Source organism: Myxococcus dinghuensis, from assembly GCF_024198235.1.
Lineage (GTDB): Bacteria > Myxococcota > Myxococcia > Myxococcales > Myxococcaceae > Myxococcus > Myxococcus dinghuensis.
Genome location: NZ_JAKCFB010000022.1, coordinates 56302 through 113028, shown reverse-complemented (window position 1 = coordinate 113028; position 56727 = coordinate 56302). Strand labels below are relative to the sequence as shown.

The 56727-nt window shown below is 71.4% G+C and carries 50 protein-coding genes (2 of these 50 cut by a window edge); 18 read left to right on the top strand and 32 right to left on the bottom strand.

Translation table 11 applies throughout. From position 1 onward, the window contains the following. Window positions 1–284, top strand: partial view of a hypothetical protein gene (locus LZ198_RS26425; protein WP_253974832.1) — the 3' portion only. The gene continues 199 nt to the left of window position 1, outside the view; 284 of the gene's 483 nt are visible here — the last part of the coding sequence; its start codon lies off the left edge, out of view; its stop codon occupies window positions 282–284. A 112-nt stretch (window positions 285–396) separates the two neighbouring features. On the opposite strand, the gene LZ198_RS26420 is transcribed toward LZ198_RS26425, so the two are convergent. The 21 genes from LZ198_RS26420 to LZ198_RS26320 all read right to left on the bottom strand — a co-directional run bounded on the left by LZ198_RS26420 (window position 397) and on the right by LZ198_RS26320 (window position 17865). After that, entirely contained in the window at window positions 397–654 is a 258-nt protein-coding gene (locus LZ198_RS26420) for a hypothetical protein (RefSeq protein ID WP_253974831.1), read from the bottom strand. A gap of 227 nt (window positions 655–881) precedes the next feature. Beyond that, the gene (locus LZ198_RS26415; protein WP_253974830.1) at window positions 882–1172 is read right to left on the bottom strand and encodes a hypothetical protein; all 291 of its coding nucleotides are present in this window, start codon (window positions 1170–1172) and stop codon (window positions 882–884) included. A gap of 44 nt (window positions 1173–1216) precedes the next feature. Continuing rightward, window positions 1217–1675 (bottom strand): excinuclease ATPase subunit, encoded by a 459-nt coding sequence (locus LZ198_RS26410; protein ID WP_253974829.1) that lies wholly within the window; start codon window positions 1673–1675, stop codon window positions 1217–1219. Between the two features lie 11 nt (window positions 1676–1686). After that, window positions 1687–2925 (bottom strand): beta-ketoacyl-ACP synthase, encoded by a 1239-nt coding sequence (locus tag LZ198_RS26405; RefSeq protein ID WP_253974828.1) that lies wholly within the window; start codon window positions 2923–2925, stop codon window positions 1687–1689. Beyond that, complete coding sequence (gene fabG, locus LZ198_RS26400) at window positions 2922–3653, bottom strand: 3-oxoacyl-ACP reductase FabG (RefSeq protein ID WP_253974827.1); 732 nt, start codon at window positions 3651–3653, stop codon at window positions 2922–2924. Before fabG ends, LZ198_RS26405 begins: the two co-directional genes overlap by 4 nt. Next, window positions 3646–4110 (bottom strand): hotdog family protein, encoded by a 465-nt coding sequence (locus LZ198_RS26395; RefSeq protein ID WP_253974826.1) that lies wholly within the window; start codon window positions 4108–4110, stop codon window positions 3646–3648. Before LZ198_RS26395 ends, fabG begins: the two co-directional genes overlap by 8 nt. Beyond that, window positions 4110–5291: a beta-ketoacyl-ACP synthase gene (locus LZ198_RS26390; RefSeq protein WP_253974825.1), complete on the bottom strand. Its 1182-nt coding sequence runs from the start codon at window positions 5289–5291 to the stop codon at window positions 4110–4112. The genes LZ198_RS26395 and LZ198_RS26390 overlap by 1 nt, the downstream gene beginning before the upstream one ends. 3 nt (window positions 5292–5294) lie before the next feature. Then, a complete protein-coding gene (locus tag LZ198_RS26385) occupies window positions 5295–5861 on the bottom strand; it encodes a DUF3261 domain-containing protein (RefSeq protein ID WP_253974824.1) in 567 nt (188 codons plus the stop codon). Continuing rightward, complete coding sequence (locus LZ198_RS26380) at window positions 5849–7078, bottom strand: NAD(P)/FAD-dependent oxidoreductase (protein WP_253974823.1); 1230 nt, start codon at window positions 7076–7078, stop codon at window positions 5849–5851. Before LZ198_RS26380 ends, LZ198_RS26385 begins: the two co-directional genes overlap by 13 nt. Continuing rightward, complete coding sequence (locus tag LZ198_RS26375) at window positions 7075–9372, bottom strand: MMPL family transporter (RefSeq protein WP_253974822.1); 2298 nt, start codon at window positions 9370–9372, stop codon at window positions 7075–7077. The genes LZ198_RS26380 and LZ198_RS26375 overlap by 4 nt, the downstream gene beginning before the upstream one ends. Next, the gene (locus LZ198_RS26370; protein WP_253974821.1) at window positions 9362–9967 is read right to left on the bottom strand and encodes a LolA family protein; all 606 of its coding nucleotides are present in this window, start codon (window positions 9965–9967) and stop codon (window positions 9362–9364) included. Before LZ198_RS26370 ends, LZ198_RS26375 begins: the two co-directional genes overlap by 11 nt. Next, a complete protein-coding gene (locus LZ198_RS26365) occupies window positions 9964–10383 on the bottom strand; it encodes an acyl-CoA thioesterase (RefSeq protein WP_253974820.1) in 420 nt (139 codons plus the stop codon). Before LZ198_RS26365 ends, LZ198_RS26370 begins: the two co-directional genes overlap by 4 nt. Next, entirely contained in the window at window positions 10373–11929 is a 1557-nt protein-coding gene (locus LZ198_RS26360; RefSeq protein WP_253974819.1) for an HAL/PAL/TAL family ammonia-lyase, read from the bottom strand. Before LZ198_RS26360 ends, LZ198_RS26365 begins: the two co-directional genes overlap by 11 nt. Continuing rightward, entirely contained in the window at window positions 11904–12848 is a 945-nt protein-coding gene (locus LZ198_RS26355; RefSeq protein WP_253974818.1) for an LpxL/LpxP family acyltransferase, read from the bottom strand. The genes LZ198_RS26360 and LZ198_RS26355 overlap by 26 nt, the downstream gene beginning before the upstream one ends. Further along, a complete protein-coding gene (locus LZ198_RS26350; protein WP_253974817.1) occupies window positions 12845–13582 on the bottom strand; it encodes a glycosyltransferase family 2 protein in 738 nt (245 codons plus the stop codon). Before LZ198_RS26350 ends, LZ198_RS26355 begins: the two co-directional genes overlap by 4 nt. Next, window positions 13579–15285, bottom strand: coding sequence for an AMP-binding protein (locus tag LZ198_RS26345; RefSeq protein ID WP_253974816.1), 1707 nt, complete (start codon window positions 15283–15285; stop codon window positions 13579–13581). Before LZ198_RS26345 ends, LZ198_RS26350 begins: the two co-directional genes overlap by 4 nt. After that, window positions 15278–15829: a COG4648 family protein gene (locus LZ198_RS26340; protein ID WP_253974815.1), complete on the bottom strand. Its 552-nt coding sequence runs from the start codon at window positions 15827–15829 to the stop codon at window positions 15278–15280. Before LZ198_RS26340 ends, LZ198_RS26345 begins: the two co-directional genes overlap by 8 nt. Then, window positions 15826–16083: an acyl carrier protein gene (locus LZ198_RS26335; RefSeq protein WP_253974814.1), complete on the bottom strand. Its 258-nt coding sequence runs from the start codon at window positions 16081–16083 to the stop codon at window positions 15826–15828. The genes LZ198_RS26340 and LZ198_RS26335 overlap by 4 nt, the downstream gene beginning before the upstream one ends. Window positions 16084–16114: 31 nt before the next feature. Next, complete coding sequence (locus tag LZ198_RS26330; protein WP_234063884.1) at window positions 16115–16375, bottom strand: phosphopantetheine-binding protein; 261 nt, start codon at window positions 16373–16375, stop codon at window positions 16115–16117. Beyond that, window positions 16362–17141 (bottom strand): lysophospholipid acyltransferase family protein, encoded by a 780-nt coding sequence (locus LZ198_RS26325; RefSeq protein ID WP_253974813.1) that lies wholly within the window; start codon window positions 17139–17141, stop codon window positions 16362–16364. The genes LZ198_RS26330 and LZ198_RS26325 overlap by 14 nt, the downstream gene beginning before the upstream one ends. Further along, complete coding sequence (locus tag LZ198_RS26320; RefSeq protein WP_253974812.1) at window positions 17134–17865, bottom strand: beta-ketoacyl synthase chain length factor; 732 nt, start codon at window positions 17863–17865, stop codon at window positions 17134–17136. The genes LZ198_RS26325 and LZ198_RS26320 overlap by 8 nt, the downstream gene beginning before the upstream one ends. 373 nt (window positions 17866–18238) lie before the next feature. Here LZ198_RS26320 and LZ198_RS26315 point away from each other — a divergent pair, with 373 nt between their 5' ends. Continuing rightward, a complete protein-coding gene (locus LZ198_RS26315; RefSeq protein WP_253974811.1) occupies window positions 18239–18637 on the top strand; it encodes a four-helix bundle copper-binding protein in 399 nt (132 codons plus the stop codon). A gap of 17 nt (window positions 18638–18654) precedes the next feature. On the opposite strand, the gene LZ198_RS26310 is transcribed toward LZ198_RS26315, so the two are convergent. Further along, a complete protein-coding gene (locus tag LZ198_RS26310) occupies window positions 18655–19230 on the bottom strand; it encodes a GNAT family N-acetyltransferase (RefSeq protein WP_253974810.1) in 576 nt (191 codons plus the stop codon). A 60-nt stretch (window positions 19231–19290) separates the two neighbouring features. Further along, window positions 19291–22146 (bottom strand): serine/threonine-protein kinase, encoded by a 2856-nt coding sequence (locus LZ198_RS26305; protein ID WP_253974809.1) that lies wholly within the window; start codon window positions 22144–22146, stop codon window positions 19291–19293. Window positions 22147–22355: 209 nt separating this feature from the next. On the opposite strand from LZ198_RS26305, the gene LZ198_RS26300 reads away from it, so the two are divergent. Continuing rightward, window positions 22356–23588 carry a hypothetical protein gene (locus LZ198_RS26300; RefSeq protein ID WP_253974808.1) on the top strand — a complete coding sequence of 411 codons (1233 nt, stop codon included), beginning with the start codon at window positions 22356–22358 and terminating at the stop codon, window positions 23586–23588. Between the two features lie 19 nt (window positions 23589–23607). Here the strand turns inward: LZ198_RS26300 and LZ198_RS26295 are convergent, their stop codons facing one another. The 3 genes from LZ198_RS26295 to LZ198_RS26285 all read right to left on the bottom strand — a co-directional run bounded on the left by LZ198_RS26295 (window position 23608) and on the right by LZ198_RS26285 (window position 25790). Beyond that, the gene (locus LZ198_RS26295; protein ID WP_253974807.1) at window positions 23608–24390 is read right to left on the bottom strand and encodes a phytanoyl-CoA dioxygenase family protein; all 783 of its coding nucleotides are present in this window, start codon (window positions 24388–24390) and stop codon (window positions 23608–23610) included. Between the two features lie 24 nt (window positions 24391–24414). Further along, window positions 24415–24798 (bottom strand): VOC family protein, encoded by a 384-nt coding sequence (locus LZ198_RS26290; RefSeq protein ID WP_253974806.1) that lies wholly within the window; start codon window positions 24796–24798, stop codon window positions 24415–24417. 107 nt (window positions 24799–24905) lie between these two features. Next, window positions 24906–25790: a LysR substrate-binding domain-containing protein gene (locus LZ198_RS26285; protein WP_253974805.1), complete on the bottom strand. Its 885-nt coding sequence runs from the start codon at window positions 25788–25790 to the stop codon at window positions 24906–24908. Between the two features lie 101 nt (window positions 25791–25891). On the opposite strand from LZ198_RS26285, the gene LZ198_RS26280 reads away from it, so the two are divergent. The 12 genes from LZ198_RS26280 to LZ198_RS26225 all read left to right on the top strand — a co-directional run bounded on the left by LZ198_RS26280 (window position 25892) and on the right by LZ198_RS26225 (window position 40532). Next, complete coding sequence (locus tag LZ198_RS26280; RefSeq protein ID WP_253974804.1) at window positions 25892–27538, top strand: acetolactate synthase large subunit; 1647 nt, start codon at window positions 25892–25894, stop codon at window positions 27536–27538. Beyond that, entirely contained in the window at window positions 27528–28976 is a 1449-nt protein-coding gene (locus tag LZ198_RS26275; RefSeq protein ID WP_253974803.1) for an aldehyde dehydrogenase family protein, read from the top strand. Before LZ198_RS26280 ends, LZ198_RS26275 begins: the two co-directional genes overlap by 11 nt. Window positions 28977–29280: 304 nt before the next feature. Continuing rightward, window positions 29281–30498 carry a mechanosensitive ion channel family protein gene (locus LZ198_RS26270; protein WP_253974802.1) on the top strand — a complete coding sequence of 406 codons (1218 nt, stop codon included), beginning with the start codon at window positions 29281–29283 and terminating at the stop codon, window positions 30496–30498. A 252-nt stretch (window positions 30499–30750) separates the two neighbouring features. Further along, entirely contained in the window at window positions 30751–31956 is a 1206-nt protein-coding gene (locus tag LZ198_RS26265; protein ID WP_253974801.1) for a M20/M25/M40 family metallo-hydrolase, read from the top strand. A 293-nt stretch (window positions 31957–32249) separates the two neighbouring features. After that, window positions 32250–33092 (top strand): hypothetical protein, encoded by an 843-nt coding sequence (locus LZ198_RS26260; RefSeq protein ID WP_253974800.1) that lies wholly within the window; start codon window positions 32250–32252, stop codon window positions 33090–33092. A 54-nt stretch (window positions 33093–33146) separates the two neighbouring features. Continuing rightward, window positions 33147–33986 (top strand): vWA domain-containing protein, encoded by an 840-nt coding sequence (locus LZ198_RS26255; RefSeq protein ID WP_253974799.1) that lies wholly within the window; start codon window positions 33147–33149, stop codon window positions 33984–33986. A gap of 9 nt (window positions 33987–33995) precedes the next feature. Then, window positions 33996–34730 carry a protein phosphatase 2C domain-containing protein gene (locus tag LZ198_RS26250; protein WP_253974798.1) on the top strand — a complete coding sequence of 245 codons (735 nt, stop codon included), beginning with the start codon at window positions 33996–33998 and terminating at the stop codon, window positions 34728–34730. Between the two features lie 4 nt (window positions 34731–34734). Further along, the gene (locus tag LZ198_RS26245; protein ID WP_253974797.1) at window positions 34735–36600 is read left to right on the top strand and encodes a hypothetical protein; all 1866 of its coding nucleotides are present in this window, start codon (window positions 34735–34737) and stop codon (window positions 36598–36600) included. A 62-nt stretch (window positions 36601–36662) separates the two neighbouring features. After that, complete coding sequence (locus LZ198_RS26240) at window positions 36663–37643, top strand: serine hydrolase (RefSeq protein ID WP_253974796.1); 981 nt, start codon at window positions 36663–36665, stop codon at window positions 37641–37643. A gap of 60 nt (window positions 37644–37703) precedes the next feature. Beyond that, a complete protein-coding gene (locus LZ198_RS26235) occupies window positions 37704–39011 on the top strand; it encodes a hydroxyacid-oxoacid transhydrogenase (protein ID WP_253974795.1) in 1308 nt (435 codons plus the stop codon). An 18-nt stretch (window positions 39012–39029) separates the two neighbouring features. Continuing rightward, complete coding sequence (locus tag LZ198_RS26230) at window positions 39030–39458, top strand: acyl-CoA thioesterase (protein ID WP_253974794.1); 429 nt, start codon at window positions 39030–39032, stop codon at window positions 39456–39458. Window positions 39459–39527: 69 nt separating this feature from the next. Continuing rightward, window positions 39528–40532 (top strand): hypothetical protein, encoded by a 1005-nt coding sequence (locus LZ198_RS26225; protein ID WP_253974793.1) that lies wholly within the window; start codon window positions 39528–39530, stop codon window positions 40530–40532. A gap of 12 nt (window positions 40533–40544) precedes the next feature. On the opposite strand, the gene LZ198_RS26220 is transcribed toward LZ198_RS26225, so the two are convergent. From LZ198_RS26220 to LZ198_RS26210, 3 genes are all read right to left on the bottom strand, one after another. Beyond that, window positions 40545–41792, bottom strand: a complete 1248-nt coding sequence (locus tag LZ198_RS26220; RefSeq protein WP_253974792.1) for a hypothetical protein — start codon at window positions 41790–41792, stop codon at window positions 40545–40547. Window positions 41793–41927: 135 nt separating this feature from the next. Further along, complete coding sequence (locus LZ198_RS26215) at window positions 41928–43373, bottom strand: amidase (RefSeq protein ID WP_253974791.1); 1446 nt, start codon at window positions 43371–43373, stop codon at window positions 41928–41930. Window positions 43374–43478: 105 nt separating this feature from the next. After that, on the bottom strand, window positions 43479–43865 hold the full coding sequence (locus LZ198_RS26210; RefSeq protein WP_253974790.1) for a hypothetical protein: 387 nt from the start codon (window positions 43863–43865) through the stop codon (window positions 43479–43481). A 291-nt stretch (window positions 43866–44156) separates the two neighbouring features. Between LZ198_RS26210 and LZ198_RS26205 the strand changes: the two genes are divergently transcribed. Together LZ198_RS26205 and LZ198_RS26200 are read left to right on the top strand one after the other, a co-directional pair. After that, a complete protein-coding gene (locus LZ198_RS26205; RefSeq protein WP_253974789.1) occupies window positions 44157–47108 on the top strand; it encodes a DEAD/DEAH box helicase in 2952 nt (983 codons plus the stop codon). Between the two features lie 62 nt (window positions 47109–47170). Continuing rightward, window positions 47171–48916: a DUF885 domain-containing protein gene (locus LZ198_RS26200; protein WP_253974867.1), complete on the top strand. Its 1746-nt coding sequence runs from the start codon at window positions 47171–47173 to the stop codon at window positions 48914–48916. Between the two features lie 9 nt (window positions 48917–48925). Here LZ198_RS26200 and LZ198_RS43265 read toward each other — a convergent pair whose 3' ends face one another. From LZ198_RS43265 to LZ198_RS26185, 3 genes are all read right to left on the bottom strand, one after another. After that, window positions 48926–50656, bottom strand: coding sequence for a coiled-coil domain-containing protein (locus LZ198_RS43265; protein ID WP_267145487.1), 1731 nt, complete (start codon window positions 50654–50656; stop codon window positions 48926–48928). Between the two features lie 162 nt (window positions 50657–50818). Further along, window positions 50819–52087: a DmpA family aminopeptidase gene (locus tag LZ198_RS26190; protein ID WP_407667464.1), complete on the bottom strand. Its 1269-nt coding sequence runs from the start codon at window positions 52085–52087 to the stop codon at window positions 50819–50821. 90 nt (window positions 52088–52177) lie between these two features. Next, window positions 52178–54901 carry a putative Ig domain-containing protein gene (locus tag LZ198_RS26185; RefSeq protein WP_253974788.1) on the bottom strand — a complete coding sequence of 908 codons (2724 nt, stop codon included), beginning with the start codon at window positions 54899–54901 and terminating at the stop codon, window positions 52178–52180. 1078 nt (window positions 54902–55979) lie between these two features. On the opposite strand from LZ198_RS26185, the gene LZ198_RS26180 reads away from it, so the two are divergent. Beyond that, window positions 55980–56727, top strand: the start of a protein-coding gene (locus tag LZ198_RS26180) for a hypothetical protein (protein WP_253974787.1). It continues 1301 nt past the right edge of the window; only the first 748 of its 2049 coding nucleotides appear in the window; the start codon lies at window positions 55980–55982; its stop codon lies beyond the right edge, outside the window.

The window sequence follows — 56727 nt, the reverse complement described above, 5'->3', positions numbered from 1 at the left end:
TGCTCTACAACTGCATCCGGGGCCTGACGCGCCTGGACAAGCCGGTGCTCGTCATCAGCCGTGAGGGCATCCAGTTCGACGACGGGGTCCTCATCCACTGGGAGGACATGACGGCGAACACCTACCTCGACCAGTCCTACGTGGGCATCCCGGTCTACCGGGCCATCGAGATCAAGACGACCCTGGCGAAGCCCAAGCGCAAGCACGTGCGCGTGTCCGCGCTGGAGGTCGGCAGCGACGAGTATCTGGAGATCTGCGACCACTACAGCCGGTACGCGCGCTGAACCTGTAGGAGGCAGAAGGGGGAGTCGGGCCCTGGTGCCCGGCTTCTGCCTCGGGTGGAGCGAGGGTCGCCGGTCCGGGCGCGTGAGCCCGGACCGGTGCCCTCGCCACGCTCTACCGCAGGGTGGGACCCGCGCAGTACGCCTTGGTGCAGGCCAGCCACTTCTGGATGCACGCATCCTCCTCGGCCTGCGTGGTCGCGGCGTTCATGCAGTTGTCGAGACGGGTGCTGCACGGCTCACAGTCCTTCATCTCCCGGACCTCGCCCTGGGGGGCGTCCGTCTCGGGCGGAGTGACGCCGGAGTCCAGCTCCGCTCCTCCACAGCCCACCAGCATCACCGCCGCCAACAGCCCCTGGATGACGTTCCGCATGTGACCTCCTCGGTCGAGTGGTTGCTGCGTTGCAAAAGTATCAAGCGTCACGCAGGGCTGGAAGCGCGGAAGGCGTGTTGAAGCTGGATTCCCTTGTCTCCCTGGAGCGCGGTCTCGACGCACCCGGTGGACGCCGTGCTCGGAGTCCCGAGGGTGGGACTCCGGGGCGCCCGTCGTGTCGGCGCGGCCCCCAGGACGGGCGAGGAGGTCCTGGCGGCCGCTCGGGACTACTTGCAGATCTCCCGGGTCAGCTTGTCGCGCTGGGCCTGCTCCGCGGTCGCGCGCTTGATGCCATCCTCCAGCGCGTCGTCCGCCTTCTCGAGGGCGTCGAGGACACGGCTGGTGGCGCGTCCCTTCTTGGCGGTGGCCAGCACCTCGCGCATCTCCTTGCGGGCCTGCTTCAGCGCCTCCAGGCTGTCCTCCCGCTCCTTGTATTCCTTCCTCGCGGCCTTGCACTCCGGGGACTGCGCGGACGCAGTCGACGCACCCAACAGCACGACGGCAACCAGCCAACGCACGCGACACCTCCAGGTGACAGGGGGCCGAGTATAGGCGCCGCGCGCTACTTCGAGGCGCTCTTGGCGCCGGCCTTCACCTTGGCGTATGTGCCCTTGAGCGCCACGCCGATGACGAAGGTGCCCGCGTGGCACTCGACGTCCGTGGGGCTGCGCGCCTCGCTCTTCTTGTAATAGCTGACGATGTCGACCACGGCGTTCGCGCCCGCCTTCTTGGCGCCTTCCTGGAGGGCAATCAGGGCGGACAGCGTCACCCACCGGCAGCCGTCCTCGTCCGACTTGCCCACGCCGTTGGTCTTCTTGTTCGTGACGGTCTCGTCGAACCGCTCCTCCACCTTGGGCGTCTTCTGCCCGGCCAGGTAGAACTTCACCGTCCCATCCAGCTTCTTCTGCGCCTCCGGCATCGCCAGCACGTCCGCCAGGGACACGAGGATGGGCGTGTCGCGCGCGAGCGCGGGCGAGGACAGCGTCAGGGCCAGCAGGGACAGCGTCAACGTCTTCTTCATCGGTCTCCCCCTCATGCCCAGCGGCGGAAGATCAACGACGTGTTGATTCCGCCGAAGGCGAAGTTGTTGCTCATGACCACGTCGGTCTGGAGCTGTCGCCCCTCGCCCACGACATAGTCCAACGGCGCGCAGCGAGGGTCCACCTCGCCTGGCGCCAGGTGCAGCGTGGGCGCGAACCAGCCCGTGCGCATCATCTCCAGGCTCATCCACGCCTCCAGCGCGCCACACGCCCCCAGCGTATGGCCCATGTAGCTCTTGAGCGAGGAGATGGGCATCCGCTCCCCGAAGACCTCGTGGGTCGCGGCGCTCTCCGCCACGTCACCCTGGTCCGTCGCGGTGCCGTGCGCGTTGACGTAGCCCACCTCCGACGGAGGGATGCCCGCGTCTTCCAGGGCCAGCCGCATGGCCACCGCCATCGTCTCCGCGTGGGGCTGGGTGATGTGGCGCCCGTCCGTGTTCGTCCCGTAGCCGATGACCTCCGCGTGGATGCGGGCCCCGCGCGCGCGGGCGTGCTCCAACTCCTCCAGCACCAACGTGCACGCGCCCTCGCCCAGCACCAGCCCGTCGCGCTTCGCGTGGAAGGGACGGGGCGTCAGCTCCGGGGTGGCGTTGTTCTGCGTGCTCGTCGCGAACAGGGTGTCGAACACCGCCGCGCCCGTGGCGTCGAGCTCCTCCGCGCCCCCCGCCAGCATCGCCACCTGCTTCCCCAACCGGAGGGTCTCGTACGCGTAGCCGATGCCCTGGCTCCCGGAGGTACACGCGCTGGAGGTGGTGATGATGCGCCCCGTCAGCCCGAAGAACACGCCGATGTTCACGGCCGCGGTGTGCGCCATCATCCGCACGTACGTGGTGGCGGTGATGCCCTCGGTCGTCTTGTCCGTCACCATCCGCCCGAAGTCCGCCATGTTCGCCGCGGAGCCCGCGGACGAGCCGTAGGACACGCCCATCTTCCCGCTGCGCACGAGCGCGTCCCCCAGGAGCCCCGCGTCCTGGAGCGCCAGCTCGCTGGCCCGCGTGGCCAGCAGCGCCACCCGGCCCATGCCCCGCATCGTCTTGCGCGAATACGTCTGCGGCGGCAGCTCGAAGGGGGCCGCGGGCGCGCCCACCTGGGTGTGCAGGCCCTCGTACTGCTTCCACTCCTCCATGACCTGCACGGCGTTGCGCCGCGAGCGCAGCCGGGCCTCCACCGTCCCCCAGTCATGGCCCAGGGGACTGAGCGCCCCGATACCGGTGACCACCACGCGTCTCATCCGAGCATTCCCCCGTTCACCGAGATGACCTGCCGCGTGACGTAGGCCGCGTCCGGGCTCATCAGGAAGCTGACCACCGCGGCCACCTCCTCGGGACGCCCCATCCGCTTCGCGGGGATCAGCTTCAGCGCCTCCTCCACGACGTGTGGCTCCACCATCTCCGTGTCGATGAGCCCGGGGGCCACGCAGTTGACGGTGATGCCCCGGCTGGCGAGCTCCACCGCCAGCGCCTTCGTCGCGCCGATGATGCCCGCCTTCGCGGCGCTGTAGTTGACCTGTCCGCGGTTGCCCATCAGTCCGGAGACGGAGGACAGGGTGACGATGCGCCCGGGCTTGCGCCGCCGCACCAGCGGCATCGAGAGCGGATTGAGCACGTTGTAGAAGGCATCCAGGTTGGTGTGGATGACCGCGTCCCAGTCCTCGGGCGGCATGGCGGGGAACGCGTTGTCCCGCGCGATGCCCGCGTTGCACACCACGCCGTAGTAACAGCCGTGCGCCTCGATGTCCGCGAGCAGCGCCTGCTCTGTCTCCGCCCGCTGCGACACGTCGAACCGCAGCACCCGCGCGGACCGGCCCAGCTCCCGCGCCCGCGCGGCCACCGCCTCCGCCTGGTCCACCTGTCCCCGGCAGTGCACCACGACATCGAAGCCGTCCTGGGCCAGTCGCAGCGCGATGGCCTTGCCGATGCCCCGGCTGGAGCCCGTCACCAGCACCGTCTCGTCACTCATCCGCGTCCACCTTCCTCAGCACCGCGGCGCCCGGGGGCTGGAACACCGTCAGCGCCGCCGTGGCCACCGTCTCGCCGTCGATGCCGATGGCGCAGTCGAACTGGCTCATGCCTTCCTCCGTCCAGTACTGGCGCTGGACCTCGATGCGCAGCCGCTCGCCCGCGCGGAACCGCGGCCGGCCGCATTCGAAGCGGCGCGTCCCCAGCAGGAAGCCCACCCGCAGCGGCTCGCCGCGCAACCGGAACCGCCATCCCGCCCAGGCGCCAATCGCCTGGGCCATGAACTCGATGCCCACCCAACCCCCGACGCCGCCGTTCTCGAAGAAGAGGCAGTCTTCGCGGATGGTGACCTCGGCCACCAGCCCCTCCTCGTCTCCCTCCAGCGCGCGGTCGATGAGCCGCATGCGTTCCGTGTGGGGGAGCAGCTCGGTGATGTCGAATGCGATGGCGGTGCGCATCAATCCCTTCCCAGCACCAGGGTGGCATTGCTGCCGCCGAAGGCAAACGAGTTGCTCAGCACGTACCGGGGGGCGTGGCCCAGCGCGTGGCCGGGCTCCACCAGCGAGAGCGCGGGGAGGGCCGGGTCGGGTTCTCCGTCCCACCAGTGCGGTGGCAGCCGGCCCGTGGGGTTGTCGACGAGGGTGAGCCAGCAGAAGGCCGCCTCCAGGGCCCCGGCCGCGCCGAGCGTGTGCCCCGTCAGGGGCTTCGTCGAGCTGCACGGCACGTCGCCGCCCAGCAGTTGGTGTACCGCGAGGCTCTCCATCGCGTCGTTGTGCGGCGTCGCGGTGCCGTGCAGGTTCACGTATCCGATGTCGGCGGGCACAAGCCCCGCGCGCGTCAGCGCCTCGCGCATGGAGGCGAGGGCGCCCCGGCCCTGGGGCTCGGGCGCGGACAGGTGGTGCGCGTCCGAGGACTCCCCCCAACCCGCGAGCCGCACCGGCCCCGGCTCGCGCGTCATGAGGAAGAGGGCGGCCCCCTCGCCGATGTTGATGCCCCGGCGGTTCACGCTCATCGGGTTGCAGCGCGCCTCGCTCACCGAGTCGAGCGCGGTGAAGCCCGCCACCGTGAAGCGACACAGCGCGTCCGCGCCGCCGGTGACGACCGCGTCCACGATGCCGGCCCTCAGGAGCCGCGCCGCGCTGGCCAGGGCCTTCGCGCTGGAGGAGCAGGCCGTGGAGATGACGTGCGCGGGGCCTCGGAGGCCCAGCACGTGGACGAGCGCCTCGGCCGGCGAGCCCAGCTCCTGCTGCCGGAGGTGGAAGGTCGCGGGCAGGCTCCCCGTGGACAGGCGCTCAGAGAGGGCCGTCTCGCTCTCTCCGACGCCGGAGGTGCTGGTCCCCAGGACGACCCCCACGCGCTCCGGACCGAAGCGCTGGAGCGCCGACTCCACGGCCGGGCGGAGCTCCTCCAGCGCCGTGAGCAGCAGCGCGTTGTTCCGGCTGCGCTGGGACGCGGGCAGCCCCTCCGTGCTGGCCAGGGGCGCGGTGACCCGGCCGACCTGGAGCGTCCGCGCCGCGAAGTCCGGGCTGGGCTCCACCCCCACGAGGCGCTCGCCGAGGAGCGCCTCGCGCACCCCGCGCTGGCCGGCCCCCAGGGCGCAGACGACGCCGAGCTGATGGAGGTAGACGGGGGAGGGCATCGCTCAGTCCTCGGTGGGGCGTGACTCGATGGTCAGCCGGTAGTGCTCCGCGACGTTGACCAGCTCCGCGCGCCCCCGCCAGCGAGGCTCGCCAGCATACCGCACCGTCACCCATTCCTGGCCGGCGTGGAGGAGCGCCCGGCGCCCCGGTCCATCCTCCAACGTCCAGTCGGGAGGCAGCGCGGCGCGGAGCACGTCCGCGGGCCAGTAGACGAGCTGGACGTCCCGGAGGACCTGCCGGGCCTGGAACTGCTCGGGCAGGCGTGGGTCGCGCTCCTCCTCCAGCGCGGAGCCGTTCCACACCAGCGAGAACATCCGCTGCCCGAGCGCGAAGCCGGCGAGCCGCAGCGCCGCCGGGTCGAGCTCGAGCAGCGCCTCCACCGTGCGAGGGCCGTCCGGGTCCGCCTCGTGCGCGAAGGACAGTTGCTGGGCCAGGCTCACCGTGTCCCCGAAGCTCGCGGGGGGCAGCATCAGCGAGGGCAGGGTGGCGGCCGGGGACAGCGGGCGCGGCCGGGGCGTGAGGCAGGCGGAGAGGCCGAGCAGGGCCAACACGGGAATCAGGCGGAGCATAGCTCCTCGAGCACGCCGAGCCGGCGCTTGCTGTCCGCCACGTAGGGGTTGTTCGTGTCCCACGCGTAGCCGGCGAGGATGGAGGAGATCATCCGGCGGACCTCGGGCGAGGGCGACGGATGGAAGATGACCTTCTGGAAGCCGCCCGCGTACCAGGACTCGACGAAGGTGCGGAACGTGTCCACGCCCGACTTGAGCGGCACCGCGTACTCCTTCTCCCAGTCCACGGGCTGTCCGGACAGCTCGCGCGCGAGGCACCGGGCCGCGAGGTGCGCCGAGCGGAACGCGATGGTGACGCCCGAGGAGAACACCGGGTCGAGGAACTCGCCGGCGTTGCCCAAGAGCGCGAAGCCGCGCCCCCACAGCGACTTCACGTTGGCCGCGTAGCCGGTGATGGCGCGCGCGGGCGTGTCCCAGACGGCGTCCTTCAGCAGCGCGGAGAGGCCCGGGTCCTCGGCGATGATGGCGCGCAGCCGCTCCGTCTCCGTGCCGGGGTACTGCTCGAGGAACTCGCGCTTCGCCACCACGCCCTGCGAGCAGCGGCCGTTGGAGAAGGGGATGGTCCAGTACCAGACGTGGACGTGCTCGGGGTGCACGGTGACGCGGATCTTGTGCCGGTCGAAGGTGCCGAGCGGGATCCGGTCCTCCACGTGCGTGAAGAGTGCGCCCCGCACCGGGAAGTTGGACGGCGTCTCCAGGTCCAACAGCCGGGGCAGCACGCGGCCGAAGCCGCTGGCGTCCAGCAGGAAGCGCGCCTGCACGCGGTACGTGTCCCCCTCCGGCGAGCGCACCGTCACCTCCGGGTGCTCGCCGCCCACGTGGACGGACTCCACCACGTGGCGGAAGCGCAGGCGCGCGCCCATGCGCTCGGCCGCGCGGGCCAGCACGTGGTCGAAGTGCGCGCGCTGCACCTGGTACGTGGTGCCCCAGCCGGGCGAGAACTTCTCCCGGAAGTCGAAGTCGGTGAACTTCGCCCCGCGCGCGAAGGCGGCGCCGTTCTTGAACTGGAAGCCCGCCTCCACGACGTCCCGGAGCATGCCCGCCTCCTCCAGGTACTCCATGCTCTGGGGCAGCAGGCTCTCGCCGATGGAGAAGCGCGGGAACTGCTCGCGCTCGAGGATGAGCACCTCGCGTCCCTGCTTGCGCAAGAGGCCCGCGGCCACGGACCCCGCGGGGCCCGCTCCGATGATGAGCACTTCCGTCTTCTCTATGTTCACGACGCGTCCTTGCCGGGAGGCAGTCTGAAGAACGGGGTGATGAACCAGATGCTCACCTCCCCCAACAGCATGGTGAGACCGAAGGACCGCAGCGCGGGCGTCGCGGACAGCCCCAGCAGTCCGAAGGACAGGAGCGTGCTGACGCCGGCGAGGGCCACCGCGAGCCACGCGGAGCCGTCGCCGGGGTGCTCCAACAGGAAGATGCCGTAGTCCACGCCCATCCCCAGCAGCAGGACCAGCCCCAGCACGCTGAAGAGCTGCACGGGCTCTCCCGTCCAGCCGAAGAAGGCCAGGGTGACGAGGGTGCCGAGCACGGACGGAATCCACGCCCGCCAGGCCTCGCGCCGGAAGCGGGCCACCAGCGTCAGCAGCACGGCGACGTAGCCCACGACGATGAGGCCCCCCATGATGCGGCGGTAGCGCTCCAGCAGCCGGGAGATCTCCCCCGTCTTGTCCACCCAGCGCACGCCCTCCAGCCCCTGGCCCACCTCCGCGAGGCGCGGGAGCACCGACGGGTCGTTCAGCCCCCGCAGCATGACGACGCTGTAGTGCCGGGGGCCCATCCGCCCCAACCACTGCTGGCGGATGGCGAGCGCGGCGGGGCTGTCGAGGAACCGGCCCGGCGTCAGGACGTCCCGCGCGAACCGGGCGCGCTCGGGCGCCTCCCCCGTGGCGGCGGCGACGGCGAGCACGGCCTGCCCTTCCGCGCGGGCGCTCAGCCTCGCGTCCGCGTCCTGCTGGGCGGCGGTGGGCAGCCAGTCGGAGACCGCGCGGTAGCCCGCGATGACGCGGTCCTTCACGAGCGGGTCCAGCCGCTGCTTGAGGGACACCTCGCGCGCGAGGACCTCCTCCTCGTCCGCGCCGCCGACGAGGAAGAACTGGGCCGGGCTGGGCAGACCCAGCAGCCGCCCCAGCTCGCGCTGGTCCGCGATGAGGCTGGCGGGCGCGCCCTGCAACTGACGGAGGTCGTCGCGCGTCTCCAGCCGCCACAGCCCCCAGCCGAGCGCTCCGGTGAAGAGCACCCCCGCCAGTCCCCAGCGCCACGTGCGCGCGATGCGCGGCCAGCGCGGCAGCGAACGGGCGAAGCGCTCGGCGAACGCCGTCACCGGCAACACCCCCGTGTCCACGGACGGGAACCAGCACACGACGGTGAGGAACGCGCCGAGCAGCCCGGCGGCGGAGAACAGCGCCATCTGCCGCAGCCCGGGGAACGGCGCCACGCCCAGGGCGAGGTAGGCCACCACGCTGGTGAGCAGCGCGAGCGCCATGCCGGGCAGCAGCGCGCGCATCACCGTCCACCGCTCCTCCGGCGGTCGTCCTTGACGCGCGGCGAAGTAGTGGAAGCCGTAGTCCTCCGCCACGCCCACGAGGCTGGAGCCGAACACCAGCGTCAACAGGTGCACCCGGTCGAAGAAGAGGGCGGTGACCGTCAGGGCCACCGCGCAGCCGATGCCCAGCGAGACGCCCACCAGGAGGATGGGGCGCAGGGAGCGGAAGGTGAGCCACACCAGCACCAGCACCGCGATGAGCGAGCCCAGGCCGATGGTGGACATCTCGTCGCTGGCCTGGCTCGCGGCGGCCTCCGCGTAGAGGGGGACCCCCGCGGCCACCAGCCGCCCCTGGGGGACCTCCGCCTGGACCGCCGCGCGCGCCCGGTCCACCTGCGCGGTGATGCGCGCGTCCGCCCCCAGCGCGAACGCGGAGACCTGGCTGCGCCACGTCAGCAGCACCCACTCACGGCCCTCGCCCGACAGCCACAGCCGCCCGTCCCGGGGCCGCGCGGTGCTCTCCGCCGCGCGCGCCGCCCACCAGTCCGGCCACAGCCCCAGCGGGTCCGCGCTCCAGTCGGTGAGCCGGGGGCCGGCGGGCTGGTACAGCTTCATCAAGGCGGTGCCCCCCAGCTCGTCGGGCGTGGCGCGCGCCAGCCACTCCCGCTGGGCGGGCGTCAGGAGCCGGTCCCGGTAGGGGCGGTAGAACTCCACCGCCGCGTCCAGCGCGGAGGCATCCGTGGCGGTGGGGGCGAGGAGCGTCGTGTCCGCGCCCAGCTCGCGCGTGGCCACGTCCGCGGCGCGCCGGGCGGAGGCCCAGTCCGGCGCGCCCACGAGCACGACCAGCTCCCGGCCCGCGCCGTCCGCCAGCCGGCGGGTGGCGGCGTCGACCTCCGGGGCTTGTTCGTCCTCGGGCAGCAGCGCCAGCACGTCCGTGTCCAGCCGCGCCGAGCGCCAGAACAGGACCTGGTGCACGCCCACGGCGAGGACGACGAGCGTCCAGAGGAGGGCCCACCTATTTCGCAAGGCGGCTGGCTTCCGTGTCGCTGAGGGGCGGGGCCTGCCTCAGGTGGTCGAACTGGATGAGGCTCGAATCGCCTCGGGTCTCCTCGAGCAGCACCTGCCGCACGAAGCGATCCCCCTCCAGCCGGATGCTCCGGAACACGCGCGCGAGCCCCGCGTCCGTCGGGGTGAGCGTCAGCTTCCAACCCTCCGCGCCGACGAGCGCCCCCTCGACCTCGAAGCGCGAGGACAACGTGGCCACGTCGCCCGCGAGCAGCGCGAAGAGCAGCTCGTTGACCGCGGCCAGCGCGGGCTCCTTGCCCGTGTCCAGGTGGTAGGCGGCGCTCGTGCCCTGGGCCGCGCTGAGCGACGTGCGGGTCAGCGTGAGCGTGGACGCGAAGGGCGTGCGCGTGTCCCACAGCACGCCCTTCTCCCGAGACAGGACGAAGTCCCCGCGCGAGACGAGCGGCTTCTTGAAGCCCGCCACCGTCTTCTTCTGTTCGAACTCGCCCCTGAGCAGCGGCGCGTCCTGCAACCGGGCGCGCACGCCCGTCACCAGCTCGCTGGCCTGGGCCGACAGCCCCGCCAGCATCCCCACGAGGAGCAACCAGCGCTTCATTCGGGCCTCACTCCCAGGCGCTCCCAGAGCACCGGCGGACAGACGAACTGCATCTCCCGGGTGGCCAGCGACACGGCCACCTGGAGGGTGTGGGCCTGGTTCACCTTGCGGCCCGTGGCGGCGTCGCGGATGAGGTAGTCGATGCGCAGGCGGTTCTCCCACTCCGTGATTTCCGCGCGGATGCGCAGCCGCTGCGCGTAGACGGCCGGCTGGACGTACTTCAGGCGCAGGTCCACCACGGGCCACGCGTAGCCGGACTCCCGCATCTGGGGGTAGTCGTAGTCGAACCTCGCCAGCAGGGCGCAGCGGGCCAGCTCCAGGTACTTCACGTAGTGGCCATGCCAGACGACCTCCATCGGGTCGAGGTCGTGGAAGGCGGGCGCCAGTTCGATTTCGTGGCTGAGGTCAGGCTTCATAGAGCGTCCACTCGCGTCCCCGGAGGGCTCCCAGCAGGGCTTGCAGCTCCCGGTCCAGCGCGCGGTCCTCGTCCACCAGCGCGACCCGCCGCTCCAGGTCGTGGCGCATCGACGCGAGCGCGGGCGTCAGATTCAATCCCCCCGCCACGCGCTCGCGCAGGGCGAGCCCCTGTCGCGCCGCGATGAGCAGGGCCGCCACCACCTGCTCGGACAGCTCCAGCACGCGCAGGCAGTCCCGCGCGGCGATGGTGCCCATGCTCACCTTGTCCTGGTTGTGGCACTCGGTGGAGCGGGAGAAGACGGACGCGGGCATGGTCTGCTTGAGGGCCTCCGCCGTCCAGGCGGAGACGCTGATCTGCAGCGCCTTGAGGCCGTGGTTGATGGCCGCGCGCGGGCCGGTGGCCGCGGACAGGTTCGCGGGCAGGCCGTGGTTGTAGCGGGCGTCGACGAGCAGGGCGAGCTGCCGGTCCAGCAGGTCCGCCACGTTGGCCACCGCGTTCTTCAGGCCGTCCATGGCGAAGGCGATGTGGCCGCCGTAGAAGTGGCCGCCGTGGAGCACGCGCTCGCCCTCCGGGTCGATGAGCGGGTTGTCGTTGGCGCTGTTCAGCTCGTTCTCGATGAGCGTGCGGAAGAAGGGCAGGGCGTCCTCGAGGACCCCGAGCACGTGCGGGGCGCAGCGCAGCGAGTAGCGGTCCTGGAGCCGCTGCTCGTTGCGCTGGGGCCTGTCGGAGGCGAGGTCGCTCCTCAGCCGCGCGGCCACCCGCTGCTGGCCCACGTGGGGCTTGAGCGCGAACAGCGCCTCGTCGAAGTGGTGCGCGTTGCCGGCGCTGGCCACGACGTTGAGCGCGGTGAGGCGCGTGCCCAGCCGACACAGGTAGTCCGCGCGCGCCCAGGCCAGGCACGCCAGCGCGGTCATCACCGCCGTGCCGTTCATGATGGCCAGCCCCTCCTTGGGGCGCAGCCGCAGCGGCGTGATGCCGTGTCCGGCCAGCACCTCCGCCGCGCCCCGTCGCTCGCCGCGATACCAGACCTCGCGCTCGCCGCAGAGCACCGCCGCGACATAGGAGAGCGGCGTGAGGTCCCCGCTGGCGCCCACCGAGCCCTCGGCCGGGATGAGCGGGAGGATGTCGTGCTGGAGCAGCCGCTCGAGCTGGGTGAGCAGCTCCAGCCCCACGCCGGACACGCCCTGGACCAGCGAGGCCAGCCGCGTCGCCAGCACCGCGCGCGTCTCCTCGGGCGTGAGGAACCGCCCCGCGCCGATGCCGTGGTACGCGTAGAGGTGGTGCGGCAGCTCGGGGATGAGCTCGGGCGGGACGGCCACGGTGACCGAGTCCCCATAGCCCGTCGTCACGCCGTAGATGTGCCCGTCCTCGGCCAGGAGCCGGTCCAGGAACTCCGCGCCCCGGGTGATGCGCTGGCGGAAGGCGGGCGCGGTGCCCAGCTCCACGCCGCGCTCCCGGCTCGACAGCGCGACGACGTCCTCGATGACCAGCCGGCTTCCATCGAAGCGGACCGGACACTCACTGTTGTTGTCGGGCGGAGACATTCGCCTGATCCCAGAAGGGGAAGAAGTTGAACCAGTCGAGTGGCGAGCGCTCCAGGAGCGCGGTGAGCCGCTCGGCGTAGTGCCGGGCGTACCCGGTCAGGGCCTCCACGCGCTTGCTCCGGGGGAGGTCCACGCGGTCCGCCAGGCACTCGAAGTGGATGGTGTAGCCGGGGCCCTCGTGGATGCACCCCAGCAGGAACAGCGGACATTTGAACAGGGAGGCCAGGACGTACGGCCCCACCGGGAAGGGCGCCGCGTGGCCCAGGAAGTCCACGCTCACCGTCTGGCTGGCGTGGACCGGCACCCGGTCCCCGGCGATCACCACGAACTCGCCCGCGGCGACGCGCTCCTGGAGCATCACCGCCGTCCCGGGTCCCAGGTCGGTGACCTCCATCAACTGGAAGTCGCTGTCCGGGTTGAGGCGCTTGAGCATGCGGTTGAACTGCTCGGCGTGTCGGGTGTGGACGAGGATGTTCAACTTCACCTCGCCACGCTTCTCCGCCATGGCGCGGCACAGCTCCAGGCAGCCCATGTGCGCGGTGACGATGATGCCGCCCCGCCCCCCCTTCGCCGCCTCGTAGAACTGCTCGCGTCCCTCCGTGCGCACCTGCTCGAAGCGGTAGCGCCCGCTGACCGCCAGGAGCTTGTCGAGCATCGTCTCCGCGAAGGAGGCCATGTGCCGGAGGCTGTCGCGCAGCCGCGGTGGGTGGCCCAGCGCGCCGGTGGCTGTCTCCAGGCGCGACAGGTACTGGAGCGACGCGTCCCGCACCACGGGGCGCGCCAGCCAGTGCACCAGGACGACGGGGAACAGGCACACGCGGAACGGCCAGCGGCCCAGCAGCCGGTGAATCCAGTACAGCAGCCAGATGCCGAGGACGAAGGTGCTCTCGCCCACCTCCGCCCAGTGCCGCGCCTTCATGCCTTCACCTTGTTCCACAGCAGCAGCGGCAGGCGCGCCAGCATCCCGAAGAACAGCCGCGCGTGCATGCCGGAGATGCGCACGTTGTCCCAGAGCACGTCGAAGTGGGAGATGCCGTCGGTGGGATAGCGCACCCGCGTGGGCTGGTTGTGGATGACCATGCCGCGCCAGAACAGGCGCACCAGCACCTCCACGTCGAAGTCCATCCGCTTGCCGATACGCACCGCGTCGATGAGCGCGACGGTGGGCGTCAGCGGGTAGACGCGGAAGCCGCACATCGAGTCGCGGATGGCGAAGGACAGCGTGTTGATCCACACCCAGACGTGCGTGGCGTACCGGCCGTAGAGCCGGCCCTTGGGCACGGACGCGTCGTAGACGGGCGTGCCGCAGATGAGCGTGTCCGGGGCGCCGGCCGCCAGCGCGAGGAAGCGGGGGATGTCGCTCGTGTCGTGCTGCCCGTCGGCGTCGATCTGCAGCGCGTGGCTGAAGCCCGCCGCCTTCGCCGCGCGCAGCCCCGCCATCATCGCGCCGCCCTTGCCCTCGTTCCGGGGCAGCCGCACCAGGGTGAGGCCGTCCGTGTCCGCCGCGGCCAGCGCGTCCAGCACGCGCGCGCACCCCGGCTCGCTGCCGTCGTCCACCAGCACGCAGGGCAGGCCGTGGGCGCGCACGGCCTGGACCACCGCGCCCACCGCCTCGCCATGGTTGTAGACCGGGATGACCGCGCAAGCCTTCATCGGGGGGCTCCACCGAACACGATGCGGCCGCCGGCGTGGGTGCCCGCGGCGGAGGTGAGCTTGAAGTGGAGGCTGCCCTTGGCCTCCGTCCAGGTGAGCTCCAGCGTCAGGTGCGTGCCCGGGGGGATGAGCTGCTGGAACTTCACCGCCTCCATGCGCAGGAAGTCGGGCGGCAGCGGGAAGTACTCGCGCCCCAGTTGGATGGCCCACTCCAACTGCGCCACGCCCGGGAGGATGGGCATGCCGGGGAAGTGCCCGCGGAAATAGGGCGACTCCGCCTGGGCCTCCAGGGCCAGCAGGACACGCTCCGGGGAGCGCTCCAGCTCACGCGCGGGCGGGCGGCGGGCGTCGAAGAGGGCGGTCAGCGCCGCCTCGGGGGTCTTTCCCTGGCTGTTGACGGGCATCGCCTCCAGATACCGGAACCGGCGCGGCAGGGCACCAGGCTCGAACCTCCGGGCCAACCGTTCGCGCAGGGCCTGGTTCAGGGCGCGCTTGCCTCCTCCGGCATGCACCCGCCAGCCGTCCTCGGACGGGAGGGCCACGACCGCGAGTATCAGCCGGTGCCCCTCCTGGAGCGGCACCACCCGCGCCTCCCGCACCAGCCCGCCCTCGGCCAGCGCCCGCTCCATGGCCGTGAGCGACACCCGCTTCTCCTCCAGCTTGAGGAGCCGGTCGCTCCGGCCCAACAGCTCGAAGCCCCCCTCCACCAGCCGGACGTGGTCCGCCGTCTGGAAGCGCGCCTCCCCGGGCGGGTGGAGGTGGGGGGAGCGGACCGTCAGCGCGCCGTCGTCCCCGGCCTCCGCGACCACGCCCGGCATCACCGTCCAGGGACGGGCGTCGTCCTCCGAGCGCTGGCGCCAGGCGATGCCCCCCGTCTCGGAGCTGCCGTAGACCTCCACCGGCGCCTGGCCGAGCCGTGCGCGGCAGGCGTGCAGCGCGTCGGTGGGGAGCGGACCGCCGGACGAGAAGACGGCGCGCAGGTGCCGCCGCGCCGGGGTCCAGTCCAGGGACTCCGGCAGCCGCTTGAGGTGCGCGGGGCTGGCGACGAGCGCGGCCGGGCCCTCCTCCAGCGCGGCGACGATGTCCTCGGGGTAGGGCAGGCTCCGGGCCAGGAAGGGGCGCCCCGTCGTCAGCGGCCAGAGCACCCGGAACAGGAGCCCGTAGATGTGCTGGTGCGACACGGTGGCCAGCACGCGGGCGTCGGGGCCCACCCGCGCGTCGAACAGCCGCGCCAGGGTGGACACCTCGCGCGTCAGTTGCCCCAGCCGCTTGGGGATGGCGGTGGGCTCCCCGCTGGAGCCGGACGTGTAGACGACGAGCGCCTCCGCGTCCGAGCGCAGCGGACTCCAACGCGCCGGGGCGCCCGCGACGGGGACGAGGGGCGACAGGGCGGCGGGGAGCGTGCCCGCGAACCCGTCCACCTCGCCGCGCAGGCGCTCCAGCGTCGCCGGCCGGGCATCCGAGGGCAGGTAGACGCACCGCCCCGCGTGCCACGCACCCAACAGCGCGGCGGCGAAGTCGAACGTGTCGTCGAAGTAGAGCGCCCAGCGGCTCCCCGCCTCGCGGGCGAACGCCGCGTGCCAGTGCGTGGCCCGGGCGGCGAATGCCGTGAAGTCCAGGGCCGCGCCGTCGCGCGACGCCACCCCTGTCTCCCCCGGACGACCGTGGCTGAGCAGGTGCTCGATGTCGACCGGGTCAGCCATGTGCGTGGCGGGCGCGCACGCGGCGGCGCACCAGCCACTCCCCGGCGAAGAGCAGGCCCATCAGCCCGTAGGCGATGAGCCCGTTGTAGAGCGCCCACGTGGCGTCGCTCGCCCACAGCGCGGTGCCCAGGGCCAGGCCCCCGTTGAGCACGAAGAAGCCGCACCACACCTGCGTCACCCGGCGCGTGTAGGCCACGCCCGAGGGCGGCAGGTCCGGCTCGCGCAGCCGGGCCAGCCGCTCGATGAGGCTGGGGGGGAAGGCGAGGCTGGTGGCGAAGACGGTGAGCAGCACCGCGTTGACCAGCACCGGATAGAGCTTCAGCGGCAGGGCATGGTTGCCCAGCATGCTGGAGGCCGCGAGCAGCAGGGCGCCCGCCGCGGTGGCGAGCCACACCTTCTCCTTCGTGGCCACCGCGCGCACCACGGCCATCATGGCCAGGGGCAGGGCCATCCACCGAGGCTCGAACCGGCCCAGGCCGAAGTAGACCAGCAGCGGGTAGGCCACGCTCACGAGGCCCAGCAGCGCCGGACGTAGGTGCTTCACGCCGCCACGGACTCGTCGAGCAGGCCGTGCAGCGCGTCCACCACGTCCTGGATGGTGCGCACCGACTTGAAGACCTCCGGCGGCAGGCGCTTGCCCGTGACGGGCTTGAGCTTCACCAGCAGGTCGACGGCGTCGATGCTGTCGATGTCCAGGTCGTCGCGCAGCCGGGCCTCGGGGGTGATGCGTCCGGGCTCGATGTCGAAGGTCTCCTGCAGGAGCTGGCTCAGGTTCTCGAAGAGTTGAGTCTTGGTCATGGGGTTCCCCCTCTTGAATGGGATGTCGGGCTCAGGCCTTGCGGTGGGCGCTCACGAAGTCCGCGAGCGCGCGCACGCTGGCGAAGTGGCGGCGGTTCTCCTGGGAGTCGCTCTTCATGGCGACCCCGTACGTCTTCTGGAGCGCCAGGCCCAGCTCCAGCGCGTCGATGGAGTCCAACCCCAGCCCCTCCACGAACAGCGGAGCGGCGGGGTCGATGTCGTCCGGGGTGATGTCCTCGAGGTTCAAGGTCTCGATGACCAGCTTCTTGATTTCCTGCTCAAGCGCCTGCATGGCGTCGTGTCTCCCGAGAGAAGAAGTCGTGCAATCGCGCCGTGAGGTGTCGGGCCGCCAGGGCCTCTCCGCCGGCCTCGTCGACCAGCGGCGCCACGTCGATGTCGTCGCGAACCACGATGGTGAAGTTCATGCGGGAAGGGGGCACCTTCCACCAGGGGGTCCCCTTGGTGAGCCCCAGGGGCTCGCACCGGATGGTGACCGGGGTGATGTTGCACGGCCCGCGCACCGCGATGTTGGCGGCCCCGCGCTGCAACGTCATGGGGCCTCGAATCGGAGTGCGGGTGCCCTCCGGGAAGATGATGAGGTTGTTGCCCGCCTTCACGGATTCGATGCAGTCCTGGACGAGCCCCGGGCCGGAGTCGTTGCACAGGTAGCCCGTCGCCTCGATGGGGCCGCGCGTGAAGGGGTTGGTGGCCAGGCTGGCCTTCACCACGCAGTCCGCGTTGGGCACCAGCGACACGAGGAACACCACGTCGATGAGCGTGGGGTGGTTGGCGAGGATGAGCAGCCCCGGGCGCGCCAGCTTCTCCACGCCCTCGATGCGGTAGCGCAGGATTCCCAGCACCCGCATCCACTCGATGAAGAGGCGGAAGGAGTGGTGCACCGCCAGCCGCGCCAGCCGCGTGCGCCGGCCCCGCTCCCTCACGCACAACGACAGCAGGGGGAAGTAGAGGAGCCGCAGCGCGAGCCCCCCCAGGCCGAAGGTGGTGAATGCGATGCCGGTGGCTGCCACCCGCCACCCGCGCTCCAGGGACTCAAACATCGCGCCGCCACCGCCAGAGCCGGGAGCCGACCGCGTGGTCGTACGCCGCCGCGCCGCCGACCAGGAAGCGCAGCACGGCGAGGTCGTCCTCCAGGTCCCCGGGCTCCGCGCGCGGGGCGTCCCCGTCGACGCCGTGGCAGGTGAGGGTGACGCCGGAGCCCGCTTGCGCCGCCCGCACGCGGCAGGCCCAGGCGTGCGGCACCATGCGTCGCTCGGTGAAGGAGTCGAAGGGGCGGGGCAGGGGCTCGTCGTAGACGACCAGTTGCACCTCCGGCGCGCCGTCCGCGAGCAGGCCACACGCCTCCACGAACGCCGCCTCCACCGTCTCCGCGCCGGCCGCCACGGCGCTGTAGGCCGTGGTGTCGCCCCTCGCGATGGAGAACAGCGCGCCCATCGCGTTGTGGACCGACAGGCTGAACGACGTGGGCGACAGCGGCTCTGCGCGCGCGAGTGTCTCCAGGAGCTCCACGGAACGACCCATCTCTCCATACCGGGAGGCGAACACCCCGGGGCAGGGCGGCGCATCCCGCTGACAGGTATACGCGGCCTGCAGCGCGATCCGGCCCAGCCGGTCCACCCGTCGGCGCATCATCGCCGGCATCTCCGTCAGGGGCGGGGTGCCCTCGGACGGCAGGGGATGGGGTCGGGCCAGCCAGGACGTCCAGGCGTCATGCCCGACGAGCCCAGGTGCCCACGCGGCCCAGTGGTGGACGGAGAAGACCATTGGTGGGGGGGATGAGGGACACTGCCAGTCGCATCCTCTACCAAAGCATCAGAAACGAGACAATTGGCTACCCGGGGAGCCTCCGAGCGGGGCTCCGCCTGACTCGGATGCCCCTTATTCCTTGACGTCCTGGGCTTGATTCCTTCGTGCCGATTCGGCCCGGCTTCCCGCCCGCATGGGGGTGGGGCGGGCGGGCGGCCCCGGGGGGTGGGGCGCGGAGGGAGGGCGCCCGATTCCCGTCAGTGGCCCTGGACCGGTGTCGCTGGCCCTCTGCCCGTCGACCGCCGCCCCCGGGGACGCGCCGCGCTTGTCCCGCGGGTGGGGACCGCCCACCTCAAGCGCGTGGTGCTTCCCAGAAACCCAGGAGGACGTGATGGCGCAGATGGAATCGCAGCGGTTCTCGCTCCAGCCCTTCATCCCCGCGATGGGGGACCAGCTCACCGACGAGATGCGGGCCTGCATCTCGCAGTGCATGTCCTGTTCGGCCATCTGCACCCAGGCGATGACGTACTGTCTGCGCAAGGGGGGCCGCTTCGCGAGTGTGGAGGTCATCCGCATGCTGGAGGACTGCTCGCGCATCTGTGCGATGAGTGCGGGCTTCCTGCTGCGGGGCTCGCCCATGCACACGCGCACGTGCGCGGTGTGCGCGGAGGTCTGCGAGCGCTGCGCCGTGGAGTGCGAGCGCATGGGCGATGACCCGGCGATGAAGGCGTGCGCGGAGGCCTGCCGCCGCTGCGCCGAGTCCTGCCGGAAGATGAGCGCCAGCGCCTGAGCGGGCCCGCGCGCCCGTCATGTGTGGACGGGCGCGCTCCAGTCCCACGTCACCACCGCCCACTCGTCCGTGGCGTCCCGGTACGTGTGCAGCACCTGGAACCCCACGCGCGCGTGGGCGCGCATGGAGCGCAGGTTGCGGGTGGAGATCTCCGTGATGAGCAGCTCGTAGCGTCCGCGGTACAGCTCGCGGTGCATCGCGTAGAGCTGGTCGAACAGCCCCTGGCCGCGGTGCTCCTTGCCCACGCACACCTGGCCCATGACGTAGAAGGGCACGTCCCGCAGCGGGCGGCCCTGGTAGTCGAGCCCGTCCAGCAGGTCGAACATGGGGACCAGCACGGGCATCAGTGCCCTGCACTCGCGCGGCATCGTCAGGGCGTAGGCCACCACCGCGCCGCCGTGGCGGGCGACGACGCTGGGCGCCAGCGCGTGCATGTGCTCCAGCGCCCCCAGGTCGTGCTGCACCGTCACGAAGCCCTGGGTGCGCATCTCGTCCGTGGACAGCACCTGCTTCAGGTTCTCCCGCTGCAGGGAGAGGATCTGCTGGAGGTCCGTGGTGTCGCGCGCGGCCCCCACGTCGTACGAAGGACTCATGTCCCCGAGGATAGTGCCGTCGGATGTGCCCCGCCCCTGGATTCGGACGCGGCCCGGCGCCTACCGGGCGGTGGCGACGGTGCGTGTCGCCAGCCAGTGCTCCACCTTCACGAGCCGGGAGGCGTTGGCCTTGGGGTACTTGAGGTAGTGCTCCTTCGCGGCCGCCATCAACCGCTGCGCGCGGCCCTGGGTGGCGGGGGCGTCCTCCAGCGACACGGCGAGGAGGTAGCGCGTGTCCGCGAGGTCCGCGTCCTCGGAGCCCGCGGGCTGGCGCTCGTAGATGACCAGGGCGCGCTCGAGCGCGGGCCGCGCCTTCTTCGGCTCCTTCATGGCCAGCAGCGTCTCCCCCAGGCCCATCAGGTCGAAGCCGACCTGGGCGTGGTCCGGGCCCATGGCCTTCTCGCGGACGGCGAGGGCGCGCTCGTGCAGCGGGAGCGCCTCCGAGGTCCGTCCCAGCCGGCTGAGCGAGCGCGCCATCCCCGTCATGGACGAGGCGACCTTGGGGGAGTCCGGCCCCAGGGCCTTCTCGCGGATGCGGGCCGCGAACGCGTACTGCTCGTAGGCCTCCTTCGGGCGGTCGGACTCCAGCAGGAACCCCGCCATGTTGTGCCGGGTGCTGGCGGTGGAGATGTTCTCCGCGCCCATGTTGCGCACCTGGATGGCGAGCGACTCCTCGGCGTGCTTCAGGGCCGCCTCGTGGTTGCCCAGGCGCACCTCGTGGACGGCGATGTTGTCCAGCACCGCGGCGAGGTTCGGGTGGTCCGGTCCCAGGCCGCGGCGGAAGACGGTCTGGGCCTCCAGCAGGTAGGGGACGCCCTCCTCCGGGCGGCCGGAGCTGCCGTAGGCCTGGCCCACGCTGAGCAGGGAGGTGCCCAGCTCCGGGTCGTCCAGGGCGTAGACCTTCCGGGCCATCTCCAGGGCGACGAGACTCTGGGCCAGCGCCTCGTGGGGACGCCCGCGCGTGCGGTACAGGGTGACGAGGTTTCGCGCCAGCATCGCCTCCAGGCGGGGGTCGCCGCCCAGCCGCTTCAGGGCCGCCGCCGCGTACCGGCGCGTCTCCTCTCCCGGGTCCACCTCCTTGCCCACGAACCCGAGCGCGCGGACCATCATCGCCCAGCTCCGGGCCACCTGCCGGTCGTGCCGGCTGGCCTCCGCCGCCTGGATGGAGGCGTGCAGCGTCTTGATGGCGTCCAGGTGCTTGTAGTTGTGCATCTGCGCCTGCGCGAGCAGGTACAGCGCCTCGGACTCGTCGGGGCCGTAGCCCACGTCATGGGCGTCGCGCGCCACCTGGGTGGCCAACTCGAGGGCGGCCGCCATCTTCCCGCTCGTCAACAGCGCCTTCGCCCGCGCGCGCTCCAGGGTCAACGCATCCAGCTTCCGCCGCGTCTGCTCGTCGCCCGAGGGGGGCTCCGGCGAGGCGAGGGCGGAGAGGTTCGCGCACTGCGCCAGGCTCTCCAGGCTCCTCGCGGAGCGCACCGCGTTCTCGATGACCTGGCCGTCCCCGCTCGCCAGCGTGTCCACCACGGCGCGCAGGTCGTCGAGCCGCTGGTCCAGGCAGATGACGCGTCGCTCGTAGAGCCGCTCCGTCTGCTGCCCCTGCACGCGGGCGGCGACACAGGCCTGGTGGCTCTCGCCGACCCAGGCCGAAGCGTAGGCATCCAGGGTGCGCTCCACCTCGCTCCAGGCGCCACGGGCATAGGGCAGGGGGCTGGCGGCGAACACGGTGCGCACCGCGTCCTTGCGGGCCGGGTCCCAGACGCCGGTGAGGGACTGCTCGGTGCCGGCGCAAGGGTCTCCAGACGTGGAGCGGTGCAGCGCCGCGCCCCCGACGACGAGGACCAGCGCCGCGCTCGCGACGAGGCTCGCGCGGCGCAGGCGCGCGCCGGGCACCTCGCTGAGCTGCCGCAGCAGCGCGTCCATGGAGGCGTGGCGCTCGTCGGGGTTCTCCGCCAGGCCCTGGAGGAGCGCCTTGTGGATCCACGCGGGGACGTCGGAGTCCCGGGGTGGGCGCGCCATGGCGCCGCCGTCCGCGGGGGCGGGCGCGCTCTTGTCGCCAGGGCCCGTGAAGGGGCGCCGGCCATACAGCGCCTCGTGGAGCGCGACGCAGTAGCTGTACTGGTCGCTGCGCGCGTCGGACGGCACCCCCCGCTTCTGCTCGGGCGCCATGTAGGCCGGCGTGCCCAGCAGGATGTCGGAGCGGGTGAGCCATTCGCTGCGCAGCGAGCCCGGGGGCGCCGCCTCCGGGCCGGGCTCCGGCGCGTCGTCGATGCCCTGGACGATGCGCGCGAGGCCGAAGTCGGTGATGCGCACGCGCCCGTCGCGGCCCACCAGGGCGTTGTCGGGCTTGAAGTCGCGGTGGACGAGGCCCTGCGCGTGCGCCGCCGCGAGCCCCCGGCCCGCCTGGAGGTAGCGCTCCAGGGTCTCCTTCCAGTCGCGGCGCCCACGCTTCGTGCGGCTGAACGAGCGCAGCGTGGTGCCCTCCACCAGCTCCATGGCGAGGAAGACGTGCTCTCCGAACCGCCCCACGTCGTGGATGGTGATGACGTTGGGATGGATGACGCGGGCGGTGGCCTGGGCCTCGCGCAGCAGCCGGGCCTGGGCGCGCTCCTGGTGCGCCGGGTTCAACGTGTCGACGCGGATGAGCTTGAGCGCGACGCGCCGGTCCAGCTCCGGGTCGTACGCGGCGTGGACGACCCCCATCCCTCCGGAGCCGATGCGCTCGAGCACCATGTAGCGCCCCAGGAGTGTGCCGCGCTGCAGCCAGGAGGGGTGCTGCCCCGACGCGGCGGGGGGCGGCTCGGTGGGCTTCTCTCCGGGGCTGTCGTGCTGGACGCGCGCCGCCTCGGCCACGAGCGCCCGGCAGACGTCGCAGACCTCGAGGTGCCGCTTCAGCGGCGACGCCGCCTCGGCTCCCACCTCACCTCGTGCGAATGCGAAGGCCAGCCGCGTGTCGAAGCAGTCCATGCCGCGCGCGACGATAGCCGACGTCCCCGGTCATGACGACCAATGGCAACCACGGTGATTGCCTTCTGGGTGTGCGTGCATGCGCTCGGGGTGGGGGCCGCGCACTGTGCGTATCCGAAACGCGTCACCGTGACATTCCAGGTGAGATAGAAGGGGGCCGCATGCGTGTGCCCCCCATCTTCCGAGCGCCGACGACGCGAGCCTTCCTCCTGGTCGCGCTCTCGTTCTTCGTGTGGTCGGGGTGGGTGGTCACGGTGCGTTACAAACCGCTGTTCGGTGGCTTGAGCGGTGCGTTCTCGGATCACGCCTCGCACCTGAGCGCCGCGCGGTTGTTCACCTGGTGTGGGAGCTGCATCTGGCGGAAGCCGGCCAACCAGCTCCTGCGTCCCCTGTCCGTGGAAGAGGTTCGGGACCTCCACGTCGAGCAGTTCACCTCGCTGACGCGGATTCCGGTGGACCTGACCTTTTTCGAGATGCCGGGTGGGCCGGATGACAAGCCGTTGACGATGAGCTGGGCCTACCTGCCGCGCCCCTATCCTCCCGGGGTGCTGCTGCTCGTGGCGCCGGTGGCCCTGCTGTACCAGTTCACGCCGCTGTCATTCCAGGCGTCGAACCTGCTGCTCATCCTCTTGTTCCTCCTGTATACCCACGTTGGCTTCTTCGTGGTGATCCGCTGTGCGCCCTGGGGCGAGGGGCGCTGGGCCTCCGTCATGGGGCCGCTGGGCGCCTTCCTCCTGTATTTCGAAGCCATCCATTGGACGCTGGATGGCCTGTATGACGGGGCGATGCTGGCGCCGCTCGTGTTGTGTGGCCATTTCCTTCGCCAGCGCCGGGGGCTGGCGGCGCTTGTCTGCTATTGCATCGCCGCCTTCATCCACTTCCGCGCGTTCTTCTTCGCGCCCCTGCCGCTGTATGCCGTCTACCTGGTGCTGAAGGACTGGAAGCATCAGCGCTGGGACGACCGCCAGGGGGCCGAGCTGGCGGCCATCATCGTGCTGGGCTTCTCGAGCCTGTACACCTTCTGGCTCACCATGCCCTGGCTCACGTCATTTCCGCTCACCAACCCGCTGCGGCGCGAGCTGAACTTCGAGGGCACCCACCTGGCATTCCTCGTCATGTTGGTTGGCGCCATGCTGCTCTATGCCCACGCATGGCTCGATGTGGTGTTGATGGGCTGGATGGCGTGGATGTGCTCGCGCGTCTATCAGACGCAGGGCTGGCACGCGTTGGTGCTGATGATGTGGATGGTGTTGCCGGCGTGGACCCACCGGGATGACCGGCTGTCCTTCGTCCGCGATGCCCGCATCCTCTTCGTGTGGGCGATGACGGTGCTCGTCTACCGGGAGATCATCCTGCCCGGGAAGTGGATCCTCTACCTGTCCTCGTCGATGTGACGCGTGGCCCCGTGGCCCGTCAGCCCCGGTCGAGCGCCAGGCGGATGGCCTGTTCCACCGGGGCGCCAGGCTCCGATGCGCGCTCGACGTGGAACTCCCCGGAGGGGAAGAGCGGCGGCTGGGCCATGAAGCGGGGGCGCTGTCCTCGGTGGGGCTGCGCCGCGTGGACGACGAAGGGATGACAGAGATAGACGGTGCCCGCGTCGCCCGTCGCCAGCGCCTCCGGGGCGCCCTCCGTCGAGGCCAGCCGCGTGGCCAGCTCCATGAACGACAGCCCCGCGTCGCCGTGGGGCTCCAGGATTCGCGCGACGTCCCGATGCGACCCGACGCGCAGCCGCGTGGGGGCGTCGTGCTCGCCCACGTCGGAGAAGAGGAAGAGCATCAGCAGCGCCCGGCCTCGCGACGCGACGTTGACGCGCCAGTCGAAGAAGGTCGCCGCGCCGGGAGGCTCGAAGCTGGCGTCGACGTGCCAGCCGTCGTCCCCGGGCGGCAGGGGGCTGGGAAAGCGGACGGGGAAGGTGCCCAGGCTCATCCGCCGCTGCCAGCGTCCGGCGCCCACCAGTTCGTCGAACGCCGCGTGCAGCCGGGGCGTGTTCGCGGCCTGGCGGATGGGGTCGGTGGCGTACTCGCCCAGCCGCACCACCGGCTGGGTCCACGTTGCGGGGTCGTCCGCCCGGGCGCCGGTCAGGGGCCACAAGAAGCGCTGGACCTCCTGCGCGAGCGCCCGGGGGAACGCATCGTCCAACCGAACGAAGCCCTCGTGGATGAACCGCTGGACGTCGGCTTCGCTCAGCACTCCCATGGCGGGGCCTCTCTTCGTGGTGCGTCAGGTCTGGTGCATCTGGAGGAGGTTGCCGCAGGTGTCCTCGAACGTGGCCACCGTGACGGGCCCCATCTGCGTCGGCTTCTGACGGAAGACCACGCCCAGCCCGGACAGCCGTTCGTACTCCGCCTGGATGTCCAGGGACGTGAAGGACGTGGCGGGAATCCCGTCCGCGAAGAGGGCCTTCTGATAGGCCGTGGCCGCCGGATGCCCGTTGGGCTCGAGCACCAACTGCGTGCCATTGGGGTCGTCCGGGGAGACGACCGTCAGCCAGCGCGCGCCGCCCGCCGGAATGTCCACCTTCACCACGAAGCCGAGCACCTCCGTGTAGAACTTCCGCGCCTTGGCCTGGTCGTCCACGAAGACGCTGCTCAACGTGATTCGCATCACCACTCCCAGGGAGAGGGATGCCCGGCCCGTCCGGACGACCCTCAACCATTTCGTTGAAGATAGCAGCGGATGGCGGACCGTCAACCAACAGGTTGTATGTGTGCTCAGGCGCCCGCGTCGCGTGCCCGGGTGCGGACCTCGGTGGCGAACAGCTCCGCGGCGGGCGCGCGGGGGGCGCCCTTGCGCCAGAGGAGGGCGGCCAGCTCGGTGCGCGGCGCGGGTGACAGCCGCTTCACGACCACGCGCTCGGCGTCGGACAGGTGGGGTTCGGGGAGGATGGTGACGGCCAGCCCGGCGCGGACGATGGCGAGCACCGTGCCGACGGCGTTCGACTCCAGGGCGATGTGGGGGCGCAGCCGCATCGCCGCGAACCAGGCGTCCACGCGCGCGCGCACGCGCAGGCCGGAGGAGAGCAGCGCGAAGGGCTCGTTGGAGAGCTGCCGGGCCCCCACGGACTCCGCGCTCGCCAACGCGTGGCCACGCGCCACGACCAGCGCCAGCCGGCTGTCGAAGACGGGCTCGGTGTCCAGGTCCGGTGAGCGGGCTGGCGCGTAGCCGAGCCCCACGTCCAGCCGTCCGTCCGCCAGCCGTCGTTCGACCCGCCGCACCACGGCCTCCTCCGCGCTCAACGCGAGCCCCGGGTGCCGGCGGAGCACCGCGGCCAGCGCGGGCACGACGACGCCGCGCATGCTGGGGGGATAGCCCACGCGCAGCGCGCCGGTGGCCAGCCCGCGCAGCGCGCCCACGGCCATGCGCCCCGCGTCCACGTCCTCCAGGGCTCGCGAGGCATACGTGCGGAACAGCTCCCCGGCCTGCGTCAGGCGCACCCCGGCGCGGGCCCGCTCGAAGAGCGGGGTGCCCAGCTCCTCCTCCAGCTGTCGTATCTGCTGCGACAGCGTGGGCTGGGAGACGTGGACCCGCCGCGCCGCGCGCCCGAAGTGCAGCGTGTCCGCCACGGCGGTGAAGTAGCGCAGGTGTCGGAGCTCCATGGCGTCATCATAGATGGGACCTATCGACTCCATGGAAACAAACGAATGTACGAATCGAGCCTGCTCCGTAGATGTTGTCGCGGAACGGAGGAAGGACCGCGATGAAGGCATCGGACCTGTTCGTGAAGGCGTTGGAGGCGGAGGGCGTGCGCTGCGTCTTCGGGCTGCCCGGAGAGGAGAACCTGGACCTGCTGGAGTCCATGCGGGCGGCGGACATGCGGCTGGTGGTCACCCGCCACGAGCAGGCGGCGGGGTTCATGGCCGCGACCTGGGGGCGGCTGACGGGGCGCGCGGGGGTGTGCCTCGCGACGCTCGGGCCGGGGGCCACCAACCTCGTGACGCCCGCCGCGTACGCGCAACTGGGCGGCATGCCCATGGTGATGGTGACGGGCCAGAAGCCCATCCGCGCGAGCAAGCAGGGGCATTTCCAGATCGTCGACGTGGTGGGGATGATGCGCCCGCTCACCAAGCTGACGCGCACGCTCGTCTCCGCGGAGCACGTGCCGTCCGCGGTGCGCGAGGCCTTCCGCCGCGCGGAGGAGGAGCGGCCGGGGGCCACGCACCTGGAGCTGCCGGAGGACGTGGCGCGGGAGTCGTCGGAGGCCGCGCTGCTGCCCGCGAGCGCCTGGCGCAGGCCGGTGGCGGACGAGGGCTCCATCGCGCTGGCCGTGGAGACGATCGCCTCCGCGCGCCGCCCGCTGTTGATGGTTGGCGCGGGGGCCAACCGCAAGCTCACGTCGGAGATGCTCCGCGTCTTCGTGGACCGGGTGGGGATTCCCTTCTTCAGCACGCAGATGGGCAAGGGCGTGGTGGACGAGTCCCACCCGCTGTGGATGGGCACCGCCGCGCTGTCCGACGGCGACTTCGTGCACCGCGCCATCGAGGCGTCCGACTGCATCATCAACGTGGGCCACGACGTCATCGAGAAGCCGCCGTTCGTCATGCGCGACAGCCGGCGCGCCGTGGTGCACCTGAACTTCTCGTCGGCGGAGGTGGACCCCGTCTACTTCCCCAAGGTGGAGGTGACGGGCGACATCGCCAACGCGGTGTGGCGCCTCGCGGACGGCCTGGGGCCGCGCTCGCACTGGGACTTCACGCCCTTCGAGAAGGCGCGCGCGGGGCTCGAGGCGCAGTTGGCGAAGGGGGCCGCGGATGACCGCTTCCCCATCTACCCGGCGCGGTTGGTGGCGGAGATGCGCCGCGCGCTGCCGGACGACGGCATCGTCTGCCTGGACAACGGCATGTACAAGCTGTGGTTCGCCCGCTACTACCGCACGCGGCGCCCCAACACGCTGCTGCTCGACAACGCCCTGGCGACGATGGGCGCGGGCCTGCCGTCCGCCATCGCCGCGAAGCTGGTGCACCCGCGCCGCAAGGTGGTGGCCGTCTGCGGCGACGGCGGCTTCATGATGAATTCGCAGGAGCTGGAGACGGCGGTGCGGCTGGGGCTGGACCTCACCGTCGTGGTGGTGCGCGACGACGCCTACGGGATGATTCGCTGGAAGCAGGGGGAGATGGGGCTGCCGGACCACGGCATGACCCTGGGCAACCCGGACTTCGTCCGCTACGCGGAGGCGTACGGCGCGCGCGGCCACCGTCCGACGAGCGCCTCGGAGTTCGGCGCCCTCCTGTCGCGCTGCCTGGAGGCGGGCGGCGTGCACGTCATCGACCTGCCCATCGACTACTCGGACAACTCCCGCGCGCTCGGCGCCGGGGCCATGGAAGGGGAGGAGACCCATGCTCGCTGAACGCTACCCGTACTATCTGGCCAACCGGCCCCGGCAGCCCAACGCGGACCTGCCCGTGACGAACAAGTACACGGGCGAGGTGGCCACGCGCGTGGCGCTCGCGGACGCCGCCGCCGTGGAGGAGGCCATCGCGGCGGCCGTGCGCGCGGCGGGCCCCATGCGGCGGATGCCCTCGCACGCGCGCAGGGTGGTGCTGGAGCACTGCGTGCGCCGCTTCCGCGAGCGCTCGGAGGAGCTGGCGCAGGCGCTGTGCATCGAGGCGGGCAAGCCCCTGCGGGACGCCCGCGCGGAGGTGGTGCGCCTCATCGAGACGTTCCAGGCCGCCGCCGACGAGGCGGTGCGCGGGGGCGGGGAGGTGTTGAACCTGGAGGTGTCCGCGCGGACGGAGGGCTACCGGGGGTTCACCCAGCGCGTCCCGGTGGGGCCCGTCTCGCTCATCACCCCGTTCAACTTCCCGCTCAACCTGGTGGCGCACAAGGTGGCGCCCGCCATCGCCGCGGGCTGCCCCTTCGTGCTCAAGCCGTCCGACCGTACGCCGGTGAGCGCCATGCTCCTGGCGGAGGTGCTCGCGGAGGCGGCGCTGCCGGAGGGGGCGTTCTCCGTGCTGCCCACGCGGCTGGAGGACGTGGGGCCCTTCATCGAGGACGAGCGCCTGAAGCTGTTGTCCTTCACCGGCTCGGAGAAGGTGGGCTGGGCGCTGAAGGCGCGCGCGGGTCGCAAGAAGGTGGTGCTGGAGCTGGGCGGCAACGCGGCGTGCGTGGTGGACCGCGAGCCCGGCGAGTCGCTCGACGTCATCGCGGACCGCGTGGCCCAGGGCGCCTTCTTCCAGTCCGGGCAGAGCTGCATCTCCGTGCAGCGCGTGCTCATCCACACGTCCCTCTACGAGGCGCTGCGCGAGCGGCTCGTCACCCGGGCCCGCGCGCTGCGGGCCGGGGACCCGCGCGACGAGGCCACCACGCTCGGGCCGATGATCGACGAGCCCGCGGCGAAGCGACTGGAAGGCTGGATCTCCAGCGCGGTGGCGCGGGGCGCCCGCGTGCTCACGGGCGGCCAGCGACGAGGCGCGCTGTTGGAGGCGACGGTGGTGGAGGACGTGCCCCGGGACGAGCCGTTGTGCGCGGAGGAGGCGTTCGGGCCGGTGATGGTGCTCCAGCGCGTCGACACGTTCGACGAGGCCCTGCGCGAGGTGAACGACGGCCGCTACGGCCTCCAGGCCGGCCTCTTCACCCGGGACGTGGCGCGGGCGATGCGGGCCTGGGACGAGCTGGAGGTGGGAGGGGTCGTCGTCGGGGACGTGCCGAGCTTCCGCGTCGACACCATGCCCTACGGCGGCGTGAAGGGCTCGGGGCTGGGACGTGAGGGCGTCCGGTACGCCATGGAGGACATGACCGAGACGCGGCTGCTCGTCCTGCGCCGCACGTCGTGGTCGGAGGCCTGAGCCTCGGGGGGCGTGGGGCGGGGCGCGCCTCGCCGCCCCCCTCACGTCCAGGAGGCGACATCCGCGCGCGGGTCACGGGCCTGTCCACTTGCTCGGCGTCGGCCCAGGACCGACGACTGGGGTCCTGGCGGTCGCCCGAGGGCCATGCCGCCCGTGGTCCCTCACGAAGTCCTGGACCGCACCGCACGTTGTCGCTAATAGATTTGACCTCAAACTTTTGACTGGCGGGAGCGCGTCCACGCGGAGGAGATGCGCCTGGGGTGCCCTCGTTCGTGTGCGTCCCGCCAGGGGGAGAGCCCGAGAGATGGTCGCGACAATGTCCCTGGCCGGGTGGGTGTCGGTGCTGATGGGGCAGGCGCCCGCGGAAGGGGCGCCGCCGCCGCCCGCGCCGCCATGGTGGACGTCGTGGGGGTTGGACCTGTGGCAGTGGGCGGGCCTGGCCGGCGTCGTGGTGGGCGCGTGGCTGGTGGGCAGGGGCGTCGAGTGGGTCGTTCTGCGGCTGGCGGACCGGGCGGCGGCGCTGACGAAGTCGGGCTGGGATGACCAGTTGGCGGAGTCCGCGCGGGGCCCCCTGCGCTACCTGCTGTTCGTGGTGCTGGTGGCGGCGGGGACGCTGGCGTTGAAGCTGCCGCCCGTGGCGAAGCACGGAGTGGACGTCGCGGCGCGCTCGGTGGGCATCGCGGCGATGGCGTGGTTCGTCCTTCGCTTCGTGAAGCTGGCGGCCCGCTTCGTCGAGCAGACGGTGGCGCGCGAGGAGAAGGGCGGCGACGTGGGCCGCGCGCGGGGGCTGCGCACGCAACTGGCGGTGCTGCGCCGGGTGACGGAGGTGGCGGTGGTCCTCATCTCCGGCTCGCTCCTGCTGCTCCAGTTCGAGGCGGTGCGCAACGTGGGCGTGTCGCTCCTGGCCTCCGCGGGCATCGCCGGCCTCTTCATCGGCCTGGCGGCGCAGAAGTCCATCTCCACGTTGCTGGCCGGCATCCAGTTGTCCATCACCCAGCCCATCCGCATCGGCGACACGGTCATCGTGGAGAACGAGTGGGGCTGGGTGGAGGAGATCACCCTCACGTACGTCGTGGTGAAGGTGTGGGACCTGCGCCGCCTGGTGATTCCCATGGGCCACTTCCTGGAGAAGCCCTTCCAGAACTGGAGCAAGGTGTCGCCGGAGATCCTGGGCACCGCGGAGTTCTACGTGGACTTCCGCACGGACGTCGCCGCGGCGCGCGCGGAGCTGCGGCGCATCCTGGAGCAGGAGTCGAACGGGCTGTGGGACGGCAAGGTCCACGGCCTGCAGGTGACGGACCTCTCCGAGCGCACCATGAAGCTGCGCGCCCTGGTGAGCGCGGCGGACTCCGGCAAGGCCTTCGACCTGCGCTGCCTCGTCCGCGAGAAGCTCATGGCCTGGCTGCGCCAGCAGCCCCACGGGCTGCCCATGCTGCGCACCGAGGCGAGCCTCGCGGACGGCGACGACGCCGGCGGAGTCCGCCCCCAGGCCAACCGCCTGGCCACGCTCCCCCCGGAGTGAGCCGGCCCCGCTTCGGAGGGCCGCCGACAGATGGCCCTCCAGTCACTCCCTGGAGTGTCGGGTCCTGAACACTCCAGGCCTCGACTCCGGGGTGGGATGAGTTGCCGGAATTCATGGAATAAACGGAAAGTGCCGCCCCGTCCCGACGGAGTGCGGATGGTGTCGCGCTTCGTGGGGACCCCCCGTGGGAGCCGCGGCTGCCCCGGGGAGATCCGCGGCGCACCACCACACTCATCCGTAGGAGCGATGCCCATGAAGCGGCTGATTCCGTTTGCCATGCTGTTGCTGAGCCCGACGCCGGTCCTCGCCGGCGCCAATGATCCGGCGCTGTGGATCACCATCGATTCGGAGGCGGTGAAGCCCGTGTCGGAGGCCTTCGCCCGGGAGGGCTGGGCGGCGCCGACCCCGTATCTGGAGAAGCACGACGTCACGTTGTTGCCCGTGTACGAGTCGCAGTTGGAGCGCATCGCGCAGGTGATGCACGACCGCTTCAACCGCTGCGCGGGCTTCGTGACCTATGAAACGTTCCAGGAGGCGATGGCCTCGCTGACGCCCCCGGACATGCCGGCCGCGGCGGAGCTGACGGTGCCCAGCTACACGCTCGACAGCGCCACGACGGTCAACAAGCTCATCGCGGTGCTGGCGGAGTCCAACATCCGGAGCACCATCAACACGATGTCGGCGTACACCACGCGCTATTACACGTCCACGACGGGCGTGAGCTCCGCCAACTGGCTGCGGACGCACTGGGCGAGCCTGGGCGCGGGCCGCTCGGACGTCACCGTGGAGCTGTTCAACCACGCCGCGTGGGCCCAGCCCTCCGTCATCCTCACCATCCAGGGCACGACGCTGCCCAACCAGGTGGTGGTGGTGGGCGGGCACCTGGACTCCACCTCTTCCGGCAGCACCGCGCCGGGCGCGGACGACAACGCCTCCGGCATCGCCTCCTTCACGGAGGTCATCCGCGCGGCCATGGCGGTGGGCTACCGGCCGGCGCGCACGGTGAAGTTCATCGGCTACGCGGCGGAGGAGGTCGGTCTGCGCGGCTCGAAGGAGATCGCCGCGTACTTCAAGAACAACGGCGTCGACGTGGTGGGCGTGCTCCAACTGGACATGACCAACTATCCCTCGACGCGGAGTGACGTGAAGGTGGGCGTCGTCACGGACTACACCAACGCGGCGCAGAACACGTTCCTGCGCAACCTCATCACCACCTACGTGGGCATCAAGCAGGCCAACAGCACGTGCGGCTACGCGTGCTCGGACCACGCCTCCTGGTACAACCAGGGCTTCGCGGCCTCCATCCCCCACGAGGCCCTCGTCCCCGAGGGCAACCCGTACATCCACACGGTGAACGACACCATCGCGCGTTCCGGCAGCACCGCGAACCACGCGCTGCACTTCGCGAAGATCGCCGCCGCGTTCGTGGCGGAGCTGGGTGAGGGCTCCGCGCCGTAGTCGTCGACCGCGCCGCCTCGCTCCATCCCCTTCACAGGGGCGAGGCGGTGTGTCGGGTGTGCTCGTGACGGCTGGAGCGTGTCCCTGGCAGGGCTCCAGGCGTGTCCCGTTCCGACGCATGCGCGTCCTCGAGGAACGCGGGCCGCGTGAACGCCTCGGGCCCCGCGCCGCGCGCTCTTCGAACGGCGCGTGCCGGCCCGTTGGTATGTGGCTTGCTCGATGGCCCCGCGATGCACCCGGGAGCGTGCTCCTGGAACCGCGGTCCCTGGCCTCGAGGCGCCATCACCCTCCCCATGTACTATCCCGTCCAGTCCCAATTCGTCCGGTGTGGTTCGTACGGCTGCAGGAACGTGGCCCAGGTGCACCCCTCGGCCCAGTGTCCCTTCTGCGCGTACTACCTCTGCATGGCGCACGGTCCAGGTCCGTGCCAGTACTGCGGCGTCTTCGTCTGCTCGGGCTGCTGGGCCGCTTCGCGCCCGTGCTGTACCTGGGCGAAGAACCGACCGCAGTCCTCCTTCTCCATGTTCCCGTCGTCCTCCGGGAGCGGAGGCGCCTCGTCCTCCGGGAGCGGAGGCGCCTCGTCCGGCGGCTACTCCAGCGCGGCGGGAATCAACACCGACGACCTCGAGAACGCCATCAAGGACCGGGACAGGTGGCCCACCTTCGTCGACTACAACGAGGGGGTCCCCTTCGACTTCTGGCAGAGCGGGGCGTTCCCGGGGCTGAACGTGAAGTTCCTGATCGTGGGGCTGGGAGCGCTGTTCGAAGTGCACGTGAAATGGGACAAGCGGCTGTGGTTCCGGGACGAGCCCTATGCGATGAGCTTGAAGGTGGCGATCAAGGGGTCGAAGAACGACCTGTGCCGTGAGTCGCGTCCCAACATCATGAGCGACTCGCATCGCTATCTCTGGGGGAACCTCCTCGCGCGCGCCCGCAAGCTGCTCGCCAACCACCATGCGGCGATGCTGATGAACGAGTTCGGCCTCAAGAACGCGGTGACGGCGGCCATGGTCCGCACGCTCGTGAGCAAGGGCAGGACGAGTGACCTCGCGGCCCTGTATCTCTGCTCGACCCTGCCGCTGTCCGTCTGGGAGCAGGAAGCGTGGTCGATGATGCTCGACGAGCTGACGAAGTGACCGTTTGCTAGATTCCCCTTTCACGCCGATAGCGGCGCCGTTGTCAGGGGACGCATGGCCTATACGGCGGAAATCAGTCGCAATCATCCCGCGAGCATCCTCCTCCTCGTCGACCAGTCGGGCTCCATGGACGATCCGTTCGGGGGCGTCTCGGGGAGCCGCAAGAAGTCGGAAGGGGTGGCGGACGTCACCAACCGGCTGCTCCAGAACCTGGTGGTGCGCTGCGCGCGCGAGGATGGCATCCGGGACTATTTCCATGTCGGGGTGCTCGGCTACGGCGAGCGCGTGGGGCCGGCGTTCTCCGGCTCCCTGGCGGGACGGGGGCTGGTGCCCATCAGTGAGATCGGTCATTCCCCGGCGCGGCTGGAGGAGCGGGTCCGCGAGCGGGAGGACGGGATGGGCGGCCTCGTCAAGGAGAAGGTCCGCTTCCCCATCTGGTTCGAGCCCATGGCGAATGGCCCCACACCCATGTGCGAGGTGCTGCGCCACGCGATGGAGCTGGTCGGAGGGTGGTTGCGCGAGCACCCCGTGGGCTTCCCGCCGCTGGTGGTGAACATCTCCGACGGCCAGCCCACGGATGGGGATCCGACCCCCGCGGCTTCCGCCTTGCGGCGATTGCGCAGCGCGGATGGCGAGGTGCTCCTGCTCAACGTCCACCTCTCGTCGAACCCCGCCACGCCCATCCAGTTCCCCGACACGGAGGCGGGCCTGCCGGACGAGCACGCGCAGTTGCTCTTCCGCCTCTCCAGTCCCCTGACGCCGGGGATGCACGTCGCCGCGCGGGAGGAGGGGCACTCGGTTCGCGATGGCGCGCGTGGCTTCGTCTTCAACGCGGACATCGTGTCGCTCATCAAGTTCCTGAACATCGGAACGCGCCCCAGCAACCTCGGTTAGCGCCCCACCGTGCGAATCGAATCCGACGTGCTGTGGGTCCAGAAGGCCGGCAACGCGCCCTCGGAGAACGAGGACGCGCACGCGTGCTCCGGCGTCATCCCCTCCGGTGGCACCCCGCTGCATGCCGCGGTGGCCGATGGCGCGACGGAGAGCCTCTTCTCCGGTCCGTGGGCCCGCTCCCTCGCGCAGGCGTATGTCCAGGGGCTCCTCCAGGACGCTCGGGCCTTGCTCGAGGTCCTGCCGGGGCTTCGACGGGCATGGCACGAGGACGTCGGCGCGCGCGAACTGCCCTGGTATGCGCGGGAGAAGGCGCACCAGGGGGCCTTCGCGACGCTGCTCGGCGTCAGCGTGGTGGGCTCCACCTGGACCGCCCTGGCCGTGGGCGACTCGTGTCTCTTCCACGTTCGAGGGGACGTGCTCCTCCGGGCATTCCCCGTGGAGACCTCGGAGGCCCTGGGGACGAACCCCTATCTCGTCTCCACGCACGCGGCGCGCAACGCGGGCCTGGAGGAGCGGGCGGTGAGCGCCACGGGGAACCTCCAGCCGGGCGACAGCCTGCTCTTGATGACGGATGCGCTCGCGTGCTGGTTCCTCCTGGAGCACGAGGCGGGGCGACAGCCGTGGCGCCGGTTGCCCCCGCCCGGCGCGGCGGCACGACACGACGCCTTCGTCGAGGAGCTGCGGGGCGCGGGGCGGCTGCGCAACGACGACGTCACGCTGCTGCGGTTGACGGTAGGAGCGTGAGGGCATGACGTTCCCGTCGGACAGCGACTACCAACTGGCGCTCCAGCATCCGCGGCGGGCCTTCTCGGACGAGGCGCTGCGGGAGGGAGTCGTGGAGACGGGGACCGGCGCGCTCGCGGGGTTGCCTCGTCCGCGCGCGGGCGCCTTCGCGACCACGTACAAGGTCCAGCACGGCGAGCAGGCCTTCGCGGTGCGGTGCTTCACGCGACCCATCCCGAAGGACCTGGAGTCGCGCTACCTGGAGTTCGAGCGGCACCTGTCCCTGCACTGGGTGCCGGAGACGGTCGGGTTCACGTTCCTTGCTCGGGGGGTGCTCGTGCGTGGCCGCTGGTGGCCCGCCGTCAAGATGGACTGGGTCCAGGGGGAGTCCCTGGAGCGCCACGTCGCCGCGAACCTCGAACACCCCGGGGCCCTCTTCGCGCTCGCGGTCGAGTGGTTGGAGTTGCTGGCCTCGCTGCGCGCCGCGGGCATCGCGCATGGTGACCTCCACCACGGCAACGTCCTCGTGACGCCCGAGGGGCTCCGGCTCGTCGACTACGACGGCATGTTCGTCCCGGCCCTCGAGGGCGCGGTGGGCCACGAGTTCGGGCACGCCCACTACCAGCACCCGCGCCGTCCGCCGGGGGCCTTCCACGGTCGGCTCGACCATTTCCCGGCGTGGAGCGTGTGGCTCTCGCTGGTCGCGCTCGCGCACGAGCCGTCGCTCTGGACGCGCTTGCAGGGAGGCGACGACTGTCTCCTGTTCAAGCGCAAGGACTACGAGGCGCCGGAGCGGTCCGCCGTGTTCCAGGCGCTCCAGGCGTCACCCTTCCCGAGGGTGCGGGACGCGGTGGCGCGGTTCCGGGCGATGCTGGCGCTCCCCGCGGAGGAGGTCCCCGCGCTGGACGTCGCGGCGCTCGCGTCGTGGAGGGGAGAGGCTCGCCCGGAATCCTCTCCCTCCGAGGAGTCGGGCCCCGCGGAGGTGATGAGAAGCTGGCTGGAGCCTCGCGGCCGGCCGGCGCTCGCGTTCGGACCGGAGCATTCGGGCGACCAACAGATGGCCACCGGCCTCCTCGCCACGGCCGCGTTGGGTCTCGTTCCGAGCGTGGCGGCCTCCGCCGGGTGGTTGCTGGGTGTCGGTGCCTTCGGGGCGCTCGGGTTGTGGAGTGCCCGGGGGGCCTATCTCCGCCATCCCGTGGTGCGGCAGGTCCTGCGATGGGAGGCGCGCCGCAAGGAGGCGCGGCGGATGTTGGACGACTCCCGCGTCGAGCTCGCACGGCGCGAGCGCGACTCCCGCCAGCGCGAGAAGGACTGGCGCGACGCGAACGCCCAGCACATCGAGGCGCAGCAAGCCCTGCATGGGTGGATGCGTGACCTCCGCCTTCGCGGCGTCGACGTGGACCGGACGGAGATCGACCTGTTGGAGGGGCGCCGGGCCCAGCTCGACCGCGAGGAGCACAACGCGCGCAAGGACCTGGAGGCCGCCCTGCGAAGCTGGCGGGAGGACGCCGCGCTCCAGGCCACGCTGAGCGAGACCGACAAGCAGGCCTGGGAGCGGAACCATGGGCGCGAAGTCCAGCGACTGACCGACCGCTTCGACGAGCTGCGTCTGGCGCTGGAGGCCACGTCGGAGCAGGAGGAGGCGCAGGCGCGGGCGCGGGGCCTCTTGTCGTGGGAGTTCCGGAACGCGATGGAGGAGTCCAGGCGGCTCTCCGCCGCCTTCCGGACGCGGGACCTCTCCGAGCGCGGGGCGTGGTTGGCGTTGCGGCGCGCGCGCCTGTCCGCGCACCGGGAGCTGCTGGAGTCCGGATGGGCGTTGGGGGACCGGGGGCAACTGGGCTTCCCGTCGTTCCTCCTCCATCTGCTCCGCGCGCTGCCCGAGAACGGTTGACGCCGTCGGGAAGGGCGCGCGGTCCGGTCCCGGCGCGGTAGGCTTCGCGCGCGGGGTGGACCATGGCGATGACGTGGCAGTCCTCACGGCGGGTGGTGACGCGGTCGGTGCTCGTGTGCGGTCTCGTGGCGGGGGCGGCGCTGGCGGGGCCGCCCGCCGCGTCAGGCCCGGGGGCCCGGGTGTCGCTCCAGTCGGTGGTGGACGCGTTGATGGTGGAGGCCGCGAGGCTGACGCCCGGGACGGACGTGGCCATCGCGGTGCGCGACCTGCGCACCGGGGAGTATGCGGGGGCCTCGGACGCGGTGCCTCATGTCTCCGCCAGCGCCGCGAAGGTGTTCTGGGTCGCCGCCGCGCTGAAGAAGGCCGACGAGGCGAAGGTGGCGCCCCTGGCGGAGAAGGTGTTCCGCACGTCGGACAACGAGGCGTCCGGCGAGGTCATCGACCTGGTGGGTGGACCCGATGCCGTCAACGTCTACCTGCGCTCCCTGGGGGTGAAGAACACCGCCCTCACGAAGTGGAACTACGGCAAGCCCCGCCGCGCCACGAACTCGCCCCAGGCCCTGGGCAACGACAACTACCTCTGCGCCGTGGACGCGGTGTCGTTCCTCCAGCGCCTGGAGGGGGGCGCGCTGCTGAAGCCCGGCCCCACGTCGCGGCTGCTCGGGTGGATGGAGCTGACGCCACGCGAGGGGTGCGGCGGGTGGCTGGGGACGCTGCTGCCGGCGAAGGCCCGCGCCTCGTTGCGGCACAAGGCCGGGTGGTTGCCGCCGGGGTGCTGCTCGGACGACACGCGCTACAACGTCCTCAACGACGTGGGCCTCGTCCAGCTCCCGGAGGGTGGGCGCTACGCCGTGGCCATCCTGGCCGCGCGGGGCCCGGACTGGCCGCGCCAGGCGTTCTTCGTCGAGCGCGCGTCCTGCGTGCTCTACCGCGCGCTCTCCGGAGCGGCGTCGCTGGACTGCGGGGAGTCGCTGGCGGAGCAGGGCGGGCCCACCCCGGTGCGCGTCGAGGATGGGGGGACGCCGCCGGACTACGATTGTTGAGCCGGAAGGCCGTGGCGGCCGGTGGACGCCGGTCGCCCAACGCAACGCGGGAGGACTGTCATGGAGTGTTGCCGCTACCACGCCGTGGGCGAGGGCTTCGACTCGGCCTTCACGGTGGACGCGTCGCGCGTCACGTTCGGCCGGGGCTGTCTGGCGGAGGTCGGCGACAGGGCCCGGGCGCTCGGCATGCGGCGCGTGGCGCTGTTCACCGACGCGGGCGTGGCGCGACTGGCGCACTTCGAGAAGGTGCGTGAGTCGCTGCGCGCCTACGGGCTGGAGGTGGAGGTGTTCCAGGACGTGCGCGTCGAGCCCACGGACCGCTCCTTCCTGGATGCCTGGCGCTTCGCGGCCGACTTCCGCCCGGACGGCTACGTCTCGCTGGGCGGTGGCTCCGTCATCGACACCTGCAAGGCGGCCAACCTCTACGCGACGTGGCCCGCGGACTTCCTGACGTACGTGAACGCGCCGGTGGGAGAGGGGCGCCCGGTACCTGGGCCGCTCAAGCCGCACATCGCGTGTCCCACCACGTCGGGGACGGGGAGCGAGGTCACCGGCATCACCATCTTCGACCTGCTCTCCATGGGGGCGAAGACCGGCATCGCGTCCCCCGCGCTGCGTCCCACCGAGGCGCTGGTGGACCCCGACTGCACCGCGACCCTGCCGGGAGAGGTGGTGGCGGCGAGCGGCCTGGACGTGCTGTCCCACGCGCTGGAGTCGTACACCGCGCGGCCCTTCGTCCGTCGGACCGCGCCGCCGCGGCCCCACCTGAGGCCCATGAGCCAGGGGGCGAACCCCTGGAGCGACCTGGGCTGCCGCGAGGCGCTGCGGCTGATGGGGTCGTTCCTGGAGCGCGGTGTCGCGGATGCCGGCGACCACGAGGCGCGCGAGCAGCTCATGTGGGCCGCGACGCTGGCGGGTATCGCCTTCGGGAACGCGGGCGTCCACGCGCCCCATGGCATGGCCTACGCGGTGGCGGGGCTGGTGAAGGACTTCCGCCCGCCCGGCTACCCGAGCGAGGAGCCCCTCGTCCCCCACGGCATGGCGGTCATCCTCAACGCGCCCGCGGTGTTCCGCTACACCGCGGAGGAGAGTCCGGAGCGTCACCTGGAGGCCGCGACGTGGCTGGGCGCGGACGCTCGCGGCGCGGCGCCGGGGGACGCGGGCGAGGTGCTCGCGCAGCGGCTCATCCAGCTCATGCGCGCGGTGGGCATGCCCAACGGCCTGGGCGGGGTGGGGTACACCGGGGCGGACGTGGCGGCCCTCACCGAGGGTGCCTTCCCGCAGCAGCGCCTGCTACAGAATGCTCCGCGGGAGATGTCCCGCCCGGTGCTCTCCTGGCTGTTCGAGTCGGCGCTGGGCTACTGGTAGCCGGAGGAGGTCGCCGCCGTGCCCGAGGTCGAGACGCTGGAGCGCTATCCGTACGTCCTACCCATCACCACCCGGTGGATGGACAACGACGTGTACGGCCACATCAACAACGTCACCTACTACAGCTACTTCGACACCGTCGCGAACCACTACCTCATCCACGAGGGCGGACTTGACATTCATGCTGCTCCTGTCATTGGGTTGGTTGTGGAGTCGAAGTGCAACTACCGCGCACCGCTGGCCTATCCGGACAGGTTGAGCGCGGGGCTGCGGGTGGATGTGCTGGGAACGCGCTCGGTCACCTATGGCATCGGCATCTTCAAGGAAGGCGCGGCGGAGGCCGCGGCCCACGGGCACTTCGTCCATGTCTTCGTGGACCGGGCGACCCGCAAGGCCACGCCTGTCCCCGAGCCGTTGCGCGCGGCGCTCTCCCGACTCCAGCGGTGACGCGCGGGCCGGCCTTCGCCCACGACGCGGCGCCGCTTTCCCTTCGCGTTCGATGAGGAGTCTCGCGCTGTGCGCACCTTGAAATGGATCATGGGTGGTGTGGTCGTCTTTTCCCTCTTGTCGGGGGGGGCCTTCGCCTGGGGCGTGCAGCGGGTGTCTCAGGAGCGCGCCGCGCGGGTCGAGGCGCTCGGTCCATTGCTCACCCGGGCGACGGCGCTGGAGTCCCTGAATCCCCAGGACGCGTGCATCGTCGTCGAGGGGTACTTCCTGAAGCGGGAGAAGGTGCTCACCACCCGGTGCGGGACCGTCGCCCTCGAGTCCACGCGCCCCGGCGTCATGTCGTTCCGGGGGCTGGTCGTGTCCGACAGATGGGCGGATGCCCTCACCGACGGGGGCTACGTCCCGACGGTGTGCCTCGCGAAGAGCGCCCAGGGCTGGGTGGTCGCGGGCTATTCGCACGACCTCCTGGAGTGCCAGTTCGACGCTCCCACGGGGCCGGATCCGGTGAAGGAGGCCCAGGCGCAGGTGGAGCACCTCAAGCGTGCCTGGATCGACGACGCGTTCGCCGCGGTTCGAGTGGCGTTGACGCGCCCCCCGTCGGACAAGGAGGTCTGCGAGGGTCTGCCCACCGTGTCGAAGTGGGGGGTGATGGTCCTGGATGCGGACCTCCTCGCGGAGGACCGCTCCGCGCGGATGAAGCGCACCACGCGCTACGGAGACGTCCTCGGCTTCCAGTGCATCCCCGAGATGACGGATGGGAAGGGGGCGAACCTGGGGCCGTGCGCGGCGTACCATCGCATCACCCACGTCGTGGCCTTCGACGAGATCGACGAGCCGGCGCTGGAGGTGACGGGGAGCACCTACAGGGGCGGACGCTATGCCGCGGTGGTGAAGCTCGTGGACGTGCGCAAGCAGGAGGTCCTGTGTCAGCGCGCGGTGTCCTTCCAGCTCCCCGAGGACATCCTCCTCGTGAAGCGCCAGAGCCTGCAGAGCGAGTACCGCAAGCAGGTGAACGCGGCGCTGCACGAGAGCGTGGCGAAGCTCACCGGCGGAAAGCTGGAGCTGGACTTCTAGTCTCCAGGGCCCTCAGTGCCAGTTGCCGACGCCGACGCCCCACGCGAAGTAGAGGCGGGACACGTCGATGAAGCCGCTGACCCGCCAGGCGGCGTCGGGCGAGGCGAGGCCGAACACGGACCAGCGGAACAGGCGGACCTCCGCCCCCAGGGTGCCGTGCACGCGCGCGCCGGTGCGGTCGAAGCGGCTGGGCTCCAGGTAGCTGCCCGCCCGCACCTGGAGCAGGTTCTCGAGGGGCTCCAGCTCGGCGCCCACGCGGGGCGAGAGCACGAGGCGGCGCCCGGAGCGCTCGAGGCGCTGTGACAGGAAGGACTCGAAGCCGATGGCGTTCGAGACGGCGCCGCTGATGAGCACCGAGCCGGTCAGCAGCAGCTTGCGCCGGGGCAGGGCCGCGTAGCGCTCGGCCCGGTCCGGTCCCCAGGGAATCTGCAGGGGGCGGTCGCCGAACTGGTAGGCGAACCCCGCTTCGATCTCCCACGGCAGGGTGATGGAGAAGGGCAGGTAGAGGCCCGCGACGAGCAGGTTGCCCTCCGCGTCGGCGATCGCCGGGCTGTTGGGCTTCAGCTTCCCCTTGACGGGGGCCCTGAGCGACAGCGCGGCGCGCAGCGGCAGGTCCATGGGCGTCCAGATGGCGCCGCCCTCGACGTTGGCGCCAATCATGCCGGCGAGGTTCTGCAGGACGTCGTCGCCCTTGTCGATGTCCAGGGAGACCGCCCGCAGGCCGAGGCCCACCGTCAGGTCTCCGTCGAGGAAGCCGCGGGCGACCTGGAGCTGGAAGCGGGTGAAGTTCACCTGGAGCTGCTGCCCGCCCGGGTCCTGGCCCTTGCCCAGGCGATACGTCTGCAGGGACGCGAGGCCTCCCGCGCCCCAGGGGCCCCACTGAATCAGTCCCCCCAACTGGGTGAAGATGAAGTTGTTGTAGGTGAAGCCCACCTTGCCGTTGTTGTCGAAGTCCGTGTCGCGCAGCGAGCTGGGGAAGGTGAACGCCAGCGCCAGGTCGTAGTCGACGTGCTGGGTGGAGTAGAGCGAGCGGATGGCGGGCGCGGCCGTGTTGACGCCGATTCCCTCCACGCCCTCCGCGATGGCGGCATAGGCCCCCGCCAGCCCGGACACCCGCACGGGGGCGATGACCGGCCCCTGGAACACGTCGATGTCGTAGCGCGAGCTCGTCAGGGGCGGGACGTCCGCGGAGGCCCGCCGCGAGGTCAGCCCGACGAGGATGAGGCTCCAGGCGATGGCGAAACGTCGGAAGGCGCACATGGCGGCGTCAGGCCCGCGACCATAGCGGGGCAGGGGCCGCCGCTCACGTGGATACGGGGGCGGCGTGTCCACCGTTCGTCTCGGGGGGCACGCCGCGTGTCGCCTCCTGAGCGCCGGGGGCGCTCGGGTGGCGCGTCAGCCCTCGTTCGCCGCGTGGATGGGCGGCCGGCGCACGGACCAGGGGCGGGCCTGCTCGAGCTGACCCGCCAGCCGGAACAGGGTGGACTCGTCCGCGTAGTGGCCGACGAACTGGACCCCGATGGGGAGCCCCTCCGCGTTCCAGTGGAGCGGGACGGACATCGCCGGCTGCCCGGTGACGTTGAAGAGCACCGTGAAGGGATTCAGCGTGAAGACGTGGCGGTACCACTCGGCGGCCGTGCGGGGCGTGTTGGCGTCGAGCACGCCCAGCTTGGGCGGCACGATGCCCGTCGTGGGGGTCAACAGCAGGTCATAGGTGTTGAAGAACGCCCCCACCGCGCGCGACACGGTGTTGAACGTGGCCGAGGCCTGCTGGAGGTCCGACGCCTTCATGGCGCGGCCGTGCTGCACCGCCGCCCAGGTGGTCGCCTCCAGCGTGTCCGGTCCCGCCTCGCGGCCGAGCGCCCCGCCGAGCCCCTCCGCCCAGAGCGCCATGAACGACGACCAGACGGAGACGAGCCCGTCCAGCATCGCCGCGTCGTCGTAGACGGGGGCGTCCTCGATGATGTCGTGACCCAGGGACGCGCACAGCCGCGCCGCGTCCTCCACCGCGGCCACGCAGTCCTTGTCGACCGTGGCCCCGGAGCCGGGCGTGCGGCTCAGCGCGATGCGCAGGCGCCGCGGCTCGCGTTGGACGTCCTCCAGGTAGGGGCGCTCCGGGGGCGGCGCGAAGTACGGGTCTCCCACCGCCGGGCCTTGCGACGCGTCGAGCATGGCCGCGCTGTCGCGGACCGAGCGCGAGAGCACGTGCTCCACGGCGATGCCCTGGATGGCCTCGGCCATGTCCGGGCCCACGGAGATGCGGCCGCGCGTCGGCTTCAACCCGAACAGGGCACAGTGCGAGGCGGGGATGCGCAGCGAGCCGCCGCCGTCGTTGCCGTGGCCCATGGGGACGATGCCCGCCGCCACCGCCGCCGCGGTGCCGCCGCTGGAGCCGCCCGGGCTGCGCGTCGGGTCCCACGGGTTGCGCGTGGGGCCGTGGAGCACCGGCTCCGTGCTGGCGTTGTTCCCGAACTCCGGCGTGTTCGTCCTGCCCATCAGGATGAGGCCGGCGCGCCGGTAGTGCGCCATCAGCGTCGTGTCGTGAGAGAACAGGAGCCCCTTCGCCAGCCGGCTGCCCAGGTCCGTGGGGATGCCGGCCGCGTGCAGCGCCAGGTCCTTGATGAGGAAGGGGACCCCCTTGAAGGGGCCATTCAGCAAGTCCGTCTGAAGCAGGTTCCTCGCGTCCGCCTCGCGGACGTCGATGACCGCGTTGAGCTTCGGGTTGACCTTCGCGACCGCCGCGAGCGCCGCGTTCAGCAACTCCGTGGGCGTCACTTCTCCGCGACCAACCAGCTCCGCCAACCCCAGCGCGTCATACCGCGTGTAATCGTCCAGATGCATGGGACCCCCATCGAGCAGGGGCCGACGTGGGTCGGCCCGGTGGCAAGCGGCAGACGATACTTCCGCGCCCGGGCCCAGGCGATGTGGGCCCGGGCGCGTCAACAATCAGTAACGGCAGACCCGGACGTCGCAGTAGCCCTGCCGCCCGCTGCAGATGCAATCCGAGTCGTCGATGCATCGCGTCGCGGGGCAGGTGGGGCCTCCACCGCCCCCACCACCGCCGCCGGGCAGGGTGTACTTGCACCCATTGTTGACACAGGCAACATCCTGCGCGGTGGGGCAGGCGTTCCAGCATTCCGCCTCGGACGAGCACCGCACGGCGACACAGGCGAGGTTGGCGGCGTCCTGGGCCTCCGGCGTGGCCTCGGCGGAGGAGAGGCGCTCCTCGGACTGGGTGGCTTCGACGGAGGACGGCTCCGCGGTGACGAGGGCGGAGGTGAACGACAGCGCGAGGGCGAGGCTGAGGGGCAGCGCACGGCTGAGCAGGGACATGGGGTCTCCTTCGCCCGGGCTCCTCGCGGGATTGCGCGGAGCCCCGGCCGCGCAACTGTAGTCCGGTTGCAATGTCCTGGACCCGGGGCCGGATGGGAGGGATTCGGGCGCCGGCGCGCCGCCAGGGCGGGTGTCGGTGGGAGGACGTTCCCGGGCCCGGGGCTTGCCCGGCTGGCCGGGAGTCCACGGGGCCTCTTGGACGCTCCGGGCGGAGGGGTGTCCGGGAGCGGGGCGAGGGGTGCGCATCGGCGTTGCGCGACGCATCTGGGGGGCGTAGGGAGCTTCCACGCCATGTCCGCGACCGTTCAACTGCTCGAAGCCGTACGGAAGGCTGCTCGTCCTGGAATCTGGACCAACGGAGTGAACCTCGCCCGCGCCGGGGCGGTGGCCCTCCAGTCGAAGTCGGGGGACGAGTTGGAGTTGCGCGTCCGTTCGGCGGGGCGTCCGGTGCCCTTCACGGTCGCCCTGTACCCGGCCGACGAGGCCTGGGAATGCGATTGCCCCAGCCGCGTGGACCCCTGTGAGCACGTGGTGGCGGCGGCCATCTCGCTCCAGCAGTCCGAGCGGCAGGACGCGCCGATGGAGACGGCGGCGAACCGGTGGTCCCGGCTCGTGTACCACTTCACCCGCACCCCGGAGGGGCTGTCGCTGCGCAGGACGTTGGTCCACGCGGATGGTCGGGAGGAGGCGTTGGAGGGCAGCCTCGCGTCGGTGCTCGCGAAGCCCGCGCAGGCCGCGACGCTCCAGGTGGAGCAGGCGGACATCCTCGCCGACCGCATCCTCGAGCAGCGGCGCACGCGGGGGACGCTCTCGCCGGAGACGCTCGACGCCGTGCTCAAGGTGCTGGTGTCCGCGCGCAACGTCCTCCTGGAGGGGCGCCCCGTGGCGGTCCCCGACGAGGTCGTCGTCCCGCGCGCCGTGGTCGAGGAGCGCGGCGGCCAGTTCGTGGTGACGGTGACGCGGGACTCGCGGGTCTCGGAGGTCGTGAGTCCCGGCGTGGCGAGGGTGGGGGACGCGCTGGCGCGCCTGGGGGAGACGGGCATGACGGGGCCGTGGCTCCAGAACCTCCCCATCGTCCGCACGTATTCGGGGGAGAACCTGGGGGAGCTGACGTCGAAGGTCCTGCCGGAGCTGGCGCGGCGCATGCCGGTGGACGTGCGCACGCGGCGCGTGCCGCCGGTGGACCGCGAGCTCAAGCCGCGCATCCTCTTAGAGCTGCACCAGCTCGACGCGGGCCTGTCCGTCCTGCCCACGCTGGTCTACGGCGCGCCGCCGACGGTGCGCATCGACAACGGGCGCATGGTGTACCTGAAGGGCGCGGTGCCCCTGCGCGACGAGGCGCTGGAGCAGCGGCTGGTCCATCAGCTTCGCGACGAGCTCAACCTGGTGCCCGGTCGCCGGGTGACGGTGGCGGGGCCGGAGATGGTGCGCTGGGCGGACAAGCTGCGGCGCTGGGGAGGGGACCTGGCGGGAGACGGGGCCTCGGTGGTGAGCCCGGACGTGCGGCTGGTGCCCCGCCTCGCCGTGGAGGCGGGCAGCACCGCGGCGGGCATCCCGGACGTGCGCTTCACGCTCGAGTTCCAGGTGGAGGGCGGCAAGGGCGAGGCGCGCTCCGTGGACGCGGCGGCGGTCGTCCGCGCGTGGACGGAGGGCTTGGGCCTGGTGCCGCTGGTGGGCGGCGGCTGGGCGCCGCTGCCCCGCGCGTGGCTGGAGAAGCACGGCGCGCGGGTGGCGGACCTGCTGGCCGCGCGGCAGGCGGATGGGCGCGTCTCCAACCACGCGCTGCCGCAGTTGTCCGCGCTGTGCGAGACACTGGAGCAGCCGCCGCCTCCGGGGTTGGATCGGCTGGCGCCGCTCGTGGAGGGCTTCGAGAAGCTGCCCGCGCCGGTGCTGCCGGAGGACCTCACCGCGTCGCTGCGCCACTACCAGCAGCAGGGTGTCGGTTGGCTGGGCTTCCTCAAGAGCGCGGGGCTGGGCGGCATCCTCGCGGACGACATGGGCCTGGGAAAGACGCTCCAGACGCTGTGCGTGCTGGGGCCGCGCTCGCTCGTCGTCTGCCCCACCAGCGTGCTGCCCAACTGGGCCGCGGAGCTCAAGCGCTTCCGTCCGTCGCTGCGCGTGAGCGTCTACCACGGCCCGGGCCGCGCCCTGGACGAGTCCGCCGACGTGACGCTCACCACCTACGCCATCCTCCGCCTGGACGCGGCGGTGCTGGGGGCGCGGGAGTGGAGCGCGGTGGTGCTGGACGAGGCCCAGGCCATCAAGAACCCGGAGAGCCAGGTGGCTCGGGCCGCGTTCTCGCTCAAGTCCGGCTTCCGCCTGGCGCTCAGCGGCACGCCGCTTGAGAACCGGCTGGAGGAGCTGTGGAGCCTCATGCACTTCTCCAACCCGGGCCTGCTCGGGGGCCGGCGGCAGTTCGAGGAGAAGGTGGCCCGGCCCATCTCCGAGGGCAACGCGGCCAGCGCCGCCGAGCTGCGCAAGCGCATCCGTCCGTTCGTGTTGCGCCGCCTCAAGCGCGACGTCGCGCCGGAGCTGCCGCCGCGCATCGAGTCGGTGATGCACGTGACGCTGGATGAGCGCGAGCGCTCCATCTACGACGCGGTGATGGCGGCGACCCGCGCGGAGGTCGTCGCGCTGCTCAACGACGGCGGCAGCGTGCTCAAGGCGCTGGAGGCCCTGCTGCGGCTGCGGCAGGCCGCGTGCCATCCGGCGCTCGTGCCCGGTCAGCAGGCCACCTCGTCGTCGAAGGTGGAGACGCTGGTGGAGGCGCTCTCCACCGCCGTCTCCGAAGGACACAAGGCGCTGGTCTTCTCGCAGTGGACGTCGCTGCTGGACCTCATCGAGCCCGCGCTGAAGCAGGCGGGCATCACGTTCGACCGGTTGGACGGCACCACGTCGAACCGGGGCGAGGTGACCGCCCGCTTCCAGGCGGAGGACGGGCCGCCGGTGCTGCTCATGTCGCTGAAGGCGGGCGGCACGGGCCTCAACCTCACCGCGGCGGACCACGTGTTCCTGGTGGACCCGTGGTGGAACCCGGCCGTGGAGGCGCAGGCGGCGGACCGCGCGCACCGCATCGGCCAGGAGCGGCCGGTGAACGTGTACCGCCTGGTGTCCCAGGGCACCGTGGAGGAGCGCATCCTGGGGCTGCAGGACAAGAAGCGCGCGCTCGTCGAGGCGGCGCTGAGCGAGGCGGCTGGCGCGGCCGCCATCACCCGTGAGGACCTCCTGGAGCTGTTCGCGTGAACCTGCTGCGACTCACCCTGGGTATCGCCCTGGTGTTCTCCCTGGAGGCGGAGGCCAAGAAGATGGATGCGACGACCGCGCTGCACACGCTCATCTCCGAGGAATGGCAGTACCAGCTCGCGCAGAGCCCCACGTATGCCTCGGTGCAGGGGGACCGGCGGTGGAACGGGCGCTGGGACGACCTGAGCCCGCGGGCCATCGAGGCGGACCACCGGCATTCGCTCCAGGTGCTGGAGCGGTTGAAGAAGCTCGACCGGGCGAAGCTGTCCGCCGAGGACCAGTTGAACCTCGACCTGTTCCGCCGCGACTACGAGACGTGGGTGGAGGAGCACGCGTTCAAGTGGTACCTGCTGCCCACGAACCAGGTGGGGGGAATCCCGGAGGGCATCAAGCAGCCGCCGGGCGTCCAGACGGCCTACCAGCTCGCGGACACGCTGCGCTTCGAGACGGTGAAGGACTACGAGGACTGGCTCGTGCGGCTGGGCGGGTTCTCGACCTACGTGGACCAGGTGACGGCGTTGATGCGCGAGGGCCTGCGCGAGAAGCGCGTCCACCCCCAGGTCATCCTCCAGCGCGTCCCCGCGCAGGTGGAGCGGCAGCTCGTGGACGACCCGGCGAAGAGCGGCTTCTACAGCCCCTTCCGGCGCTTCCCCGCGAGCATCCCCCCGGCGGAGCAGGAGCGGCTGTCCGCGCTGGCGCGCGACGCCATCCAGAAGGGCGTGGTGCCCGCGCTGCGGCGGTTCCACCAGTTCCTGACCGCCGAGTACCTCCCCGGCTCGAGCCAGCAGGTGGGCATCTGGCAGTTGCCGGAAGGCGAGGAGACGTATGCCTTCTTCGCGCGCAAGTTCACCACGACGGACCTGACGCCGGAGCAGATCCACGCCCTGGGCCTGTCCGAGGTGAAGCGCATCCGGACGGAGATGGAAGCCATCATGCGGCGCACGGGCTTCCAGGGGACGCTCGCGGAGTTCTTCCACTTCCTGCGCACGGACCCGAGGTTCTACCACGCCACCGGGGACGACCTGCTCCTGCACTACCGGGCGCTCGCCAAGCGCATCGACCCCACGCTGGTGCGCCTGTTCAAGACGCATCCCCGCCAGCCCTACGCGGTGGAGCCGACGCCCGCGGACATGGCGCCCGACGTGACGACGGGCTTCTACTATCCGGCGGCGACGGACGGCTCGCGCCCCGGCACGTACCTGGTGAACCTGTACCGGCCGGAGACGCGCCCGCGATGGGAGATGATCCCCCTCACGCTGCACGAGGCCGTGCCCGGTCACCACTTCCAGACCTCACTGGCCACCGAGCAGACGGGGCTGCCCGACTTCCGTCGCTACGGCTACTACGTCGCGTACGGCGAGGGCTGGGCGCTCTACTGCGAGACGCTGGGGGACGAGCTGGGCCTCTACTCCGACCCGTACGACAAGTTCGGCCAGCTCTCCTACGACATGTGGCGCGCGGTGCGGCTGGTCGTCGACACCGGCATGCACGCCAAGCGGTGGACGCGGCAGCAGGCGCTCGACTACTTCATGGAGAACGCGCCCCGCCAGCAGTTGGACATCACCAACGAGGTGGACCGCTACATCGCGTGGCCGGGACAGGCGCTCGCGTACAAGGTCGGCCAGCTCAAGATTCGCGAGCTGCGCACGCGCGCGGAAGAGGCCCTGGGCGCGCGCTTCGACGTCCGCGAGTTCCACGACGTGGTGCTGCTCGGGGGCTCGCTGCCGCTGGACGTGCTGGAGCGGAAGGTCGACGCGTGGATCGCCGGCCAGAAGTCCGCGACGAAGACCACGGCCGTCGGGAAGTGAGGGGCGGGCCTACCGCCTCCTGCGCCCCACGGCCACGCGCACCAGCTGCTTGAGCGCGCCGTAGGCGCGGGGGCCCCCGGCCCTCATCAGTCGCTCGTTGAGGTCGTCCACCAACTGGTGTCGCAACGGGCGCTCCGAGTCCTGATGGGCGAGCAGCGCCGCCTGCGTGGAGCGAAGCTGCTCTTCGAGCGCCTCGTATTGCTGGACCCGGGCCGTGAGGACGTCGCGCTGTTCGCGCAGCGCCGCGAGCTCCGCGCGGCCCGTCTCCCACTCGTCGCGCCGCGCCTCCAGCTCCGCGCGGTCCGCCCTCCACGCGTCCCGCTGCGCTTCCAGCTCGCGCAGGCGCGTCTCCTGGAGGTCGTAGCGGGACGCGAGCGTCCGATGCTGCTCGCGCACCTGCTCGGTCGCGCGGGCCTCCTCGCCGCGCAGCCGCTGCACCTCCCGCAGCTCGCCTCGCGTGTCCTCGAGCCACCGCGTGGCGCGGGTCACCCAACTGACGGCCGGGACGGGCTGGCGCAGGCAGGCCTCCATCCGCTCCAGCCACGCGTGGCGCAGGGCCAGTTGGTGCGTCACGTAGTCCTGGCTGCGCGCCCGGACGCGCTCCCGGTCCTCCGTGAGGAACGACGGGAGGGAGAGCTCCGGCTCCTCCAGGCCCGCCTTCTTCTGTCGGTAGTACGCGTTGAAGGCGAACAGGTGCGTGGGCACGCCCGCGACCTTGCCCAGCAGCGTGACATGGTACGACGAGGCGACGAGCAGCTCGCACTGGCGGATCTGCTCGATGGCCTCGGGCAGTCGCCCCTGGAGGAGCAGTCCCACCACGTCGATGACACCCGCGCGGGGAAACAGCTCCGGGAAGGACGTCCGGCGCATCGTGGCGACGCTGTCCTCCACGCTGGGGCGCTCGTCGATGTAGGCGTTGAGGACGACGGGGACGGCGCTGTCACCCATGTGGGCCCGCAGCGTCTGGAGCTGCTCGTTCATCTGGACCGCGGGCGGGGCCTCCGCCTCGCCGTCCTCGCCCCCTTGCGCGTAGACGTAGCCGGAGAGGTTCATGTGCAGCGCGAAGCGCCCCGGGTGGGCGGCGCGCGGCCCCTTGCGCGTGTCCTCCTCCGCGGCCCGAGTCAGCTCCTCCAGCGCGTCGTCTCCGGAGAGGTGGGCCTCCAGGCCGCACGTGGTCAACGCCGCGACCGATTCGGTGTCCCGACAGCCGACGAGCGCCGGCTGCCACTGCTGGGCGTGCGCCGCGAAGTGGCTGGCGAACTCCGGGCCGACCTGGAGCCCGGACAGGACGTAGTGGCCCGGCAGCCAGGCGCGCAGCGTCGCCTCGAGGAGCGCGAGCATGTTCTCGCCCCAGAAGCGGTTGAAGTAGCCCCCGCCATAGACATGCATCCGCGAGGCGCCGCGCAGGTGCTGGGGCACCACCGGCTCCAACCCCAGCTCCACCGCCTTGCGCACGGCCTCCGGGCCCGACTCGGCCGTGTAGACGACGAAGTCCTCCGCGCCCATCACCCGCCGGAGCTGCTCGAGGTACTGCGTGTCGGCCACCCTGCCCAGCTCGTGCAGGGGCGCGACGACTTCATTCTCCGGACGCGCCTGGTGCCACCGCACCACGCCCTGGAGCATCAACATGTCCCCGAAGTTCCAGTATCCGTTGAATCCTCCAGCGAGGAGGACCTTCGTCGAGTCGGGGCTGTAGAGCTTCTTCAGGGTCGATGGCGTCGCGAAGAAGGAGAAGCGCATCCCATTTCCTTAATCACGATTCGCGCGGGGGCGTCATCCACAACGCGCCATGCAGGGTTGCGTATGCACCAGAGCCGCTCGGACGCATGTCTCCTGGAGTGCCGAGGAGGAGGGCGTGCTCGCACCTTCCGGCACACCCTCGGGCCTGCTCGTCGAAATGTTTCAGGGGCTCGCGGGTGACGCGCTTCGCGCGCGGCCCTGTCGCTGCATCGCCCTCAGGAGGCGCTCCCTGGGCAAGCCATACACGCGTGTCCCGTCGGCGCCGGTCATGGTGTCCGACGCGAGCATGGCGTTGAGGATGGCCTCCTGGGTGGCCTGCACGGTGGCCTCGAACAAGGGATTGAGTCTGTCATTGGAGAGCACGGTCACGTTCGCGACCGGAGCGCCCTCGGGAGGACTCACGTGCTGGGTGGAGAAGGCGAGGAAGATGTCGCCCGAGAAGTTCTCGCCCAGCCCGCCCATCTTCGAGATGCCCAGCGGGACGCGCCGCGCGATGCGCCCCAACTGGTGAGGCAGCAGGGGCGCGTCGGTCGCGACGATGACGATGATGGAGCCCGCGCCCTCGAACGGGTTCGGTCGGTCACGCGCCCCGGTCGCGCCGCAGGCCGGCAGGTCCTTCAGCATGGGATTGGAGGGCTTGTGGGGACCGGCGTAGCACGGCTTCTGGTCCGCGAGCTGCTCGCCCACCGGCACGCCCTCGACGGTGAAGAGGCGACGAGCGCCGTAGTTGCACTGGACCAGCACGCCGAGCGTGTAGCCACCAGCCGCCGCGGGCAGCCTTCGCGACGCGGTGCCGATGCCGCCCTTGAAGCCGTGGCACACCATGCCCGTGCCTCCGCCCACGGAGCCCTCGACCACCGCGCCGCCGCGTGCCCCGTCCAGCGCCTGGAGCGCGTGTCCGGGCTGGACGTGGAAGCCGTAGATGTCGTTCAGCATGCCGTCCCAGGTCTCCGCGACCACGGGCAGGCCCAGGTCCCACGCGAGCCCTCGGGGCATGGCCCAGCGGATGACGGCCTCGCGGACGGCGCTGATGTCATTGGTGTTGGTGAGCATCACCGGGCCGTTGAGCTCGCCGGACTCGGCCAGCCAATGTGTACCGGTCATCTCCCCGTTGCCGTTGAGCGCGAAGGTGGCCGCGAACACGGGCTCGGCCACCGCGGCCTTGCCGCGTGGGAGCACGGCGGTGACGCCGGTGCGCACCGGCCCCTTTCCTGTCTCGAGCCGCCCCTCGCCGGAGATGAGCGTCGTGTGGCCCACCTCCACGCCGGGCACGTCGGTGATGGCGTCGAGCGGGCCGGCCTGTCCGCCGAAGGTGATACCGAGGTCCCTCGAGCGGGGCCTCGTGGGTGCCGTCTGGGCCAGGGAGGCCACGGGGAGGACCCACAGACACATCACCACCGCCGCACGGGGACGCCAGGAATGGGAGCGCATCCCTGGCTTCCTACTCCGCCTCGCGTCACCCGTGTGGCGCGCGGCCGTGCGCACCCGGGGGCATCCGCCCGGGGCGCACGGTCCGAGGCGTCAGAAGTCGGTGCTGTTCACGCGCTTCCCAGGAGACTTGTTGGACTGCCAGGGGAAGGTCGTGTGCAGCTCCCAGCTCCCAGTGGGGTCCCCATCTGGAGAGCGGTTGTAGGACACGTCATCCACGGTGGTGGTGTAGTTGTACTCGTCCACGAGCGTGCCGTCGGCCTTGCGCAGGCGGACGGAGTCGTTGCTGTTGTTGAGGCCGAGCTGCCCGCTGGAGGCGGCGACCGCGTTGGTGAGGCCGGCGGGGATGCCGGCGGCGCCTCCGAAGATGACGAAGGCCTTGCCCGCGGCGAGCTTGAAGTTCGAGGGGAAGACATGGCGGGGGCCGCCCGTCGTCGCGTCCCACAGCGTCCAGCCGGACATGTCCACGACGGTGGGACCGGTGTTGACGAGCTCCACGAACTCGTAGGCGACGTTGTTCGTGCCGTTGACGGCGGGCTCGTTGGCGAGCACCTCGTTGATGAACACGCGGCCCACGGCCTGGGTGATGGTGATGGCGGTGTCGCTCTCGTCCAGGCGGGAGGGATTGTCCACGTCGATGACGCGCACGCGCACGGCGGAGGACTGGACGTCGGGCAGGGTCCACGCATGGCGGCCCTGGACCGCGGGCACCGAGGCGGCGAGCACCTCCCAGCTCGTGCCGCCGTTGGTGGAGGCCTCGACGCGCACGTTGATGACGCCCCAGGCGTACCACTGGATGGGGAGCACGCTGCCCGCGGTGTAGGTGCCTGCGTTGGGGGACTTGAGGCGTACGAAGGGGCTCGTCGCGGAGGAGAGCGCGTAGGTGCTGACGACGGGGCGGTGGTCGCTCGTGGTGTTCAGGAAGTCAGGCACCCAGTCATCCGCGTGGATGACCTTGGCGGAGTCGGGGACATAGCGCGCCGCGACCTCGTTGGTGACGAGGGTGTGGTCGACCACGTTCTCGAAGCCGATGGAGGTGTCCTCGCCGGCCAGCGACAGCTCCCGGGTGATGAAGGTGTAGTGGTCCGGGTCGGAGACGAAGTTCTGGTACGGCGAGGGCAGCGGCGCACCGGAGGTCGGGTCGAGGGTGATGGACTCGTCGACGTCGTCGTTCCAGTCGCCCAGGATGATGACGTGCTGGGTCGGCAGGTTGTCGGTCAGGTACGTCTCGAGGGCGGCGCTCGCGCGCTCACGGGCGAGGCGGGGACCGGTGGGGTCCGCGCTCTCCGCGCGCATGTGGACCACGATGACGATGAGCGGCGTCTCGACACCCTGGACCTCGGTGGTGAAGTCGACGCGCAGGGGCGGGCGGTTGCTGAAGTCGCTCAGGTCGCCGATGCGCAGCAGCTCCGCGCTCTGGAAGGTGAGGGAGCTGTCGTAGAGCACGCCGACCTTCTGCGTGGTGGCGCCATAGGGCGAGGTGCTGCCGGTCACGTAGGTGGAGTCGTTGGCGAGGAAGCCGCTGAAGCCCGGCAGCTGGGCCTTGAGGGCGTTGAAGTCGGTGACGTCCACCATCTCCACCATGGCCCACAGGTTGGCGCGCTCGGCGAGCATGACGTCGAGCGCGTTGGACACCTGGAGGGCATCCGAGGTGGGCTCGCGAGTGTCGTCGCCGAAGTAGGTGAGGTTCCACTGGCCCACCTTCAGGAGCGGCGAGTTCGAGTTGGGCGCGCCGATCAGCGACAGGGACAGCTCGCGCGACGCCGTGCGGCCGTCCGCGTCCCTCGCGGTGACGATGAACTGGAAGGGACCCTGGCCGGAGGGTGTGCCGGAGAGGACACCCTCCGACGAGGACAGCGAGAGGCCGTCGGGAAGCGTGCCCGAGCTGATGCTCCAGCTCAGCGGCGCGGTGCCTCCGGTGGCCGTGAGCGTGGCCTGGTACGCCTGGCCCTGCGTCCCGCTCGGCAGGGAGGTGGTGGTGATGGAGAACGTGGCGAGGACGGTGGCCGTGATGGCGCGCGAGCCCGTCTTGCCGTGCGCATCCGTGGCGGTGACCGTGAAGTCGAAGCGGCCCGCGTGGGTCAACGTGCCCGAGAGGAGGCCCTGCGGGGACAGCGTCACGCCGGACGGCAGCGTCCCCGATGACGAGAAGGCGAGGGGGGCCTTGCCGCCCGTGGCCTCGACCGTGACCGAGACCGACGAGCCGACTTCCCTCGTGGGGAACGCGAGCTCCGAAACAGCCGGCATCGTGAAGGCGGCGAGGGTCAGCTCGGCCGTCGCGGTGCTGCTGGCGGCGTCCTGGGCGCGGACGGTGAACGTCGACGTGCCCGCCGTGGTGGGCGTGCCGGACAGGACACCGTCGGCGCCGAGGACGAGGCCCGCCGGCAGCGTCCCGGTGGTCACCGTCCAGGTGAAGGGGGCGACGCCGCCGGTGGCGCCCAGGGTGACGGAGTAGGTCTGGCCGGCGTAGGCGTCCTCCAGCGTGCGCGTGGTGATGCCGAGGAGCATCCCCGGACCGGCATCCGTCTCGGATCCGGCGTCGGTCTCGGCGCCCGCGTCGGTCTCGGTCCCCGAGTCGGTGGTGATGCCCCCGTCGGACTCTTGTCCGCCGTCAGGGCCCGTCCCCGCGTCGTCGACCGGCGTGCCGGAGTCCGGCTCGGGGTTGGTGCCGGAGTCGGAGCCTGAGTCTCCTCCTGCGTCCCGGCCCGCATCGGCCTGCGTGCCACTGTCGGGAGCAACAGGGTCGGGGTCGGACGAGCAGGCGGTCAGGAGAAGAAAGACGAGCAGCGGCGCGAGAGCGCGGGACGACGACATCATGAAGACACTCCGGTCGGGGAACGGAGCGCGCGGGGGGAGCGCCAGACTACCGCAGGAGGGTGTCATCGAACCCGGTCATGTTGCTGGTGGGGGCGTCAGGGCACCGCCGGGCATGGCGTCAGCGGCCTCGAGTCGTGCCGGAGCGTCCGGTTCCGGGACGGGTTCCTCGTCGCCCCCTTCTTAGGTGAGCCATGGCGGACCGCGAGACGACCCACATCGGCGTGCCCTGCTTCGTTGACTACGCGGAGGCACTGGCTGGCCGGGAACTGATGTTACAAGGCGTGGGTCCCGACCTGGACTTGTGGCTGCTGGCGCTGGACGGGCCTCGGGATGCGCCGACACAGCCGGCTCCCGCATTCACCTCGACACCCTCGTCGCATCCGCCAGCGCGTGGCGCTGACCGGGGCTCGATGTTCGAGGCGTCGCATCGCTGGACTTCGATGGTCGGAGGGACGTCATGGGACACCTCGTTTGCCTCCTCCGTTGCCCGGATGGCCTGACCGCGCTCCTGCTCGAAGAAGAGGAAGAGCGTCCCGTCTTGAAGCGGGTTTTGCTCGATGCCGTGGGCGGGACGGCCGCTCCAGGGCTCACGGAGACGTTGTCCGCGTGGCGCGCGTTGTCGACCGCGCGGGGGGCCTCGGTCGAGACGTTGGTCCATGTCCTGCGTGTCATGCTGGGGACACTCCCCGGCGAGCCCCCGGCACGAGGGCGCGCGCTGCCGCACCCGTGGCTCCTCCCACCTCCCCAGCGGCCTCGCAGGACCGCGGCCCACCCACGTGGTTACCGGGGCACCATTCATCAACCGCCGAAGCAGCCGACGCCCCCGTCGCTGAACCTCCAGCCATATCTGCTGCGACGGGAGTCGCTCCCCCAGTTGTTGGAGTCGCTCCGCGACCACCTCGACGAGGCCCTGACTCGCCTCGTGGCGCAGGGCTTCTCGCGAGGGGGCGCGAATCGAGTCATCGATGCACTCGGGAAGTCATCGCGTGTGAATGTCTGGTGGGCCTATCATCATGAGGCCCCCGACCCGCGAGGGAACGAACCCCCGCCATGCTACCTCTGGCTGGGGGCCCTTCTCGTGGACGGCCGGCCCGGAAGTCTCGGACGGTTGCTGGCGCTGCGGGGGCGCCTCGGTTTCGAGTCTCAGCCGGACCTCCTCGCGGAGGTCGCCGAAGCGCTGCGTGCGCGCGGAGCCGATGCGGGGCTGGCGTGGCTGGAGGTCGCCGCGGCGCTGCCTCCCGGGGATCAGGTCTCCTTCCTGTCGGCGCTGCGGACCGCCAGGGTTCCGGGGCTGGAGGCGCGAGCCTATGACCTGGCCATCGAGCCGCAGGTCGCGTCGAGGCCCGGGTGGCGCGTGCGCTACCTCGAGGGGCTCGCCATGGGGCTGGATGCGGACTACCTGCTCACGGGCTTCCGCCTGTTGAACCGCTGGGAGTCCTGGGAAACAAGGGCCGCGCCCCTGCTGCCGGATGCGAGCGGCTTCGTTCCAGAGGCGAGCCTCGATGTCTTCGCGGCACGGTTGGCTCCCGGCCTGTGCCTGGGCACGTACCTCGGAATCCTCTGGCGGCTGTGCGGAGCGCTGCCGGGATTCGGAGCGAGCCTCGAGTCGATCCCCTGGCGCTCGTTGACGGTGGAGGCCGCAGGGCGGTTCTCCGAACTGCTGACCACGCTCTGGAGTGACTCGGTCCCGGTCGACGTCGGGCGACGACGGTGGCGGCGCGCGCGGACCATGCTGCCGCGCCTGCTCGGTCTGCTGGAGCGAGTCCCTCCCGAGCACCAGGCCCGTTGCATCGAATGGGTCCACTGGCTCGTCGCGTCCCCGAACA

Coding starts and splice junctions, on each gene's coding strand:
- LZ198_RS26420 (WP_253974831.1), bottom strand. CDS start 654: ATGCGGAACGTCATCCAGGGGCTGTTGGCGGCGGTGATGCTGGTGGGC.
- LZ198_RS26410 (WP_253974829.1), bottom strand. CDS start 1,675: ATGAAGAAGACGTTGACGCTGTCCCTGCTGGCCCTGACGCTGTCCTCG.
- LZ198_RS26405 (WP_253974828.1), bottom strand. CDS start 2,925: ATGAGACGCGTGGTGGTCACCGGTATCGGGGCGCTCAGTCCCCTGGGC.
- fabG (WP_253974827.1), bottom strand. CDS start 3,653: ATGAGTGACGAGACGGTGCTGGTGACGGGCTCCAGCCGGGGCATCGGC.
- LZ198_RS26395 (WP_253974826.1), bottom strand. CDS start 4,110: ATGCGCACCGCCATCGCATTCGACATCACCGAGCTGCTCCCCCACACG.
- LZ198_RS26390 (WP_253974825.1), bottom strand. CDS start 5,291: ATGCCCTCCCCCGTCTACCTCCATCAGCTCGGCGTCGTCTGCGCCCTG.
- LZ198_RS26385 (WP_253974824.1), bottom strand. CDS start 5,861: ATGCTCCGCCTGATTCCCGTGTTGGCCCTGCTCGGCCTCTCCGCCTGC.
- LZ198_RS26370 (WP_253974821.1), bottom strand. CDS start 9,967: ATGAAGCGCTGGTTGCTCCTCGTGGGGATGCTGGCGGGGCTGTCGGCC.
- LZ198_RS26365 (WP_253974820.1), bottom strand. CDS start 10,383: ATGAAGCCTGACCTCAGCCACGAAATCGAACTGGCGCCCGCCTTCCAC.
- LZ198_RS26360 (WP_253974819.1), bottom strand. CDS start 11,929: ATGTCTCCGCCCGACAACAACAGTGAGTGTCCGGTCCGCTTCGATGGA.
- LZ198_RS26355 (WP_253974818.1), bottom strand. CDS start 12,848: ATGAAGGCGCGGCACTGGGCGGAGGTGGGCGAGAGCACCTTCGTCCTC.
- LZ198_RS26350 (WP_253974817.1), bottom strand. CDS start 13,582: ATGAAGGCTTGCGCGGTCATCCCGGTCTACAACCATGGCGAGGCGGTG.
- LZ198_RS26345 (WP_253974816.1), bottom strand. CDS start 15,285: ATGGCTGACCCGGTCGACATCGAGCACCTGCTCAGCCACGGTCGTCCG.
- LZ198_RS26335 (WP_253974814.1), bottom strand. CDS start 16,083: ATGACCAAGACTCAACTCTTCGAGAACCTGAGCCAGCTCCTGCAGGAG.
- LZ198_RS26330 (WP_234063884.1), bottom strand. CDS start 16,375: ATGCAGGCGCTTGAGCAGGAAATCAAGAAGCTGGTCATCGAGACCTTG.
- LZ198_RS26325 (WP_253974813.1), bottom strand. CDS start 17,141: ATGTTTGAGTCCCTGGAGCGCGGGTGGCGGGTGGCAGCCACCGGCATC.
- LZ198_RS26320 (WP_253974812.1), bottom strand. CDS start 17,865: ATGGTCTTCTCCGTCCACCACTGGGCCGCGTGGGCACCTGGGCTCGTC.
- LZ198_RS26315 (WP_253974811.1), top strand. CDS start 18,239: ATGGCGCAGATGGAATCGCAGCGGTTCTCGCTCCAGCCCTTCATCCCC.
- LZ198_RS26310 (WP_253974810.1), bottom strand. CDS start 19,230: ATGAGTCCTTCGTACGACGTGGGGGCCGCGCGCGACACCACGGACCTC.
- LZ198_RS26300 (WP_253974808.1), top strand. CDS start 22,356: ATGCGTGTGCCCCCCATCTTCCGAGCGCCGACGACGCGAGCCTTCCTC.
- LZ198_RS26295 (WP_253974807.1), bottom strand. CDS start 24,390: ATGGGAGTGCTGAGCGAAGCCGACGTCCAGCGGTTCATCCACGAGGGC.
- LZ198_RS26290 (WP_253974806.1), bottom strand. CDS start 24,798: ATGCGAATCACGTTGAGCAGCGTCTTCGTGGACGACCAGGCCAAGGCG.
- LZ198_RS26285 (WP_253974805.1), bottom strand. CDS start 25,790: ATGGAGCTCCGACACCTGCGCTACTTCACCGCCGTGGCGGACACGCTG.
- LZ198_RS26280 (WP_253974804.1), top strand. CDS start 25,892: ATGAAGGCATCGGACCTGTTCGTGAAGGCGTTGGAGGCGGAGGGCGTG.
- LZ198_RS26275 (WP_253974803.1), top strand. CDS start 27,528: ATGCTCGCTGAACGCTACCCGTACTATCTGGCCAACCGGCCCCGGCAG.
- LZ198_RS26270 (WP_253974802.1), top strand. CDS start 29,281: ATGGTCGCGACAATGTCCCTGGCCGGGTGGGTGTCGGTGCTGATGGGG.
- LZ198_RS26265 (WP_253974801.1), top strand. CDS start 30,751: ATGAAGCGGCTGATTCCGTTTGCCATGCTGTTGCTGAGCCCGACGCCG.
- LZ198_RS26260 (WP_253974800.1), top strand. CDS start 32,250: ATGTACTATCCCGTCCAGTCCCAATTCGTCCGGTGTGGTTCGTACGGC.
- LZ198_RS26255 (WP_253974799.1), top strand. CDS start 33,147: ATGGCCTATACGGCGGAAATCAGTCGCAATCATCCCGCGAGCATCCTC.
- LZ198_RS26245 (WP_253974797.1), top strand. CDS start 34,735: ATGACGTTCCCGTCGGACAGCGACTACCAACTGGCGCTCCAGCATCCG.
- LZ198_RS26240 (WP_253974796.1), top strand. CDS start 36,663: ATGGCGATGACGTGGCAGTCCTCACGGCGGGTGGTGACGCGGTCGGTG.
- LZ198_RS26235 (WP_253974795.1), top strand. CDS start 37,704: ATGGAGTGTTGCCGCTACCACGCCGTGGGCGAGGGCTTCGACTCGGCC.
- LZ198_RS26220 (WP_253974792.1), bottom strand. CDS start 41,792: ATGTGCGCCTTCCGACGTTTCGCCATCGCCTGGAGCCTCATCCTCGTC.
- LZ198_RS26215 (WP_253974791.1), bottom strand. CDS start 43,373: ATGCATCTGGACGATTACACGCGGTATGACGCGCTGGGGTTGGCGGAG.
- LZ198_RS26210 (WP_253974790.1), bottom strand. CDS start 43,865: ATGTCCCTGCTCAGCCGTGCGCTGCCCCTCAGCCTCGCCCTCGCGCTG.
- LZ198_RS26205 (WP_253974789.1), top strand. CDS start 44,157: ATGTCCGCGACCGTTCAACTGCTCGAAGCCGTACGGAAGGCTGCTCGT.
- LZ198_RS26200 (WP_253974867.1), top strand. CDS start 47,171: ATGGATGCGACGACCGCGCTGCACACGCTCATCTCCGAGGAATGGCAG.
- LZ198_RS43265 (WP_267145487.1), bottom strand. CDS start 50,656: ATGCGCTTCTCCTTCTTCGCGACGCCATCGACCCTGAAGAAGCTCTAC.
- LZ198_RS26190 (WP_407667464.1), bottom strand. CDS start 52,087: ATGCGCTCCCATTCCTGGCGTCCCCGTGCGGCGGTGGTGATGTGTCTG.
- LZ198_RS26185 (WP_253974788.1), bottom strand. CDS start 54,901: ATGATGTCGTCGTCCCGCGCTCTCGCGCCGCTGCTCGTCTTTCTTCTC.